Here is a 54,413-nt window from a genome sequence, read left to right on the forward strand (position 1 = left end):
GGTCAAAGAGACCGAAGATGATATGGCCGACGCTGATATCTGATTGATCCAATGATCGCCGTACTCGATACCCTCGTCGCGGTGCGGCGAACTGCAATGGACCTGCTCGCGCGACGCGAGCACGGTCGAGTCGAGCTGACGCGTAAACTGCGTCAGCGCGGCGCCCCTCCTGAAATGATCGAAGCAGCCCTGGACCGTTTGACGGAAGAGGGATTGCTGTCCGAATCCCGTTATCTCGAAAGCTTTGTTTCCTACCGTGCCCGCTCAGGTTACGGGCCAATGCGTATTCGCGAAGAACTCAGCCAGCGCGGCTTGCAGCGAGGTGATATCGATCTTGCACTGCGTGAGTGCGGTATCGACTGGCAAGAGCAGTTGCGAGAGGTCTGGCAGCGCAAGTTTGCCGGGCAGTTTCCTGCGGATGCCCGGGAGCGGGCCAAGCAAGGGCGCTTTCTAAGTTATCGCGGCTACTCCATGGATATGATCGGCCGCCTGTTGAGCGGCCGAGTGCTGGATGACTGAGGCGGTACCCGCTGCGTGATGCCTGCGGATCAGTTGGCGTTGCTGGTTTCTCTCACGCTTTGGTGGGCCTTTGGGGGCTGTCTGGCCCAGTTCTGCGGCAGGTTGATGAAGTCGATCAGTTCCCGCAGGCGGCCATTGTCGCGAGCGTTGAAAGTGAACGACAGCCGTATCAAATGGCTGAATTGCGCTTCATCGTGCTCCTCTCCACGGTAGGCATGTTGCTGAAACCGGCCACTGAGGCATAGGTCGGAGAACTCCGCCTGCATCTGTGCCAGCGCCTGTTCATCGAGATAGTGGTGCATGCGAATGACGAACTCTTGCTTCAGCCAGCGGCTGGAGTGGAAGTTGGAGTAGAACTGCTGGATTTCTTTGACGGCGTCTTCGGTGCTATGCACCAGGCGCACCAGCTTCAGGTCACTGGGCAGGATGTAGCGATTGGCTTCCAGCTGGTTGCGGATGAAGTCCAGGGCGCCCTGCCAGAATTGCCCGCCAGGTACGTCCAATAGCACCACTGGCACCAGGGGGCTTTTGCCGGTCTGGATCAGGGTCAGGACTTCCAGTGCTTCATCCAGGGTGCCGAATCCACCGGGGCAGAGCACCAGGGCATCCGCTTCCTTGACGAAGAACAGCTTGCGAGTGAAGAAGAAGTGGAATGACAGCAGGTTCTCCGTGCCGCCGACAGTCGGGTTGGCATGTTGTTCGAAGGGCAGAGTGATGTTGAATCCCAGGCTGTGCTCCAGGCCCGCGCCGTCATGGGCCGCAGCCATGATGCCGCCTCCGGCACCGGTGATGACCATCAGGTCCGAGCGTGCCAGGGCTGCGCCCAGCTCCTTGGCCATGGCATACAGCGGGTGCTCGCTGGGGGTTCGCGCCGAGCCGAACACTGTCACCTTGCGTCGGCCCTTGAACTGTTCCAGGACTCTGAAGGCATGTTCCAGTTCACGCAGGGCTTGCAGAGTGATCTTGGCGTTCCAGCGATTGAGGTCGTCCTCGGCCATGCGCAGGACAGTGAGAACCATATCGCGATAAAGAGGGATATTCGGGCTGTTGGGGGCAATCTGGTTGAGTTGCGCTTCGACCTGGCTCGTGAGGTCGGCGCCCTTGCTCTGAAAATGACGGGTTAACAGGTCATTCGATTGGTAAGGCATTCAGCTTCTCCTTCTGCACAGAACCTTGTGCACGTTCGAGGTATTCGAATGTGCCACGACACTGCCTGTGTCGCTGCTTGCTCAGCCCAGCGTGCGAGCAATTTTCCTGAGCCGATTGCGCTGACCGTCGCTGGGCGGCAATCGAGGTATCCACAGAGGTTCTGCTTTCCTTTATTGAGAAAACAATTGCACTGCAAGACGCACCAGGGCGGTCTCCTGAACCGTCCTCAAACCGTTGATGGGAACCTTCGGACATGACCTGATCATGTGCCCATAAAGTCTTGGCTGGCAATCGCTTCTTGATGAACTGAGCGGCTTCTACACCATTGGTCGGGCGCGGCGGCAGGGGGCTGTAGCCCTGATTTACTAAGTTACAGCGCTGGGTCCGGGAAGGGACCGCAGGCGTTCATTCGTGCCAGCCATGGGCAAGGAGGCAAGGGATGACCACTGTTGTGCTGGAAATCGATGCGCAGTTGTACCAGCTGTTGCAAGCCGCTGCGGCGGCCCATGATTTGAGCCTTGAGGAAGAGTGCCGGCGGCGCCTGGCAGGGGAGGAGCCGCACTCGCGATATCTGCAAGCCCTGGTGGCGGAGTTGCGCGCCGAGGATCTGCAGCGACGCGCGGCCCGCTCTTGATTACTTCTTCTTGGGGGTGTTCTGCGAGGGGCAGTCCGATTCCTGGAAGCGTGCCGAGGCTACCGGGCGATTGGTGCGGTTCTCGGTAAATTCGTAGCGCATGATTGCGCCTTTGGCCATCAGCTTGCGGTAGTTGGGGTTGCGGCAGACGCTGGCACCCAGTTGCAGGTAGACCGCCTTGGGATTGGCGCGCATCTGGGTGGCGTGGCCAGACTGGACGCTGAGGTGGTTGATCAGCTCTTTGCCTTCAACGGTATACCCCTGATCGAGGATGTTTTCGTTGATTTCCCGGGGAGTGCCGACGTTGCTTTCCGCAGCGACCTTCTCCAGCATTTTGCTCAGTTCGAACTCTTGCAAAGACGCAGCCTGAACGCCCAGAGGCAAGGCCAGCAGAAGGGCGACGGTAGGGATGGTAAAGCGCAACATGAAACTCTCCTGGTGCAATGACTGAAGCTTCGACCAGTCACTCGACTGTGCGTTCAGTGGCGACGAATTATAGGGGTAGAGCCAGGAAGGCGGTACAGGTTTGAACAGATAGCTCTGATAAACTTGTCCGACTTTTTCCTGCCTTGAGTTTTTTACGTGTTGATTCCTGCCCTTTGCCGACGTGGCCTGCGATGAGCCACGCGGTATCCCGCCTACGTGATCTGCGTATGGCTCGTGTGGTCAAACCCTTTTTTGCCCGAGGCTCGCGAGCCGAGCGTTGCCCGCGCTGCCGGGTGATTCCCAGTCATTGCCTGTGCGCCTGGCGGCCAAAGGTCAGCGCCGAGTCGGCCATGTGCCTGGTGATGCACGATGTGGAGCCGCTCAAGCCGAGCAATACCGGGTGGTTGATCGCCGATGTGATTGCCGACACCTGGGCGTTTCACTGGTCCCGTACCGAGGTCGATCCACAGTTGCTGGCCTTGCTGGCTGATCCACAGTGGCAGCCCTACATCGTGTTCCCTGGAGAGTTCGTGGCCCCCGAGCGGGTGGTCAGTGAGGTCCGGCTGCAAGCAGGTAAGCGCCCGCTGTTCATTCTGCTGGACGCCACCTGGAGCGAAGCACGCAAGATGTTCCGCAAGAGCCCGTATCTTGAGCACTTGCCGGTCCTGAGCCTGTCGTCCGAGAAGCTTTCGCGCTACAAACTGCGCCGCTCCAAGCGCGACGACCACTTCTGTACCGCCGAGGTGGCCGCGTTATGCCTGGAGCTGGCGGGGGACGAGCAGGTCAGCCAGGTGCTTGATGCCTACCTTGATGTGTTCAGCACCCATTACCTGTCGGCGAAGTTCCAGAAGGCCATCGATCCTGAGGATGAAGTGCACTCCCGGCTCAAGCCTTTTGTGTAGCGGCAGCGCTCGCCTGGGGTTTCTGTGGCCATAGCTGGGCTACCAGCATGCCGCCGAGCATCAGGGCGCAGCCGAAATAGCCGCGCATCTGCAGCGATTCATCCAGTAGCCAGGCTCCGGCGATGGCGGCGAACACGGCTTCGAGGGAGAGGATGATCGCGGCGTGGGAGGCTATCGCATCCTTTTGAGCGATCACCTGCAAGGTGTAGCCGACACCGACGGCAATCACCCCGCCATAAACAATGGCTGGACCGGCTTCGACGATTGCGCTCCAGCGAATCGGCTCCAGACATAGCGCCAGGATCAGGCTCGCCACCGAGCAGGTGGCAAATTGCAGAAAGGCCAGGCGAATCGGGTCATGGCGGCTGGCGAATACCCCCACCAGAATCACATGCCCGCCCCAGACAAAGGCGCCGATCAGTTGCAGCCAGTCGCCGGAGGCCACCTGAAAGCCGTCGCTGACGCTCAGCAGGAACATCCCTACCACGGCCAGCACCGCGCCGATCCAGGTGCCAAGGCCGGTCTTGTGGCCAATCAGCAATCCCAGCAGCGGCACTACAATGACGTAAAGCCCGGTGATGAACCCAGCATTGGTGACACTGGTGAATAACAGTCCGACCTGCTGCAGATTGATCCCCAGGGCAAGGGCCAGTCCCATGAGCATGCCGCCCATCAGCAGGCCGCGATTGAGCAGCGGTTCGGCAGGGCGATCGGCCGCCGCCCTGCGCAGAACCAGCGGTAGCAGGCAGAGTGAGCCCAGGGCGAAGCGCAGTCCGGAATAAAGGAAGGGACCGATATGATCCATGCCGGAGGTTTGGGCAACGAACGCCGATCCCCAGATGACAGCGGTGATCAGCATCAGGACATCGGCACGCAAGGCTTGGCTTCGCATGATGGCTCTCTTATTAGTTAGCCGGCAAAGATGCCGCAAAGCTTCACGCTTGACCACCCCGGCTGCGCTGGGCATGCTTGGCGCCGATTAGGGCGCCAGCGCTGTTTGAACCACCGTTTTGCTCAGGCTTTTCGCGGTGTTCGTGCTCTTTGGGTGTCGCACTCTGGCGAGCACTCGTGTTGCCTGGATGAGGGCTGAATGCATCAGTCCTGCCATGAAAAACAGGATCATTTGAAAAATGGCCACATACGAAATCCTGATTGCCGATGACCACCCGCTGTTTCGCAGTGCGCTGCATCAAGCCGTCACCCTGGGCCTGGGGCCTGATGTGCGTCTGGTGGAAGTGGCGAGCATCGCCGAACTGGAAACCCGCCTGACCGAAAAAGCCGACTGGGACCTGGTCCTGCTGGACCTGAACATGCCCGGCGCCTACGGCTTTTCCGGCCTGGTGCTGCTGCGCGGGCAATACCCGCAGATTCCGGTGGTGATGGTGTCGGCCCAGGAAGAAGCCTCCGTCATGGTCCGTTCCCGCGAGTTCGGGGCCAGCGGTTTCATTCCCAAGTCCAGTTCCCTGGAAGTCATTCAACAGGCGGTGCGCAGTGTGCTGGACGGTGATGTCTGGTGGCCGCCCCAGGCGTTTGAAGAAGTCAGTGTTTCCGCGGAAGCCAAGGCCGCCAGCGAAGGCCTGGCCAGTCTGACGCCCCAGCAGTTCCGGGTCTTGACCATGGTCTGCGAAGGTTTGCTGAACAAGCAGATCGCCTACGAACTGGGTGTCTCGGAAGCCACGATCAAGGCCCACGTGACGGCGATCTTCCGCAAGCTCGGGGTTCGTACCCGTACTCAGGCGGCCTTGCTTTTGCAACAACTTGAGTCAATTTCCAGCCATTAACCGGCGGCTGGTTCACGCTTTTTTGACTTTGGTTGAACTAGCTTCCCCACTCCTTTTTCTTCAGTTGCCCTGCTTATGTCGCCTTTCAAAGGTCAAACCGGTCTTAAACGCATCCTTAACGCCGCCGGCTATTCGTTCGATGGCTTGCGCGCCGCCTTCACCGGCGAGGCAGCCTTTCGTCAACTGGTGCTGCTCAACGTGATCCTGATTCCCTTGAGCTTCCTGCTCCATGTCAGCCGGGTCGAGCGCGCGCTGCTGATTGCCGTGTGCCTGCTGGCGCTGATCGTCGAGTTGCTCAATTCGGCTGTTGAAGCGGCGATCGATCGAATCTCTCTGGATCGCCACCCACTGTCGAAAAACGCCAAGGACATGGGCAGCGCCGCGCAGTTTGTCGCCCTGAGCATGATCACTATCGTCTGGGCAGTGATCCTGATCTAAGGAATGCTCGGCAGGACGATCTCGTCGCTGCGCTGCACCCCGGCGGTAAAGGCACGGCACAGTTCGAGAAACTCGCGCATGGCCGAGGTCTGGTACTTCTGTTTGTGCCAGATGAAATAGAACTGCCGGGCCAGATCCAGGCCCGGCGTTTCCACCGGCACCAGGCTGCCGCGGCGAAAGGCATCGCGCAGCGCCAGGCGGGAGATGCAGCCAATTCCCAATCCCGACTCCACCGCACGCTTGATGGCTTCGGTGTGCTCCAGTTCCAGGCGGATATTCAGCGCGCTGCGGTGGTGACGCATGGCCTGGTCGAAGGTCAGGCGGGTTCCTGAGCCCTGTTCGCGGAGAATCCAGGCTTCGTGGGTCAACTCCTCCATGCTGGCGTGACCGCGTTTGGCCAGTGGATGCTGGGGCGCGCAGAACACTACCAGCTCATCCTCGACCCAAGTCTGCACCTCGATATCCGGGTGGCTGCAGTCGCCTTCGATTAGACCCAGATCAATTTCGTAGTGAGCCACCTGTTGCACGATATGCGCAGTGTTCTGCACATGGAGTTTCACCTGGCTTTCCGGGTGTACCTGCATGAAGCTGCCGATCAGCAGGGTCGCCAAGTAATTGCCGATGGTCAGGGTCGCCCCTACTGACAGCGAGCCGAAGCCGGATTTGCCGTTGAGCAGGTCCTCGATTTCCTTGGCCTGATCGAGCAGGGCCACCGCCTGGGGCAGCAACTGTTTGCCGAGGGCGTTGAGACTCAGGCGCTTACCGGCACGGTCGAACAGCTGGCAGCTGGATTGGCGCTCGAGTTCGGTGATCGAGGTGCTCGCCGCAGATTGCGATAGGGAGAGCAGCCCCGCAGCACGAGAAACACTCTCTTGCTGGGCGACGGCGACGAAGACTTGCAGTTGACGGAGAGTAAATCGCATATCGATATAACCGATAACCCTTATCTTAATAATCCAGTTAACAGATATTGTCGCCGCCATTAGAATGCTGTGCAATTGCGCTCATGGTCAGCGCAGGCAATTTCTAGGAGCCCCCGTACATGAGCAACATGAACCACGAGCGTGTCCTCAGTGTTCATCACTGGAATGACACTCTGTTCAGCTTCAAGTGCACCCGCGACCCGGGTCTGCGCTTCGAGAACGGTCAGTTCGTGATGATCGGCCTGCAACAGCCCAATGGCCGTCCGCTTATGCGTGCCTACTCCATTGCCAGCCCGAACTGGGAAGAGCATCTCGAATTCTTCAGCATCAAGGTTCCGGACGGTCCGCTGACTTCCCAGCTGCAGCACCTGAAGGAAGGCGACGAGATCATCATCAGCAAGAAGCCCACCGGCACCCTGGTGCTGGATGACTTGAAGCCGGGCAAGCACCTGTACCTGCTCAGCACCGGCACCGGCCTGGCGCCGTTCATGAGCGTGATCCAGGATCCGGAAACCTACGAGCGTTTCGAAAAAGTGATCCTGTGCCACGGCGTACGCTACGTCAACGAAGTCGCCTACCGCGAGTTCATCACCGAGCACCTGCCCCAGAACGAGTTCTTCGGCGAAGCGCTGCGTGAGAAGTTGATCTACTACCCCACCGTGACCCGCGAGCCGTTCGAGAACGAAGGCCGTCTCACCGATCTGATGCGCAGCGGCAAGCTGTTCCGCGACATCGGCCTGCCACCGATCAACCCGCAGGACGACCGCGCCATGCTGTGCGGCAGCCCGAGCATGCTGGAAGAAACCAGCGAAGTGCTCAACAGCTTCGGCCTGACCGTTTCGCCGCGCATGCGCGAACCGGGCGACTACCTGATCGAACGCGCCTTCGTCGAAAAGTAGCAGCGAGCTTGCTCGCGAAGCCTGTCCAGTCAGCCTGTTAATGCTGACTGGGCACCTGCTCCCAGACACAGAAAAGCCCGCGTTGCCTTCCCAGGCAACGCGGGCTTTTTCGTTTCCGGGGTTCAGCTCGCCGGGACCACTTCCAGCACCCGGATCAGCCCCGGCTCGGGGTAATGCCAGCGCACGTCCAGGTCCCAGAACTGCGCGCCGTATTCCCGCTCGGCAGTGGGCACCTGATAGGCCGGACGCGGATCCTGGGCCAGGCATTGCTCGATCAACTCCACCAGAGGCTCCTGGAGGCGCTGAGCGTGGATCTGAGCCTGTTGCAGGGCGTTATCCTGCCACTGCACCGGAATAATCTGTGGCGCGGCGCTGGCGATGTCATTGCTCGCCGTAGAAATGATATCGGCGTAAGGCACGTAGGGCTTGATATCGAGGATCGGCGTGCCGTCCAGCAGGTCAATGCCGGAGATCCACAGGCGGTCGGCCTCGACCTTGTCCAGCTTGACCACCGACTGGCCGATACCGTTGGGCCTGTGGGTGGCGCGGGTGGCAAAGACCCCCATGGACTTGTTGCCCCCCAGACGCGGCGGGCGCACCTTGAGCCGCGGCTTGTCCTCCAGGGCCTGGTGAAACAGGAACAGCAGCCAGACATGGCTGACCTGCTCCAGCCCTTGCACCGCATCACCCTGATCGAAGGGCGCCACCAGTTCCAATACGCCGCGAGCGGCCGGCGCCAGTTGCGGCTGGCGCGGGATGGCGAACTTCTCCTTGAAACAGGAGCGCACGAAGCCGATGGGGGAAACGCTGTAGGTCATTTGGCAAGCCTCAAGCCTTGAGCTACAAGCCGCAAGCTTTGAACTTGCAGCTTGAAGCTTGCAGCTGTTTTAAGCTCTAACACGCAGGGTCAGGCCCTTGAGGAAGTTGCGCAGCAACTGGTCGCCACAGGGGCGGTAGTTGGTATGGCCGAACTTGCGGAACAGTGCGCTCAGCTCGGGCTTGGACACTGGAAAGTCGGCGGCCTTGAGCACCGCGTGCATGTCTTCTTCCTTGAGCTCGAAGGCCACCCGCAGCTTCTTCAGAATGATGTTATTGGTCACCGGCAGTTCGATCGGCAGTGGCGGACGACTTTCGTCCTTGCCGCGCTTGAAGATCACCAGGCCATCGAGGAAGTGCGCCATGACTTCGTCCGGGCAGTGCACGAAGCCTTCTTCCTCGTCCTTCTTCAGGTAGCTGACAACCTCGTCCAGGCTGACCTTGAAGCCGGTCAGCTTGATGATGTCCACGACCTTCTTGTCGCTGATGTCGAGCATGTAGCGCACGCTGCGCAGTACATCGTTATGAATCATGGTTACTGTCCTGATCGATGCGTGTTGAGCGCCGTGCCAGGGCACGGCGTCTGAATGGGGGCGGCTTTAGAACTTCTCTTTGGCCGACAGGTAGCGCCACTGGCCCAGCGGCACCTTGCCGATGGATACGCCGCCGACACGGATGCGGCGGATGGCGACGACCTTGAGGCCGACGGCCTGGCAAAACAGGGCGATCACACCCGGCTGCGGGTTCTTCATGGCAAAGCGCAGGCGGTTTTCGTTCTGCCAGCTGGCCTTGACCGGCGGCAGTTCGCGGCCCTTGTAGGTCATGCCGTGGCTCAGGCGGTTGAGGCCGTGGTCGATCATCTCGCCTGCGACCTCGACCACGTATTCCTGCTCGATCTTGGCCGCGTCCGCGGTCAGCTTGCGCAGCACCTTCCAGTCCTGGGTGAACACCAGCAGGCCACTGGCATTGGGTTGCAGGTCGTCACTGGCGCTTAGGCGCAGGAAATGCCCACGCAGCGGACGTTTGCCGTAGCGGTGCTCCTCGGACAGGCTGTCGGCGCTGATGGACTGCATGGCGCTGTCCAGATCCTGGCCGGCGGGCACGTTGAGCAGGAGGGTCACCGGCTCTGGAGCGGTGGCCTTGGCCTCGGGGTCGAGGACGACGGTTTGCGCGCCGACCTTGAACTGGGGCTCGTCGATGACTTCGCCGTCTACGGTGACCCAGCCGCCCTCGATGAACAGCTCAGCCTCGCGGCGAGAGCAGCCGACCAGTTCGATGAGGCGTTTGGAGAGACGAATCGGGTCAGTCATGTCAGGGGCCGTAACAAAAGAGGGCGGCCATTGTACCTGCCTGGCGCCGGTTAATCGCGGGTCCATTTGCCCGCTGTGGCTTTTAGCCGCGCAGGGCTTGCAGCTGTGGCTGCTTCAGGCGCATGTGCAGCAGTGGGTAGGGCTGGCCCATGCCGTCCTGCTCCGAGCGGCCGACCACTTCGAACCCCTGCTTGAAGTAGAAGCCCAGGGCCTGGGGATTCTGTTCGTTGACGTCCAGCTGATAGGCGTTCAAGTGCTCCACCGCGTAGCGCAGCAATTGTCGGCCCAGGCCCTGGCCTCGATGGGCCGGGTCGATGAACAGCATCTCGATCTTGCCCGCCGCCACCCCGGCAAACCCGGTGATGCGCTGGCGTGGGTCGCGGGTGCAGATCAGCATCACCGCGTCCAGGTAGCGGGTCAGTACCAGGTTGCGCAGCAGCGCTATATAGCTGTCCGGTAGAAAGTCGTGAGTGGCGCGCACCGAGGCTTCCCAGACGCGCACCAGTTCCGGGTAGTCGCTGAGTTTGGGAGTGTGGATGACCGGGTGGTGGCGCATGCGGTGTGCCCCTGAGGTGATTGGCAAGGGCTAACGATAGACCGAAAAAAGCCCCGCATCTCGTGGCGAGAGCGGGGCTTGGCAGTTTTTTTACGCCTTACAGGGTTTCGGCCCAGAGGTCGTATTCGTCGGCGTCGGTGACCCGGCACCAGACCTTGTCACCCGGCTTCAGGTCGCCGGCGCCATCGATGAACACGTTGCCGTCGATTTCCGGGGCATCGAAGAAGCAGCGGCCTACCGCGCCATTCTCGTCGACTTCGTCGATCAGCACTTCGATCTCCTTGCCGATGCGCTGTTGCAGGCGCGCCGAGCTGATTTCCTGCTGGTGCGCCATGAAGCGCTCCCAACGGTCCTGCTTGACCTCGTCCGGGACCACTTCCAGGTCCAGGTCGTTGGCCGGCGCGCCTTCCACCGGCGAGTACTGGAAGCAGCCGACGCGGTCCAACTGGGCTTCGGTCAGCCAGTTGAGCAGGTACTGGAAGTCTTCTTCGGTTTCGCCGGGGAAGCCGACGATGAAGGTCGAGCGGATGATCAGCTCCGGGCAGATCTCGCGCCAGGCCTTGATCCGCGCCAGGGTCTTGTCTTCGAAAGCCGGGCGTTTCATGGCCTTGAGCACTTTCGGGCTGGCGTGCTGGAACGGGATGTCCAGGTACGGCAGGATCTTGCCGGCGGCCATCAGCGGAATCAGTTCGTCCACATGCGGGTACGGGTACACGTAGTGCAGGCGCACCCACACACCCAGGGTGCTCAGGGCCTCGCAGAGCTCGGTCATGCGGGTCTTCACCGGCGCGCCGTTCCAGAAGCCGGTGCGGTACTTGACGTCGACGCCGTAGGCGCTGGTGTCCTGGGAGATCACCAGCAGTTCCTTGACCCCGGACTTGACCAGGCGCTGGGCCTCGTCGAGCACATCACCCACCGGGCGGCTGACCAGTTTGCCGCGCATCGACGGGATGATGCAGAAGCTGCAGCTGTGGTTGCAGCCTTCGGAAATTTTCAGGTAGGCGTAGTGCCGCGGGGTCAGCTTGATGCCTTGTGGCGGCACCAGGTCGATCAGCGGGTTGTGGTCCTGTTTCGGCGGCACCACTTCGTGCACGGCGTTGACCACCTGCTCGTACTGTTGCGGGCCGGTCACGGCCAGCACGCTGGGGTGCACGTCACGGATATTGCCTTCTTCGACGCCCATGCAGCCGGTGACGATGACCTTGCCGTTTTCCTTGATGGCTTCGCCGATCACTTCCAGGGATTCGGCCTTGGCCGAGTCGATGAAACCGCAGGTGTTGACCACCACGACATCGGCGTCCTGGTAAGTCGACACCACGTCATAGCCTTCCATGCGCAGTTGAGTGAGGATGCGCTCGGAGTCGACCAGAGCTTTTGGGCAACCCAGGGATACGAAGCCGACTTTCGGGTTGGCCGGCGCGGAGGGGGTGGACATGTCTAACCTCGGTATTGGTGTCGAATCACTTGGGGGGCAAGTGCGACGCTTGGGCGCTGGCTGCGCCTCTGATCAAAAAGTGCGCAATTCTAGCGATGGTCGAGGCGCTTGACCAGCTTTATGCAGGGGAAATACGACGAGCGCTGGACTATGCTTCTTCGCGTTATGCCCGGTGGTTTTCATGCGCCGTTAGTTAGGCACCCAGTGGTAATAAAAACCTGCAAGTTACATGGGAAACTGCACAAGTTTAGAGAATAGCCCTTGTATAACCTTGCGCTTTCTATATAAGAAGCCCCGGTCTTGGTAGTAGGAGTCATTGATGGGTCAGGCAAGTAGTCAGGCGGCGAGTGGCGAGCACTCCGGGGTCAAGCCTCTGGGGATGCTGGTGGCGGCGGTCGGGGTGGTGTATGGCGATATCGGCACCAGCCCGCTCTATACCCTTAAAGAGGTGTTTTCCGGCAGTTATGGCGTTCAGGTCAACCACGATGGGGTGTTCGGCATCCTGGCGCTGATTTTCTGGTCGCTGGTCTGGGTCGTTTCGATCAAGTACGTGCTGTTCATCCTGCGGGCCGATAACCAGGGCGAGGGCGGCATCATGGCCCTGACCGCTTTGGCTCGACGTGCGTCCGGCGCTTATCCGCGTTTGCGTTCGGTGCTGGTGATCCTCGGCTTGATCGGCGCTGCCTTGTTCTATGGCGACAGCATGATCACCCCGGCGATCTCGGTATTGTCGGCGGTGGAAGGGCTGGAGCTGGCGTTCAGCGGCCTGGAGCACTGGGTGGTGCCCATGGCGCTGGTGGTGCTGGTGGCGCTGTTCCTGATCCAGAAACACGGCACCGATCGCATCGGCAAGCTGTTCGGCCCGGTGATGGTGGCCTGGTTCCTGGTGCTGGGTGGCCTGGGGGTCAACGGCATTCTCCAGCACCCGGAAGTGCTGCAGGCGCTGAACCCGGTGTGGGGCGTGCGCTTCTTCATTGTCCACCCGGGCATGGGCGTGGCCATTCTCGGCGCGGTGGTCCTGGCGCTGACTGGCGCTGAAGCGCTGTATGCCGACATGGGCCACTTCGGTCGCAAGCCGATTGCCCGTGCCTGGTTCGCCCTGGTGCTGCCGGCCTTGGTGCTGAACTACTTCGGCCAGGGTGCTCTGCTGCTGGAGAACCCCGACGCCGCGCGCAACCCGTTCTACCTGCTGGCGCCGGGCTGGGCCCTGATCCCGCTGGTGGTGCTGGCGACCCTGGCCACGGTGATCGCCTCCCAGGCGGTGATTTCCGGCGCCTTCTCCCTGACCCGTCAGGCGATCCAGCTGGGCTACATCCCGCGCATGTACATCCAGCACACCTCCAGTGCCGAGCAAGGGCAGATCTACATCGGCGCGGTGAACTGGTCGCTGATGGTCGGCGTGATCCTGCTGGTGCTGGGCTTCGAGTCCTCCGGCGCCCTGGCCTCGGCCTACGGCGTGGCGGTGACCGGGACCATGCTGATCACCAGCATCCTGGTGTCGGCGGTGATGCTGCTGCTATGGAAATGGCCACCGGTGCTGGCGGTGCCGGTGCTGGTGGGCTTCCTGCTGGTGGACGGGCTGTTCTTCGCCGCCAACGTGCCGAAGATTGTTCAGGGCGGTGCCTTCCCGGTGCTGGCGGGGATCGTACTGTTCATCCTCATGACCACCTGGAAACGCGGCAAGGAACTGCTGGTGGATCGCCTGGACGAAGGCGGCCTGCCGCTGCCGATCTTCATTGGCAGCATCCGCGTGCAGCCGCCGCATCGGGTCCAGGGCACCGCGGTGTTCCTCACCGCCCGCCCGGACGCCGTGCCCCACGCCTTGCTGCACAACCTGCTGCACAACCAGGTGCTGCATGAGCAAGTGGTGCTGTTGACCGTGGTCTACGAAGACATTCCCCGGGTGCCCGCCCAGCGGCGCTTCGAGGTGGATGCCTACGGCGAAGGTTTCTTCCGGGTGATCCTGCATTTTGGCTTCACCGACGAGCCGGACGTGCCGGAAGCCCTGAAGCTGTGCCACCTGGACGAGCTGGACTTCAGCCCGATGCGCACCACCTACTTCCTCAGCCGCGAGACGGTGATCGCCTCCAAGCTCGAAGGCATGGCCCGCTGGCGCGAAGCCTTGTTCGCCTTCATGTTGAAGAACGCCAACGGCAACCTGCGCTTCTTCAAGCTGCCGGTGAACCGGGTGATCGAACTGGGCACCCAGGTCGAGATATAAGCCTGAGCCCATAAAAGCCCCCGTTGCCTTGCGGCAGCGGGGGCTTTTTCGTTTCACGGCCCCTGTAGGAGCGAGCTTGCTCGCGATAACGACCCTACAGCCGACATCAATTCTGATAACAGAACGCTTTCGCGAGATCGCCCCTCGCGCGTTACGCAGCGAGCGCCTGCACCACATCGTCCACCACCGCCTTGCCCATGGCGGTCAGGTAGTGCGCCGCCCACGCGTGACGGTCGCTGTCCTTGCTGTAGGCGGCGTCCTCGGCGAAGGCCTTGGCCAGAGACAGCAGGTCGGAGGCTTGGGCCAGGGCGTCGCCGATGGGGAGGCCGGGGCAGACCTGGAACAGCGGGCGTTCCGAGCAGTAAAGGAAAGTGGTTAAGCCGACTGTTTTAAGATTTGAAAGTTGAGGCGGGCTTGTATTGTTCATGGTTCAACTCCAAGGTTTGAGGAGCTACCACGTTCGTTTCCAAGCGAATGGGTGGCAGCTATGCGCAGGTTGGAAAACCGGAAACCAAGGAAACCGGCAGACCCGAAGGTCTCCCACGCACAGCCGCCATAACAGATGGATTGCAGGCGCAAAATTTATCTGCAATCAAGCGGGGTGCTAGTTGCCAAGGTTCTTCGGGTTTCCAAGCCCGGTCACTGAATGCTCAGCGACTCCCGGAGCCTAGCCCGTCGAAGCCAAGGCCAACAAGGCAGCAAAGTGCCCAAAACGCACCCCTTACGCAACTCTCGGAGTTTGCCTACAAGCTGCGCGGGAGTCATCCGCAATCAAGCCGTCTTCAACGGGGCAGCTGATGTAAAAAAGCCCCCGCAGCTTCAAGGCTGCGGGGGCTTTTATGGAGCGAGGCTCAGCTCATTCTTGAGCAGTAGCCTGATCCTTGACCTGACGCTTCTCGATGGCATCCACCAGGCGCTTGGCCAGTGCTGGGTAGTTCTCATCGAAGTGATGGCCCCCTGGCAGCTTCAAGGCTTCACCGACGGCAGTCTTGTCGGTGCAACCGCTTTCATCGACTTCTTCCACGCCATAGATGCACACCACCTTGGCCGCAGGCAGCTTGGCCATTTCCGGGCCGGTGGCCGCTTCCTTGCCGGCGTTGCCCAGCCAGCCTTCGACTTCGATCTCGAAGCTGCCGGTGCGGGCGAAAGCCAGCAGGATAATGGCGTCGATGCGCTGTTGCTCGGCTTCCGGCAGGCGGTTGTAGATCGCCGGCAGTACGTCTGCACCGAAGGAGTAGCCGGTCAGCACGAAGCGCTTGGTGCCCCACTTCTGCCGGTAGTGCTGCATCAGTTCGGTGAGGTCGATGGCGCTCTGTTCCGGGGTCTTGTGCTGCCAGTAGTAGCGCAGGGTGTCGATGCCCACCACCGGATAGCCGATCTTGGCCATCTCGCCGGCCACGTCGCGGTCCAGGTCGCGCCAGCCGCCGTCACCGGAGAGGAACAGGGTCACGGTGTCCTTGGCCTGGCCGGCCGGGACTTCCACCACGGGGATGCTCAGGCCGCCGTTCTCCGAACCCACCAGCAGCTTGCGCAGCTCGTTGTTCAGCACCTGGGGCAGGTGGATGTCGTAATCGCTGATGCTGGTGGTGGCGTTGGGTGTGTCACGCACGAAGCCGGCGCTTTCGTCGTCCGGGTTGTCGTTCCAGGCTACCAGCCAGTGGCCGTGGGCCAGGGTCTTGGGCAGCGGATCGGTGCAGCCGGGCGCCGGGTTGATGGTGAAGCCTACCGACACGGCCTGGGCCTTGTCGTCGGTCTGGGTGGCGATCCAGCGCCAGGCCAGCGCCGCGCCCGGGCCGATGCCGCTGACCAGGGTGGCCGGCCCACTGAGCTGGGGCAGGGCGCCTTGCAGGGCTTGTTCCTGCAGTTTGCAGTCGTCCTTGGGCAGGACCACCTGGACGATCTGCGCCGCGCCGCTGCGGCTCAGGGCCAGCAGTTGCTTGTCGGTCAGGGTGGCGTCAGGCAGCACGGCCACCACCACCCGGGCCTTGGCCTTGGTGCCCGGGGTCACGCGGGTCAGGGTCGAGCCGTCGGCCTGGGTCAGTTGTTCCAGGGTCGGTTCAGGGGCGGGGCGGTTCCACCACCAGTAGCCGCCACCCGCAATCACAGCCAGCACCACCAGTGTGGCCAGCAGATACCGCCAAGAGCGTTGAATCATCAGCGTTTCACCAATCCAGTCAGGCCGCCTGCGATCAGGGCGGCGGTGTCGGCCAGTGCCACCAGCGGGTCAAGCCCGGCTGGCACAGCCATATAACGGGGTTCCCAGTCGGGCTGGAACTTGTCTTTGAAGCGGCGCAAACCTTGGAAGTTATACAGTTGCTCGCCACGGCGGAACACCATCGAACCCAGGCGCTGGGTCAGCGGCGCGCCACGCCGGGGTTGCAGGCCGGACAGCGGCACCATGCCCAGGCTGAAGCGGGCGTATCCATGATTCTTATAGTGCTGGATCAGGCCGACCATCATGAATTCCATGGTCAGCTTCGGCGCATCCGGGTGCGACCGCATCAGGTCGAGGCTGGCCAGGTCATGGCTATAAGTCTCGAGCAGGTTGGCAAAGGCCACCGGGCGTCCTTCGAAACGGATGATGGCGATGCGGAAGTGCTTGAGGTAGTCGTCGCTGAAGCGGCCCAGGGAGAAGCCCTTTTCGCGAACGTTCTTGCCGGTCAGCCAGGCGTCGGAAATCACCTTCAGCTCGTCCATTGGCGCTAGCCCGGGCTCGTGGATCTCCAGCGACAGGCCGTCGCGGGTGCCGCGGTTCCAGGTGTAGCGCAGGTCCTTCATCTCCTTGCCCTTGGCTTCGAGATCAAAGCGCTTGAGATCGACCCGGGCTTCTTCGCCGAGCTTGATCGCGGTCAGGCCGATGTCCATGTAGTAGGGCAGGCTTTCCGCCCGGACCTGGTAGAACACCGGGCGTGCGTGGTGCACGTCGCACAGGTCGCGGAACTGCCAGATCATTTCCGCGCGTTGCTGGGGCGGGCCGATGGGGTCATACAGCGCCACCAGGCTGCGGCCACGGCGAGCGTACATGAGGAAGGCGTCGTCGTTGGGGTGGAACAGCAGTGCTTTGTCGCCGGTCAGGGCCAGGCCGCCATCGGGCTGGGACGAGGCCATGAGGATCTGCGCCGCCTTGTCCAGCTCGTCACGGGTGGGCAGGTGGATCACCGGGCGCGCAGTGCGCAGCAGCCAGGTCAGGGACACCACCAGCAACAGCACCGCGGCGCCCAGCAGCGAGCGCAGGCCCCGGGGAGCGTCGGCGTCGAGGGTGAACTGCCACCACAGTTGATGGCTGTAGGGAACGTCCTGATAGGCGAACAGCAGCAACCAGATGGAGGCACCGAGCACGCAAACGCTGGCCACCAGGTACAGCGGCGAGAAGGGCAGTTCGGTCAGGCGGCTGGGACGGTAGAACGAGCGCCGGAACACCGCCAGCAGGCTGGCGGTGAGGGTCATCAGGCAGGCTTCTTCCCAGTCGAAGCCCTTGAGCAGCGAGAGCAGTGCGCCCACCAGCAACAGAATGGTGGTGAGCATCCAGGCCGCCGACAGGCGCCGCCGCAGGCCCTGGGCCAGCAGCAGGCAGAGCACGCCGATCAGGCTGGCGCCGAAGTGCGAGGCGTCCACCAGGCGATGGGGGATGAGAAAGCCGATGTGTTGCAGGCGGGTGTCGATTTCCGGGGTGGCGCCGGAAAACAGCAGGACCACGCCGGAAAGGAACACCAGCACCGCGAGGATCGGTGCTGCCAGGCCGGACGCTACCCGCAGCGATTGGCGGGTCTGGAACAGGCGCTGGGCTTCGTTGATCAGCAGCAGGACGCAGGCCACCAGCATCGGCAGCACCACGTAGATCAGGCGGTACAGCAGCAGTGCGGCGGCCAGGGGCGCGGCGCCGAGCTTGTTGGCGAAGGCTGCCAGCAGGATGGCTTCGAACACCCCGACACCACCCGGCACATGGCTGAGTACGCCGGCCGCCAGGGCCAGCAGGTAGACCAGCAGGAAGGCGCCGAAGGGCGGTGCTTCTGGCAGCAGCAGGTAGAGCACGGTGGCGGCTGCGGCGACGTCCAGGGCGGTGATGATCAGTTGCAGGAAGGTCAGGCGGCGCCCGGGCAGGCGCAGGGTGCGGCGTCCGACCCGGACCAGCAGGTTGTCGCGCAGGGGCTGCTCCGGCAGGCGTCGACGATAGATGCCGACGGCCAGTACCGCGCCCAGCAGCAGGATGGCCAGGGCGATGCCGGCCAACAGGCTCTCCGGCAGGCGCAGGGCCGCCGAAGCTGCCGGCAGGTTGCTCAGGGTGGCCAGGGCCGCCAGCGGTGGCAGGGCACAGCCCAGGGAGAGGCTGGCGAAGAGGGTCATGTGGGCGACGTCTGAGGCCCCCAGCCCGTGGCGCGCGTACAGGCGATAACGCACCGAGCCGCCGGACAGCAGCGACAGGCCGATGGCGTTGCCGATGGCGAAGGCGGTAAAGCCACCCAGGGCCAGGGTGCGACCGGGCAGGTTGACCCCGGCATAGCGGCTGGCGGACCACTCGTAGCCCAAGAGGATGATGAAGCCGACGATGGTCGCGCCCAGAGCGCCGAGCAGGGCTGGCTTGGGCACTTCAAGGATCGAGTCGTGCAGCGCGTAGAAGTCCAGCTCGCTGAGCAAGTGACGGCAAGCGATCAGGGCAATGGCGAACAGCAACAGAGTGACGGCCAGGCCCAGGGGCTGGCGGTATTTGCTCAACAGGTCCAGCCAGCGCAAGCGAGTGGCTGTCACGGGTTGAGTGGCGGTAGCGGTGGTATCGCTGTCTTGTGAATCAGACATGTTGGCGCGCATCAATCACCTCGTGGATTGTGCGCGACAGGATGGGGGTATCCAGCCAAGTTACCAATCCCTGTAGAAAAAATAGTTTCAGATATTAACGCGTCTCACCGTGGCCCGGCGACCCTGGGCGCTTGCCGCCGGGTGGTTGCTCGAGACAGAGCATAGCTCGCATCTTGAAGGGTCGAAGCACCGCTTACGGTTCGCAACACTTTCTCAGGCCATTGTTGCGAAAGGACTTTTTCAACAGATACAAAAAAGGCCACTCTTTCGAGCAGCCTTTTTTGATGTTTGGTTGCGGGAGCCGGATTTGAACCGACGACCTTCGGGTTATGAGCCCGACGAGCTACCAGACTGCTCCATCCCGCGTCTGTGTGGCGGCATTCTACAGGCGAACGACTGAGTGTCAACCGTTAATGGCTCAATGGGTCAAATTAACGTCGAAACACCAGCCGGTCAGCTTAAGTCATGGACAGGCAAGGAGTTTTGCAAGGAGGGGTGGGCAGGGTAAAACTTGCGCGCACAAAAAAGGCCACTTTTTCAAGTGGCCTTTTTCGATGTTTGGTTGCGGGAGCCGGATTTGAACCGACGACCTTCGGGTTATGAGCCCGACGAGCTACCAGGCTGCTCCATCCCGCGTCTGATAGGGCCGAATTCTACAGGCTGGTCAGATTCTGTCAATCATTAAATTTTGAAAATTGCTTCCGGTTCAATCGCTTAGCGTCCTTGAGCAGCCTTTGAAGGAGGCTTCGGCCTAGGTAGAACGGGGCTTGCAGCTCTGTTGGCGGTTGGGCTGCCGTTGCGTAAATAAATTCAACCGGGGGCTGTGAGGAGGGATGCGAAGATACAAGGTACTGGTGCTATATACAGGTGTCGGTAGATACTTGCGTCCTGCTTTCGTTGCGATGTCCGCCTTCCATGATCTCTGCCTTTATATGATGCAGCGCAAAATCATCCACATTGACTGTGATTGCTTCTATGCGGCCATCGAAATGCGCGATGACCCGCAGCTGGCCAGCAAGCCGCTGGCAGTGGGGGGCTCCGCGGATCGACGGGGAGTGATTGCCACCTGCAACTATGAGGCGCGGGCTTACGGCGTGCGTTCGGCCATGTCCTCAAGGCACGCGTTGACCCTGTGCCCGGACCTGGTGATCGTCAAGCCGCGCATGGATGCCTATCGCGAGGCGTCGAAAGAGATTCATACGATCTTTCGTGATTACACCGATCTGATCGAGCCCTTGTCCCTGGACGAGGCCTACCTGGACGTTTCCGACAGCCCGAACTTCGCCGGCAGCGCGACGCGCATCGCCCAGGATATTCGTCGGCGGGTTTCCAATCAGTTGCATATCACCGTCTCGGCCGGGGTCGCGCCCAACAAGTTCCTGGCCAAGATTGCCAGTGACTGGAAAAAGCCCAACGGCCTGTTCGTCATCACTCCGGATCAAGTGGAGGATTTTGTCTCCGAATTGCCGGTGAGCAAGTTGCATGGGGTGGGCAAGGTCACGGCAGACAAACTGGGTCGCCTGGGGATTGTCGACTGCCTGCAATTGCGCGACTGGAGCAAGCTGGCGCTGGTGCGCGAGTTCGGCAGTTTCGGCGAGCGCTTGTGGAGTCTGGCCAGGGGGATCGACGAGCGGCCGGTGCAGAATGACAGTCGGCGCCAGTCCATCAGCGTGGAAAACACCTATGACGTGGACCTGCCGGATCTGGACAGTTGCCTGCAGAAACTACCGGAACTGATGCAGACGCTGGCCGGACGCATGACCCGGATCGACGCCAGCTACCGGCCGGGCAAGCCGTTCGTCAAAGTGAAGTTCCATGATTTTACTCAGACCACCCTGGAGCAGGCGGGGGCGGGGCGGGACCTGGAGAGTTATCGGCAGTTGCTGACCCAGGCCTTCAAGCGGGGTGGCAAGCCGGTGCGTTTGCTGGGCATTGGTGTGCGTTTGCAGGATCTGCGCGGCGCTCATGAACAGCTGGAGCTGTTCCAGGACGGTCTATAGGAGCTGGCTTGCCAGCGAACAGGGCCGTTATTCAGCCGCGTCAGCGCTTTTTCGCCGGCAAGCCGGCTCCTACAGGGTGGGTCAGTTGTTGCCGGGGTCGGCGACCAGGCGGCCGGCGTTCTTGGTCAGGGACTTGAGAAACTCGCTCTGCAGTTCCGGATCGTTACGGGTCAGCTCGATCAGGCTCTGCTCCAGTTCGCTGGCTTCTTCTTCCAGGCCCAGTTCCGACAGGCGCTTGACTCGGTGCACCCATTGGCTCACTTCGTCATCTTCCAGGTCGTCGTAGATCAGCGCGTGAGCTTCCACCAGCTTGCCGCGCAGGCTGCTGCTCAGGCTCAGGGATGAGTCGGAGTGCACTTCGTCCTGGGCGTCTTCGACGCTGATCTGCAACTTGCCGATGTGGTTCAGGTCCTGTTCGGAGAACGGCGCGTCCAGCAGGTTCAAGCGCAGCACGCCATTGCGATCGGTGCTCATGTCGTAGGTCTGCTTGCCGGCCTTGACCTGCACTGGGCGCTCGCTCCAGGGCAGGCTCGAATACTCCAGGCGCTTGTCACGCTGGACTTCATCGATGGCTGCCAGGTTCTGCTGGGCGCGACCGTGGGACGGCATGTTCATGAACGGGTTGAGCCCCGACACGCCATAGCTGACCCAGTCCTTGGTGACGCTGTCCGGCAGATTGCCCAGGGCGAACACATTGACCACGTTGGCTCCGACGCCGGCCACCAGCGCTACCGCGCCCAGCGGGATTTCGTAGATTTCCCGCCAGGGTTGGTAGGGTGTGTAGCGATCGTAGCGGCGGGTGACCTCGAACTCGGTGACTTCAAAGGTCTTTTGCTCGTGGATGCGTACCCGGCGTTGCGGTAGCTCAAGCACCTTAGGCTCACCGACATCGATCTGCAGGCTGTGATCGAGCAGTTTGCGCTCGACGCGTTCCTCGTGTTCGCTGCGTTGCGACATCTGGTTGGCGCAGCCACTGACCAGCAGGGCGCCGCACAAGGCGGCCCCCCCGAGGCTTAAGGTGTTTCGCTTGAACATGACTTCTCTATCTGGTTTCAGCGACGGATACGGGCTTGGAGGAAGGACAGTACGTCGGCCACGGGCAGCGCTTGCGCCTCGGCTTCGGTACGGCTCTTGTATTCCAGGTTGCCTTCGGCGAGGCCGCGGTCGCTGACCACGATGCGGTGAGGAATGCCGATCAGCTCCATGTCCGCGAACTTGATGCCCGGGCTGGTTTTCTTGTCGCGATCGTCCAGCAGCACTTCAAAACCGGCGGCAGTCAGTTCTGCGTAGAGTTTGTCGGTGGCTTCGCGAACCTGCTCGGTCTCGTAGCGCAGCGGTACCAGGGCGATCTGGAACGGCGCCAGGGTGTCGCTCCAGATGATGCCGTTTTCGTCGTTGTTCTGTTCGATGGCGGCCGCCACCACGCGGGACACGCCAATGCCGTAGCAGCCCATTTCCAGGGTCACCGGCTTGCCGTTCTCGCCCAGCACTTCGCACTTCATCGCCTTGCTGTACTTGTTGCCCAGCTGGAAGATGTGCCCGACTTCGATGCCGCGCTTGATTTCCAGGGTGCCCTTGCCGTCCGGGCTCGGGTCGCCGGCCACCACGTTACGCAGGTCGGCTACGGTCGGAACCGGCAGATCACGCTCCCAGTTGACGCCGAAGTAGTGCTTGTCGTCGATGTTGGCACCGACGCCGAAGTCGCTCATCAGCTCCACCGAGCGGTCGATGATGATCGGCAGTGGCAGGTTCACCGGGCCCAGGGAACCGGCGCCAGCGCCAATGGCGGCACGCAGTTCGGCTTCGGAAGCCATCACCAGCGGGCTGGCGACGCCAGGCTGGTTGGCGGCCTTGATTTCGTTCAGCTCGTGGTCGCCACGGATGATCAGGGCGATCAGCTTGCCGGCTTCCTCGGCGTGCACCACCAGGGTCTTGACGGTCTTCTCGATCGGCAGGTTGTAGCCTTCCACCAGCTGGGCGATGGTTTTTGCGTCTGGGGTATCGACCAGGCGCATCTCTTCGGTCGGCGCCGGGCGCGAGGTTTCGCGCGGCACGGCTTCGGCCTTCTCGATGTTCGCTGCGTAGTCGGAACCGTTGCTGAAGACGATATCGTCTTCGCCGGACTCGGCCAGTACGTGGAACTCGTGGGAGCCGGCACCGCCGATGGAGCCGTTGTCCGCTTCAACCGGGCGGAACTTCAGGCCCAGACGGGTGAAGACGTTGCAATAAGCCTGGTGCATGCGGTCATAGGTGACCTGCAGCGATGCCTGGTCGGCGTGGAAGGAGTAGGCGTCCTTCATGATGAACTCGCGGCCGCGCATCAGGCCGAAGCGTGGGCGGATTTCATCGCGGAATTTGGTCTGGATCTGGTACAGGTTCAGCGGCAGCTGCTTGTAGCTGCTCAGCTCGTTGCGCGCCAGGTCGGTGATCACTTCTTCGTGGGTCGGGCCGGCGCAGAAATCGCGACCGTGACGGTCTTTGAAGCGCAGCAGCTCAGGGCCGTACTCTTCCCAGCGACCGGATTCCTGCCACAGCTCAGCCGGCTGAGTGCTCGGCATCAACACTTCAAGCGCGCCCGCGGCGTTCATTTCTTCGCGAACGATGGCTTCAACCTTGCGCATCACCCGCAAGCCCATCGGCAGCCAGGTGTACAGGCCGGAAGCCAGTTTACGGATCATGCCGGCGCGCAGCATCAGCTGATGGCTGATCACGACCGCGTCGGAAGGCGTTTCTTTCTGTGTGGCGAGCAAATATTGACTGGTACGCATGGTAGGCCGTTGTCGGTTGCTGAAGACTGGAAGTGACGGAGCATTGTACGGGCGAGTTCCGCTGGCGTACAGGATTGCGCTTGGAAGGGCCGGGAGCCACGGGGATCGAGCCGTAACTCCCGGGATTTTCTAGGATTCTTCGCCGACGGCGGTGCCGCTGGCGGGGGACTCCGGCTCGGGTTTGGGCCCGGCGCGGCGGCTCTCCTGGAACCAGTGAATGGCGATCAGGATCAGCGTCGGCACCCCGAGTATCGCGGTGATAAGGAAGAAGTCGTGGTAGCCGAACTTCTCCACCATGACTCCGGAATAGCCGCCGATCAGGCGCGGCAGCAACAGCATGATCGAGCTGAGCAGGGCGTATTGGGTGGCGGAGAACTTGAGGTTGGTCAGGCTCGACAGGTAGGCGACGAAAGCCGAAGTGGCCATGCCCGAACTGAAGTTGTCCAGGGAAATGGTGACAATCAGCATTTCCAGGTTCGGGCCCATGCCGGCCAGCATGAGGAACAGCAGGTTGGTGGCGGCGGAGGCGGCACCGCCGATGAACAGGATCGGCAGGATGCCGAAGCGCACGATCAGCAGGCCGCCCATGCCGGCGCCAAGCAGGGTCATGATCAGGCCGAAAATCTTGCTGACCCCGGCAATCTGGTCCTTGGTGAAACCCTGGTCGATGTAGAACACGTTGGCCATGACGCCCATGACCGTGTCCGACATGCGATAGGTGGCAATCAGCCCCAATAGCAGGAAGGCTTGCCAGCGATAGCGCAGGATGAAGTCGTTGACCGGTGTCAGCACCGGCGCCAGGCCCCGGCGGCCCATGGCCGACAGGCACAGGGCGGTGAGGGTGATGTAGAGGATCGCCCGCAGGAAGGCCCGGTCTTCCAGCAGCAGGTCCAAAAGGCTCACGCCATCGAAGATCACGCTGGCGAAGTCGGTGTTGTAGAGCTGGGTGAAGGTGGCGGGCACCGATACCAGCAGCACGATCAGGACGAATACCGAGATCAACTGGTGAGCGAAGCTGTAGCGTCCCGCGGAGAGTTGGGTGCGCAGTGGCACTGCGGGCTCGCGCATCAGCAGGGTGGTGATCAATGCGGGAATCATCAGCACGCCGAACAGCACGTAGGTGCCGGTCCAGGCTGAATGCTTGTAGCTGAAACCAGTGGAGCCGAAGCCCTCGGCAAAGAACAGCGCGCCGGCGGTCGCCAGCAGCACCGCTACCCGATAGCCGGACATGTAGCTGGCGGCGAGGGCGGCCTGGCGGCTGTCGTCGGCGATTTCCAGGCGGTAGGCGTCGATGGCGATGTCCTGGGTCGCCGAGGCAAAGGCCACGATCACGGCGATGGCGATCAGCCAGGACAGATGCTTTTGCGGGTCACAGAAGCCCATGCCGATCAGGCCGAGAATCACCAGGGTCTGGGCCAGTACCAGCCAGGATCGGCGTCGGCCGAGCCTGCCCAGTATGGGCAGGCGCCATTGGTCAAGCAGCGGCGACCATACCCATTTAAAGGCATAGGCCAAACCGATCAGGCTGGCGTAACCGATGGTTTCACGGGCGACACCGGCCTCGCGCAACCATACCGAAAGAGTCGAGAACACCAGCATGTAAGGCATGCCGGCAGCGAAACCAAGCAGCAACAGCACGAGCGTCGAGGGGCTGGCATAGGCGGCAAGTGCGGCTCGCCAGGTTTTACGGGGCATGGGCTGAAGTCTGCCTCAGGTTACGGAAACAAAGCGCGCACTCTAACCGCTGTGCTCTACCGGGCGCCAGCCATGGCGCTGAATATCCACGCGATTATTCCGGATCGTGATGCCTTCGCCGCGCAGTCTGGCGCGCTGCTCGTCGCCTGATGGACTGCCGGCCGGCAGGCTGATGCGACCGCCGGCGCCCAATACCCGGTGCCAAGGCAGGCGGGTGTCGGCCGGCAACTGGCTGAGGGTGCGCCCAACCCAGCGCGCGGCGCGGCCCAGGCCGGCCATTTCTGCCAGTTGGCCGTAGCTCACCACCCTGCCTGCGGGAACCTGGGCCAGGGTCAGGTACAGCGCCGTGCGTCGGATTTGTGCCGGGTCCTGTGGAGCTTCGCCGTGTTCGGTCACATTCGCGGTTCCAGATCTATGAAGAGGCGTTGGTCGGTTCAGGGGGTGAGATGCGGATGCATATTGAACTCACTCTCAATGCCCGGGTCAGTCCTGACTCAGGCGTGTTCAGCAGGAATAATGCCGTTTTTTTTCGCAAGATCGAGCCCTGTATTACTTATGTTGCCTAGAACGTTGTTGTGTTACGCGGTGCTCAGCGCCTCCATGCCCGTCCTGGCCGATACCGTCTGGTTGAAGAACGGTGACCGCCTGAGCGGCAAGATCAAGGTTTTCGACGGCGGCAAACTATTGCTCCAGACCGACTATGGCGGCGCCATTTCCATCGACTGGAAACAGGTCAAGACCCTGCAAAGCGACCAGGAGCTGCTGGTCAAGCAGGATGCCTACATCGGGGAGAAGGCCAAGTCGTTGCAGGCGGCGGGGGAGGGCAAGGTCATTCTCGCCAACGGCGAAGCGCCCAAGACGGTGGAGTTGGCGAGTATCCAGCAGATCATGAAGCCCAGGCCGCTGGTGGAGGACATGGTCTGGAAGGGCAGTGTCGATGTGGCGATGGATTACAAGCGCGCTGAGAAGAATACCGATGATTACGACATCGACTTCAAGACGTCGGCGCGCCATGGGGCTTGGCGCCACAATGCTCAGGGTGAGTACAACCGTGAGTTCCAGGATCATCAGGTGACCACGGACAACTGGAGTGCCGAATATGCCCTGGACCGTTTCATCACTGAAAAATGGTTCTGGGAAGGGCGACTGACCTACAAGCGTGACAAGATCGAGGAACTGGCGCGACAGCGGGTGGTGGGTACCGGCCCTGGCTACCAGTTCTGGGATGATGAGTTGGGGGCGTTCTCCCTGGGCTCGCTGCTAAACCGTACAGATTACGAGTACGCCGAAGGCGGCAAGGACAACTTCTATTCCCTGGCGATGAAGTGGGACTACAACCGCTATCTGATCGGCAAGCGGGTGGAGTTCTTCACCAATGGTGAAGTCGGGCGACCGCTTTCCGGGGTGGCCGACTATGCGTTGGATGCCGAGATGGGGTTGCGTTACAAGGTTACCGACTGGGCGTCGTTGAACCTGAAGGCGGAAAAGGACTTGATTCGCGGCACCGAAAACAGTGATCTGGACAAGACTCGCTACACTGTGGGCTTTGGCGTGACTTGGTAGCTGCATGCGGCTCGTGCGTCTTTTCCGTAAAGGCGCCGATAAAGACATCGGGCACAAAAAAGCCCCGCTGTTGAGGGCGGGGCTTTTTACTGGATCAGTACAAGTTAGATAACTTGAACTTCTTCAGCTTGCATGCCTTTCTGACCGCGGGTAGCGATGAAAGAAACCTGTTGGCCTTCTTTCAGGCTTTTGAAGCCGTCGGATTGGATAGCTTTGAAGTGTACGAACAGGTCGTCACCGGATTGTGGAGTGATGAAGCCGAAGCCTTTTTCATCGTTGAACCACTTAACGGTACCGGTTTGGCGATTAGACATGGTGTATCTCCTTGGACAAAGTTAACTGCGACTCAGGAAAAGCCCTGGCCGAGACTGAGTGCAAAGAGCAGGAAAAATTCTTGGAGATGGTTGGATCGAAATTCAACATCGTGTAGAGATTCTCAGTGACACAAGCAGCACAGTGGCGCCACCTTAACCCTTTTTCCTGAACGTGCCAATGGCTAGGGCCAAGGTTTCTCGGTTTTCGTGACTGACGGCCCGTCGTTCGTCGCCGAGCCCTTGAAAAACGCGGGTGCGGGCGAGAAAAGCGCCCCGGACTTTGAACCCGACCCCGTGCCCCGGTAAGATGCCTGACCGTTTTTTTTCACCTCGCTATTTCAGGACACCCGCCATGAGCATCAAATCGGACAAGTGGATTCGCCGCATGGCGCAAGAGCACGGCATGATCGAGCCCTTCGTAGAGCGCCAGATGCGTGGCGAAGGCCCGGATCGGCTGATCTCCTTCGGGGTGTCGAGCTACGGCTACGACGTGCGTTGCGCCGATGAATTCAAGGTGTTCACCAACATCAATTCGGCCACCGTCGATCCGAAGAACTTCGATGAAAAGAGCTTCGTCGACATCAAGAGCGACGTCTGCATCATCCCGCCGAACTCCTTTGCTCTGGCGCGTACCGTCGAGTACTTCCGCATTCCGCGCAACGTGCTGACCATCTGCCTGGGCAAGAGCACCTATGCCCGTTGCGGCATCATCGTCAACGTGACCCCGCTGGAACCCGAGTGGGAAGGCCACGTGACCCTGGAATTCTCCAACACCACCACCTTGCCGGCGAAGATCTACGCCAACGAAGGCGTGGCGCAGATGCTGTTCCTGGAATCCGATGAAGAGTGCGAAGTGTCCTACAAGGACCGGGGCGGCAAATACCAGGGCCAGCGTGGCGTCACCCTGCCGCGCACCTGAGTACGTCTGTCTGACAGACAGCGGGAATTCCTGAGCGGACCCACACTCTATTGAGAGTATTTCCGGTATGCGCGAGGCATGCCGGGCCCCGCTCAGGAGTGCCCCATGAAGATAGATCCGCGAATCAGCGCCACCTTGGCCCAGCTGGAACCCAATCAGGTCGGGCTCTTGGCCTGGACCCTGCTGGCCCATCCGCCCGTCGACATGGCGGGCGGCATTCCCGGTCAGCCCGACCCGGATACCCCGCAACCCCTTGAACCCCAGGAACCAGGCGAGCCCACCTTGCCCGACGAGCCGCCACCCGCGCCCGTGGCTTGAACCGGCCCTTCGCCGCGCGACGCCCCGCCCGCGGCAAACCGGTGCGGACGGGAGCGTTGTAGTGGGTCGCTACTTCAAATTGCCACTGAGAAACTGCTGCAGGCGCTCGCTTTTCGGGTGGCCCAGCACCTCCTCCGGGGCGCCTTCCTCTTCCACCAGGCCCTTGTGCAAGAACAGCACCTGGCTCGACACCTTGCGTGCAAAGCTCATTTCGTGGGTGACCATGATCATGGTCCGGCCTTCTTCGGCCAGGCCCTGGATCACCTTGAGCACCTCGCCCACCAGCTCCGGGTCCAGGGCCGAGGTCGGTTCGTCGAACAGCATGACTTCCGGTTCCATGGCCAATGCTCGGGCGATGGCCACCCGCTGCTGCTGGCCGCCGGACAGGAACGCCGGGTACTGGCCGGCGACGCGGGCTGGCAGGCCGACCTTGTCCAGGTAGCGCCGGGCCCGCTCTTCGGCGTCCTTGGTGCTGACCCCCAGCACCCGGCGCGGAGCCATGGTGATGTTTTCCAGCACGGTCATGTGGCTCCACAGGTTGAAATGCTGGAACACCATCGCCAGGCGCGTACGGATCCGCTGCAACTCGGCCGGGTCGGCCACGTGCATGCCGTGACGATCGCTGACCATGCGGATCTGCTGGCCATCCAGGCTCATGGCGCCGTCGTCCGGGGTTTCGAGAAAGTTGATGCAGCGCAGGAAAGTGCTCTTGCCCGAGCCACTGGCGCCGATCAGGCTGATCACGTCGCCGGTCCTGGCCTTGAGGGAAACACCCTTGAGCACTTCATTGTCGCCATAGCATTTATGCAGGCCTTCAACGGTCAATTTGTACATGGTGGCTTGCATCCTCAAGGCGAAAGTAGGTAGCCGCTGCGATAGGCTTCGCGGCCGGCGACATGGGCGATCACCATGCCAGCGGTAGCCATGCGTCGCAGCGAGCGGGCGTACAGGAGCCCGGCGTTGTTGCAATGGATAGGGGTGACCCGGTCGTGGATCGGGTCGATGATTTCCGCCACCTGCTGTCCGGCTTGCAGGTATTCCCCCGGCAGGGCGGTGAACACCAGCAGCCCGCCCACCGGCGTTGCTACCGGTTCCACTCCCGCCAGTGGCGTGGCCGGGAAGGGCAGTTCAGGCAGGGGCGGCGCCTCGGCGGCGATGGCACCGAAATGGGTCAGGTAATCCAAAATGGCCTGGCAGTCGAGGCGGGCCAGGCCATGATTGACGTCGCCTTGGCCGCGCAGTTCGACGGTGACCGCAAAGCTGCCCGTGGGGATGGCAAAGCCTTCGCCGAAGCGCTGCTGCAGTTGCCACCACAGCAGACTGAAGCACTCATCGAACGACCAGGCCGCCGAGTCGGTGGCCAGCAGGCAGGCTTCGGCACCAATGTAGCGGGCCAGGGGCTCGACCTGCGGCCAGGCTTCGGGGGTGGTGTACAGGTGCGCTACGGCTTCGAAGTCGCAATGCAGGTCCAGCACCACGTCGGCGTCGCAGGCCAGCCGTTGCAGGGTCAGGCGCAGGGATTGCAGTTGCGTCTCCGGGCGTTGCCGGGCCAGGGCGTCGGCCAGGTGCCGGCGTACCAGATCGAGGTTGTGCCGGGGGTCGTGATTGAGCAGGCCTTCGACGGCGTTGCCCACCTCTTCGCTGAGATCGACGAAACCGCGATTGAAGTTCTGCCCGCTCTCCATCTGATAGCGACCCAGTGGTACGTCCATCAGTATCTGTTCCAGGCCAACTGGATTGGCCACCGGCACCAGAACGATTTCATGCCGCAGGCGACCTTCGGCTTCCAGCTCTGTCAGGCGCTGCTTGAGGTGCCAGGCCACCAGCATGCCGGGCAGTTCATCGGCATGCAGGGACGACTGGATGTAGATCTTGCCCGTGGCCTGGGCGGGGCCGAAATGAAAGCTGTGGACCTGGCGCGCGGTGCCCGGCAGGGGAGCGAGCAGGTCGTGGATCTCGTGGCGCATTGACGGTTATTCCTGCTGCAAGTCCTAGTGGGTCGGTCCGAGGAAGGCCAGCCAGCGGCGCTCGGCGAGACGGAACAGGCCCACCAGGGTGAAGGTCACGCACAGGTAGATGACGGCGGCGATGCCGAACGACTGAAAGGTCAGGAAGGTCGCCGAGTTGGCGTCCCGGGCGATTTTCAGGATGTCGGGAATGGTCGCGGTGAAAGCCACCGTGGTGGAGTGCAGCATCAGGATCACTTCGTTGCTGTAGTAAGGCAGCGAGCGGCGCAGGGCCGAGGGCATGATCACGTAGGCATACAGCTTCCAGCCGCTCAGGCCGTAGGCCTTGGCTGCTTCGACTTCGCCGTGGGCCATGCTGCGAATCGCCCCGGCGAAAATCTCCGTGGTGTAGGCGCAGGTATTCAGGGCAAAGGCGAGGATGGTGCAGTTCATCGCGTCACGAAAGAACGCGTCCAGCAGCGGTTGCGCGCGGATCGCGGCGATGCTGTAGATCCCGGTGTAGCAGATCAGCAGCTGGATATAGAGCGGTGTGCCGCGAAACAGGTAGGTGTAGAACTGCACTGGCCAGCGGATGTAGCGCTTGGGCGAAACCCGAGCGATGGACAGCGGGATCGACACCAAAAAGCCGATGCAGATCGACGCCGTGAGCAGCCACATGGTCATGGCCAGCCCGGTCATGTGGTAACCGTCGCTATAAAGGAAGGGACGCCAGTATTCCTGCAGGAGTTCGATCATCGCACGGCCTCCCGGGCGCCGGCGGCGTAACGCCGTTCAAGCTTGCGCAGGACAAAGTTGGAAGCGCTGGTGATCAACAGATAGATCAGTGCCGCCAGGACCAGAAAGTAAAACAGCTGATAGGTGCTCTTGCCGGCGTCCTGGGCGGCCTTGACCAGGTCGGCCAGGCCAATGATCGACACCAGGGCCGTGGCCTTGAGCATCACCATCCAGTTGTTGCCGATGCCCGGCAGGGCGAAGCGCATCATCTGCGGGAAAACCACGAAGCGAAAGCGCTGGCCGCGTTTCAGGCCATAGGCGGTGGCGGCTTCCACCTGGCCACGTGGGACGGCAAGGATCGCCCCGCGAAAGGTTTCGGTGAAGTAGGCGCCATAGATGAAGCCCAGGGTGATCACCCCGGCGCTGAAGGGGTTGATCTCGATGTATTCCCACTCCATGAAGTCGGTAAAGGACGTCAGCCAGGTCTGCAGGCTGTAGAAAATCAGCAGCATCAGCACCAGGTCCGGCACGCCGCGGATCAGCGTGGTGTAGAGCTGGGCCGGAACCCGAAGCAAGGCCAGGCTGGAGAGTTTGGCGCTGGCGCCGATCAGGCCGAGCAGGACGCTGACCAGAAGCGACAACACCGACAATTTGATGGTCATCCAGGTGCCTTCCAGCAGCAGGGGGCCGAAACCCTTCAGGCTGAATGCGGAAAGCCCCAGGTTTTTTAGAAGTTCTTCGAGCATCGATCAGTGACCCGTAGCGATAAAAAAGGCGCCCATCGAGGATGGGCGCCGACTGGTTATTTACCGCTGTAGAGGTTCAGGTCACCGAAGTGTTTTTTCTGGATGGTGGCGTAGGTGCCATCATCGTGTAACGCTTTGATACCTTTATCCAGGAGCGCTTTCAGCTCTTTGTTACCTTTCGAGATACCGACCGCGGTCTTGGCCGGCAGCAGGGGATCTTCCACCGGCTTGCTGACTTCGTAGTCCGCGCCCTGTGGCGATTTGAGGAAGCCAAGCTCAGCTTGCAGCATGTCCTGGATCGAGGCATCCAGACGCCCGGAGGTCAGGTCGGCGTAGACCTGGTCCTGGTTCTGATAGGCCTGGGTCTTGACCCCGGCCTTGTCCAGCACGGCCTTGGCATAGGCTTCCTGAATGGTGCCCTGCTCGTAGCCGACGGTCTTGCCCTTGAGCGTGGCGATGTCCGCGCTCAGGCCCGAGCCTTTCTTGAACACGAACGAAGTAGGACCGGAGAACAGCTCGCTGGAGAAATCGATGACTTTTTCGCGAGCCGGGGTGACGGTCATGGAAGAGATCACACCGTCGAACTTGTTGGCTTTCAGGCCTGGAATCATGCCGTCGAAATCACTTTCGACCCATTTGCACTTGACCTTCAGCTCGGCGCAGATGGCGTTGCCCAGGTCGATGTCGAAGCCCACCAGGCTGCCGTCGGCGGCCTTGGATTCGAAGGGAGCATAGGACGGGTCGACGCCAAAGCGCAGTTCCTTGTATTCCTTGGCCAGCGCGGAGCCGGCGGCCATGCACAGAGCCAATGCAGAAAGGGTCAGCAATGCTTTTTTCATTATTCAATCCCTAAGAACCAATATGAGCGCTTGTGGCGCATGAGTACTGTTACTGGAACGCATAAGACATATTGAAAGTAGCAATTTCCGAACCAGAGTCCCGAACAAGTGTTTTAAAACCCTTGGGGAGCCGGCGTCAGGGTCGGCGTGCACTTAAGTGGGGCGTGTTTTGCGGCGGGCGCCAATAGGGGGCAGGGTGCGCAGTTGATCGCGGGAGGCGCTGGCTTGGGCATCACGCCGGTGCGTCAGGCCGGTGGCGGGGGCAGGCTGTTCGTTTTGGGGCAGGCCCGCTTGCACCGGATGGGCAAGCGGGCGGCAGAGCGCAGGGCGCTTACTTGCCCGGAACCAGGGTCAGGCGGGTCTTGCCGTAGCTGCGCTCGAAGTTCTGCGGTTGCATCGGCAGGCTCAGGTATTGGGCCTTGAGCCAGCCATCGATGCCATTGGCATAATTCGGGCTTGCCGGGTTGCCGGACTGGCCGCTGCTGTTGAGGCCCATCAAGGGTTCGCTGAGGCCGAAATCCACGATAAAGCGCAGGGCCGGGGTATCGCTGATGACGAAGTCCTGCCCCCAGTGGTAGGCGGCGCTGTTGAGGGTGTTGTGGTCGCCTCCGGCTTGCATCGGGGCGCGGATCTGCCGGCCGCTGCTGCTGGTCCATGAGTAGCTGTGCAGCTTGCCCCATTGCCAGGCCTTGCGGTCGGCCCCCAGCAGTTGCTCGCCGGCATTGATGGCTGCCACCAGGCTGCGGGCGAGGATCGCCGGTTTGTCTTCCTTCTGCGCGCTGCGCGAGTCGTCCCAGAACGGGCTGTCTTCCTGCCCCAGCAGGTGGTCGGCCTGGGCCGAGTAGGACAGGTTGCCGTTGGCGACGAAGGCCTGCCAGGCGCTGCCGGACTCGGGGCCCAGTTTGTCGAGGAAGATCTGCTTGGCGCTTTCCTGCAGGAACAACTCGTACAGCGCTGCGTCGGCCGAGCCGGCAGTGACCTTGCCGTCGAACGCCAGCAGGCGGCTGTAGGCTTCCCGGGCCTTGGCGCGGTCGGCATCGGGCAGCGCCTCGATGGCTTTCTTCAGCGGTTGAGCCATGCCCGGGGCTTCGAACATCTTCTTCAGCTTGGCGGCGAACAGGGTGCTCTGGTCGTATTGCAGGGCGATCAGGCTGCGGTTGTCCTGCTTGCCGTTGGAGGCCAGTTCGGCCATGCGCTCGGCCCGTTCCGGGGCCTGCCAGGAGTTGGACAACTGCATGCCGTAGCCGCGGGAGATCACCCGCTGGTTGGCGGTGGCGATCCAGCCCTGGGGCGGGTCCTGGTCATAGGGGTGGAGCATCGGGTCGGCGTAGCCGTCCCAGTCGTAGCGGCCGTCCCAGCCCGGGGAAGGCAGCAGGCCTTCGCCTTCGCGACGGTTGGGGAAGCGCCCGGTGACCTGCCAGCCGATGTTGCTGGCATCGGCGAACACCATGTTCAGGGCGATGGCGCGGATTTCCCGGCTGGCGTCCGAGGCTTTCTCGACGTTCTGCGCCCGGGACAGGTCGAAGAAGGCGTCCAGGGTCTTGTCGTCCTTGAGCTCCGGCGTTTGCAGGGCCAGGCCGAAACCGCTGCCCGAAGCCGCGCCCAGGGCGCTGTTGAGCAACGGGCCGTGGCGGGTTTCGTACACCGCTTCGCGAATCGGCCGCTGGCCTTTGACGAAATAGGTTTCGTTGCGCACGGCCACCGGCTGCCATTTGCCGTTGTTCTGGTAGTACAGGGCGTTGCCCTGGCGCTTGAGCTTCTCCAGGAACAGGTCCTGGTTGTCGCCCATGACCGAGCTCAGGCTCCAGGCCACCTTGCCGTTGAAGCCCTGGAGAATCGCTGGCAAACCGGCGATGGAGGCTCCGGCGGCCTGGTATTTCGGTGCGCGGATCTGCGCGTAGTACCAGGCTTGCAGGTGACTGTCGGTGGCCAGCAGGCTGCGGCCGGTGCGGCTGCGCTGTGGGGCGATGGCCAGGTTGCTGCCGCCGCGCACCCCCAGGCTGTTGAGTTGGGCCATGCGGTTGGCGGCGCGGCTGACTTCGTTCAGCCCAGGGATAGAGAGGTTCAGCCCCTTGAGCTTGTCGGCCTCGGCCAGCGGCAGGGGTTCGTCGGGATAGCTCGGCGTCAGCCACGGCAGTTTGTCGCTGCCGACCTTTTGCGCCAGGACCAGAGCGTTGATCTCTTCCAGCAGGTTGGCGGACTGGCCGAAATTCAGCAGGCAGAAGATCAGGGCCGAGTCCTCGGCCTTCCAGTATTCGGGGGTATAGCCGGTCGACGCCAGATCCGGCGGCAGCTTGTCGCGATAGCGGAACAGGTAGGCGTTGACCCCCCGGGCGTAGACCTCGAAGAAGCGCTTGATCCGTGGCGACGAGGCCTTGTACAGCTCGTCGGCGCTTTTCTTCAGGTTCACCGCGCGCATCAGGCGGTCGACATCCAGCACCTCGGCGCCGGACATCTCGGCCAGGCGGCCTTGGGCCAGCAGGCGCAGGGTGACCATTTCGCCGATGCGGTCGCTGGCGTGCACGTAGCCCAGGGTGAACAGGGCATCGTGGAAACTGCTGCTTTCGATCAGCGGCACGCCCACCGCGTTGCGGCGCACGGAGACGTTCTGCGCCAGGCCCTTGAGGGGCTGCACGCCAGAGGTCGGGGGCAGGCTGTTCTGCGAGTTCCAGGATTGGCAACCGGCCAGGCTCAGGGCACCGGCCACAGCCGCGGCAACGCCGAGCCGGGGAAGAAAATGTGAAAGGGCTGGCGAGGCCATGGTCAAGCTCCTGCGGGGGGTAACGTCGATAAAGGCGCTACGTTAGTGAGCGGGCGAGTGCCGCGCAAGCGGGGGCAGGAGGTATTTCTTGATGGCGCTGCAAATAGCCATCACCGGCACGCCGTCAGCGGCCAGAGCGCGTAGGAGCCGGCTTGCCGGCGAACAGGTTTTATCGGCTTGCACCGTCTTCGTTGGCAAGCCAGCCCCTACAAGGTAATGCTCAGACGGCGGGATTGACCTGCTCGACCAGGGCATAGGCCCGTTCCCTGGCCGGTCGGGCCTGGATGCTGTTGAACCAGCGATCGATGGCTTGCCTGAGCGGCAAAGTGATGCTCAAGTGCATCAACTTCAATAAACGCAGCGAAGAACATATGCCCCTTTCGGCCAGCACCGCACTGATGCTCATCGACCAGCAGCAAGGCATCCTCGAACCCCGGCTCGGGCCGCGCAACAACCCCGAGGCGGAGGCGCGGATGCTTGAGTTGCTGGCACATTGGCGTGCCCGCGGTTGGCCGGTGATCCATGTGCAGCACTTGTCGCGCTCCAAGGACTCGGTGTTCTGGCCCGGGCAATCTGGAGTGGAATTTCAGCCGCGTTTTCGTCCCCGGGATGGCGAGTGGCTGATTCAGAAGCAGGTGCCGGACGCGTTCTGCGCCAACCCACTGGGAGCGGATTTGCGCCGGGAAGGGATTACCGGCCTGGTGATCGTCGGTGTGGCCACCAACAACTCGGTGGAGTCGACGGCGCGCACCGCAGGCAACCTGGGTTTTGCGGTATGGGTGGTGGCCGATGCCTGCTACACCTTCGACAAGCCCGACTTTGCCGGTCGGGCCCGTACTGCCGAGGAGGTGCATGCCATGTCGCTGGCCAATCTGCATGGCGAGTACGCCACGGTCCTGTGCCAGGAGCAGCTCCTGGCCGCAGAGACTGGGCTGCGTTAGCGCCCGGCGTTCAGATCAAGCGCCGTGGCACTTCTTGAACTTCTTGCTGCTGCCGCAAGGGCAAGGATCGTTGCGCCCAACGTCTTTCAGTGCGTTGCGTACCGGCTCCTGGTGCGCGTGGTTGCAGTGCGGGCCGTGAACATGGCCATGGTCGTGATCGTGATGGTCATGATCGTGGTTGCAGTCAGGGCCATGGACATGAGGTTGCTGGGTCATTGCGGGTTACTCCGGAATAAAATCGCCGGGAATTATCACGCCATTGCGCTTCAGGTGCACGTCCTTGCCGATGAATAATCCGATTTCCAGTTCGCCTTCCAGGCGATAGGGAATGGGCTGTTCAGGCTTGCGCAGCAGTTTCACCACGTCGCGGATCTGCGGCCAGAGGTTGGTGCGCACCGGCACCTTGAAGAAGCGGCTGCTGTGGGGCGTGACGGTGAACCAGTGTTCGTGCTCGCCCTCGCTGAGCAGGAAGCGCTGCAGGTAGACCCGGTAGGTCAGGCGGCGCACGGTCAGGTCGCTGTCGTTGGGGTTGTCCACCCGCAGGTGCAGAGTGAAGCGCTGTTCCAGCAGATTGGCCTTGACCACCTCGACTTTCACCAGGTGCACCGCTGGGTCCAGTTCCTCCTCGGTGAACCAGGACACGCACCCCGACAGGCTCAACAGTCCGAGCAGGCAGAGGGTCCGCAGGACGCGCAGTTCACCGATCATGGCAAGACTCCCTTTGACTTCCCTGGGGCCATCCTCGACCCGGGGCATTTTTGGTTCAGCGGGTGAAGTAGCTGGCGCAGCACTTCTTGAATTTTTGCCCGCTGCCACAAGGGCAGGCATCGTTGCGCCCGGCGTTCAGAGGCACCGTCGGATCGATGAAATACCAGCGTCCCTGGTTCTGTACGAAAGACGAGCGTTCACGGTGGCTGTGCTCGCCCTGGTTGTCGTGCCAGCGGGCGGTGAAGGTGACGAAGGCGTGCTCCGGCTGGCCACCGAAGACCTCCGAGCTCTCCACTTGCAGCCCCAGCCAGGTGCTTTGCGCGCTCCATTCGCTGATGGACTGGCGATCCAGCCCGGCCTGCTGCACCGGCAGGGTCGTGGCCAGCAGGTAATCCACCTGGCCCAGCACGTAGGCGCTGTAGCGCGAACGCATCAGGGCCTCGGCGCAGGGCGCGGGATGGCCGGCATGGTAATGGCCGCAGCAGGCATCCAGCAGGTTGCCGCTGCCGCAGGGACAAATCGAGGCGCTCATCGTCTTACCACCAATACTTTCCAAAGTTTTCCGGGTTCGCCCAGAAGCGTGAATTGAGCCAGTCGGGCACCTGTTTGTATTCAAGCAGATCATAGGTAAACAGGGTCAGTACCTGCTGTTCCCGCTGGAAGCGTTCGCTGGCCTGCAGGGCCAGGGAGAAAAAGTCGGTTTCCTGCCAGCCGCAGGCGGACAGGTCGGCCAGTACCGCAATCCGACTGGCATTGAGGTTGCGGATGCCCCCCAACAGGTTCAGGCCGTCGCGCTTGGGCAGATGCTCCAGGCAGTCCACCGCCAGGGCCAGGTCGAAACGCCGGGCCGCCAGTTCCGCGGGCAGAGGGCCGGGCGCTGCCTGAGCGACTTGAGTGCCGGGGTGGGCTGCCTTGAAGGCCGCCAGGGCCGGGAAGTCGCTGGCGCCGATCAGCAGCAGCTGTTGCGGTGCATAGCGATCCAGCAGGGCCGCCAGGGCTTGCTGGGGTGTACGAGTAGAAATGCCGGCGCTCATCTTAGCTCCTCGATCAGAACGCCCAAGACTAGCGCGCCGCCACCTTCGGGCCTAGAGCGGTTCACCACTTATTGCGCGACGCTCCCGTGTTTACGGGGTTAAACCGGCGATGGCCCACTGCTGGCGCAGATCAATGCCGGGGTCTTTACTCCGTGAATCGGCCTTGAGCCGATCCCTCAGGAGAAATCAGATGAGCATCATTCGGACGGCAGTACCCTTGGTTCTGTTAACCAGTGTGTTGACTGGTTGTGCAGGTTTGCAGAAAACCGACTGGCCGATCTGTGCCGCGGTGGGCGGTGTCACGGGCGCGGCGCTGGGCGCCACCGAAAGCTCCTCGTGGGCGGGCGGTGGCGCGTTGCTGGTCGGTGGTCTGGCCGGCGCCTATTGCTGGGTAAAAGGTGACGGCGACGAGGACGGCGATGGCGTGCCGGACAGCCGTGACAAGTGCCCGCATACCCCAAGGGGCGTGAAGGTCGATGCCAATGGCTGCCCACCACCGCCACCCGTGGTGGAAGAGGTGGTAGTGGTCAAGGAAGAAACCATCGTCATTCGCGACGTGTACTTCCATTTCGACTCGGCCAAGCTGACCGATGCCGACAAGTCCAAGCTCAATACCATCGTCACCCGCCTGAAACAGGAGGCGCCGAGCGCGCAACTGCGAGTGACCGGCCACACCGACAGCGTCGGCAGCGACGCCTACAACCAGAAGCTCTCGGACAAGCGTGCCCACTCGGTGGTGGAGTACCTGATTAGCAACGGCATTCCACGCAACAGCTTCGTCTCGGTGACGGGCGCTGGTGAAAGCAAGCCGGTGGCGGACAACAAGACCGCCGAGGGCCGGGCGATGAACCGTCGCACGGAAATCCAGATCAACCGCTGAGCCCCATGACCTGCGCGGCGCCACTGCCGCGCAGGATCTTTTTGGCTCCCGGCTCGGGGTATTGCTGTCCAGGCCGGCGCTGATTTTCCCCAGGGTGCTAATTCGCCCGCCGAGGTCGGCCGTGGCGGGTGAACCTCGTCGATCGAGCCGCTAAACAGAGGCTTCGGCAAGAATTTTCATCCTCCTCTGGCGTCCCCCCGGGATAAATCGTTACTGTGCGCGCAAAGAATAATTCACGAGGGGAGCGTATGAAGTTCTTGTGGGGGATGGGTAAATTTCTGACGTTGGTTTTTTGGCTGGTGGTGTTGATCAATCTGGCCAAGCCATTGGTCAATCCATTGCATCTGCTGGTCAATCTGGCGGGCAGTCTGTTGCTGTTGACCCATTTGCTGGAACTGCTGCTGTTCAATGGCAGCCTCAAGGACCGTGCGCATCCCTGGCGTGATCGTCTGCAAATCCTGCTGGTGGGTATCTTTCACCTGCAAACCCTTCCCGCTGTTGCTCCTGCTGTCGAGACCGATCATGCGTAAGCTCTGCCTGCTGGCCCTGTTCTGCAGTCCCCTGGCCGTGGCCCAGGTGGTGCAGGTCGAAAGCAACTCCTTCATGCGCCTGCCCAATACCACCAGCACCCTGCAACTGGAGCGCCTCGACGTGGCGGACTACGGCACCTTGCTGATTCCGGCCAATGTCACCGAGCTCAAGGTCGACGAGCTGCACCTGGGGCGCGAGGCGCGGATCGCCATCGTGCCGACCGGGCAAAGCCTGGAGTTGCGGGTCCAGCGTGCGCAGTTGGACAGCGGCAGCCAGATCAGCTCCCGCGGTGCGCCGGGCACTTTTGAAAAGGCGCCCAAGCCGGGGCGCAACCTGAACCTGCGGTTCGAATCCCTGAAGGCCGAGACCTTGTCCGTGGACGCTCGAGGCGGTGCCGGTATTCCTGGTTATGTCGGCCTCGACGGCGCCAACGGTGAGGAGCCGGGGTGCACCTGGGGCCAAGCCGGGCGCGGCGCCGATGGGGACAACGGTGGCAATGGACGACCAGGGGCGGCGGGCGCCCAGGTCCGGCTCGAGTTGCCCCGTGACTTCCCCAGCGAGCAGATCAAGGTGCTGGTCGATGGTGGTGCCGGTGGCCTGGCCGGTGCCGGAGGCAAGCCGGGTGCTGGGGGCAAGTCCAAGGGCTGCCTGGTGTATCGCACCGATGGTGGCAAGAGCGGTCGCCCTGGCGCCCAAGGCCAGCCAGGACCTGCGGGAGAAGCGGGTTCGCTGACGGTCCAGCGTTTGTAACAGGCGGCTTGAGGCCGCGGTTGCCCAGGCGCCCGCTTTTGTAGCGGGCGCTTGCATTCAGAAGGTCGGCCGGGCCGCGGCCAGCGCCACCAGCAGCAGGCCGATGATCAGGTTGCTGCCCACCAGCCGGCGGATCTTGCCCAGCGCCGCGGCGCCGGCCGGCCAGTCCTGCGCCGCGACGGCCTTGCGCAGCTCCGGCAGTTGCAGGGACTGGATGCGGATGAACAGGGCGGTCATCACCAGATACAGGCCCATCATGATCTGCACATACTTGGGCGCGGTTTCAAAGCCGCTGAAGCGTAAATGCAGCAGGCCGATACCACTGATCGGCAACAGCACCACGGCGACCCAGACCCAGACGAAAAAACGCGGAAACACTTGCGTCCACAGCTGCAGTCTTGCCGGTCCCTCAAGGGCTGCCACGGCCGCCGGGCGCAGGACCATCCAGGCGAAAAACATGCCGCCGACCCAGACCAGGGCGGCCAGCACGTGCAGGGTGTAGGCAAGGGCGAAAGCGGTCATTTGGGTACTCCGTTCTGCGCGGGATGAATTAGCGGGGTATGATAGCGGCCGATTCGAACCACTGAAAATTTATCCAGCGTTTTGTGCGCCCGAAAAACCATGATCAGCAACGAACTCAAAACCACGATCCAGGGCGCCTACTCGCGTTTTCTCGAAGCCAAGAGCCTCAAGCCGCGTTACGGCCAGCGCCTGATGATCGCCGAAGTGGCCAAGGTCCTGGGTGATATCGACACCGACGACGAAGGCCGGCGCAGTGGCGACCCGGCGGTAGTCGCCGTGGAAGCCGGCACCGGTACCGGCAAGACCGTGGCCTACAGCCTGGCGGCGATTCCCACGGCCAAGGCCGCCGGCAAGCGCCTGGTGATCGCCACCGCCACCGTCGCCCTGCAGGAACAGATCGTCTACAAGGACCTGCCGGACCTGATGCGCAACAGCGGGCTGAACTTCAGCTTCTCCCTGGCCAAGGGCCGGGGGCGCTACATGTGCCTGTCCAAGCTCGACATGCTGCTCCAGGAAGGCCACGCGCAGACCGCCACGGCCCAGTTGTTCGAGGAGGAAGGCTTCAAGATCGAAGTGGATGAAGCCAGCCAGAAGCTGTTCACCAGCATGATCGAGAAGCTCGCCGGGAATAAATGGGACGGCGACCGCGACAGCTGGCCCACGGCCCTGGAAGACGCCGACTGGGCGCGCCTGACCACCGACCACAGCCAGTGCACCAACCGCCATTGCCCTAATTTCGGCCAGTGCGCCTTCTACAAGGCCCGCGAAGGCATGGGCAAGGTGGACGTGATCGTCACCAACCACGACATGGTCCTGGCCGACCTGGCCCTGGGCGGTGGCGCCGTGCTGCCGGACCCGCGCGACACCCTCTATGTGTTCGACGAAGGCCACCACCTGCCGGACAAGGCCATCGGCCACTTTGCCCATTACACCCGGCTGCGTTCCACCGCCGACTGGCTGGAGCAGACCGCCAAGAACCTCACCAAGCTGCTGGCCCAGCACCCGCTGCCTGGGGACCTGGGGCGCCTGATCGAGCAGGTGCCGGAGCTGGCGCGGGAGATCAAGACCCAGCAGCAGTTCATGTTCAGCGCCTGCGAGCAGATCGCCGACTTCAAGACCGGCGAAGACATGGAGGGCCGCGAACGGCCGCGCCATCGCTTCGTCGGCGGGCTGATCCCCGAGCACATGCGCGAGATGGGCATCGAGCTGAAGAAGGGCTTCTCCCGTCTTACCGACCTGTTCACCCGCCTCACCGAGCTGCTCAAGGAAGGCATGGATGGCGAGGTCAATATCGGCATCGCCAGCAACCAGGCCGAAGAGTGGTACCCGCTGTTCGGCAGCCTGCTGGCGCGGGCCTCGGGCAACTGGGAGTTGTGGACCGCGTTCACCGTCGAGGACCCGGAAGACAACCCGCCCATGGCCCGCTGGCTGACCCTGGCCGAGAGCGGCTCGCTGTTCGACATCGAGGTCAACGCCAGCCCGATCCTCGCCGCGGAGATGCTCCGGCGCAATCTGTGGAACGTGGCCTACGGCGCCTTGGTGACCTCCGCGACCCTGACCGCTCTCGGCACTTTCGACCGTTTCCGCATGCGCGCCGGCCTGCCGAAGAAAGCCGTCACCGCTGTGGTGCCCAGCCCCTTCCATCACGCCGATGCCGGGGTGCTGCGGGTGCCCGACCTGCGGGCCGACCCACGGGATGCGCCGGCGCATACCGCGGCAATCATCCGCGACCTGCCGGAGCTGGTGGAGGGCTCGCGCGGCACCCTGGTGCTGTTCTCCTCGCGCAAACAGATGCAGGACGTGTTCGACGGCCTGGATCGCGACTGGCGCAAGCAGGTGTTCATCCAGGGCAACCTGTCCAAGCAGGAAACCCTGAACAAGCACAAGGCCCGGGTCGACGGCGGCGATTCCAGCGTGCTGTTCGGTCTGGCGAGCTTTGCCGAAGGGGTGGACCTGCCCGGTGCCTACTGTGAGCACGTGGTGATTGCCAAGATCCCGTTCTCGGTGCCGGACGATCCGGTGGAAGCGGCGCTGGCAGAGTGGATCGAGGCCCGGGGCGGCAATCCGTTCATGGAAATCTCGGTGCCGGACGCCTCCCTCAAGCTGGTCCAGGCCTGCGGTCGCCTGCTGCGCACCGAACAGGACCGCGGCACCATCACCCTGCTGGACCGCCGCCTGGTCACCCAGCGCTATGGCAAGGCTATCCTCAATGCCTTGCCGCCATTTCGCCGAGAAATATCTTGAGCACGGCGCGCACCTTTGCGCGCCGTGCTGTCTATTTCACGTCACCGCTTCAGCACCGGCCGCTCATCGGCCTTTAGGGAGAGCCAGGTTCATATGATTCGCCGTTCGTTGCCCACTGTATTTGCCCTGTTGTTTGCCGCGCCCGTACTGGCGGCCCCAACCGGACAACAGACGCTGTTCAACTTTGTCCGACCTGCCGCCGTGGTGCAGGTGGCGACACAGGATGCCAGCCTGCCGCAGTCCAATGCGGAGCAGACGGCCGAGGGCGAAGTGCTGCGGCGGATCACCTTCAACCCTACCGCCAGGCCGAGCCTGAGCCTGACGCCACAGAGCGGCGCCTGGGACTGGTCGCAGTCGGGGATGATGAGCCTGCGCATCCAGAGTGCGATGAACTGGGCCCTGACCCTGTACGTGAGCATTCAGAGCAACGACGGCAAGACCCTGGTCAGCCGCGTCGACCTGCCGGCCGGCCCGGCGCAGACCTTGCTGGTGCCCCTGGTGGCCAGCGGTCCCCTGAGCCAGGGCATGAAGGCCGCGCCGCCGATGCCGATGACCGTGGATGGCCAGCGCATTCTGCTGGCCAGTAGCGAGGGGCAACTGGACCGCAGTCAGGTGGTATCGGTCACCCTGTCCCTGGATAACCCCAAGGCAACCCAGAGCATCCTCCTTGAGCGCTTCGGCGTGCTGGATGATGAGGGCGTGATCAAGGCGGTCTACGGTTCGCTGGTGGATGGCTACGGTCAGTCGACCCGGGCCCGCTGGCCGGAAAAGGTCAGCAGCGATGATCAGCTCAAGGCAGCCGATGCCAGGGAGCAGCAACAGCTCAAGGGCTGGCTCGGCGAGCAGGAGAAGGCGCCGCTGGACAAGTTCGGCGGCTCAAGCCAGGGCCCGGACTTCAAGGCCAGCGGCTTCTTTCGCACGGAAAAACGCGATGGCCGCTGGTTCCTGGTGACCCCGCAAGGGCATCCGTTCTACTCCCTGGGAGTCAACACCGTGGCTCCGGACAACAGTCAGACCTATGTCGCCGGGCGCGAGTGGATGTTCAGCGCCTTGCCCAAGGATGGCGAGCCCCTGGCCGCCTATTACGGCGAAGGCGACAACCGCGGTGGCAACGGTGCCGACCAGGGGCGTGGCTATAACGCCGGCCGTTGGTACGACTTCTACCGGGCCAACCTGCAGCGCACCTATGGCAAACCTTGCGTCCATGACGACTCGGCGGCGGACGGGGCGTCCGCCAACCAGGCCCAGCCTGCGGCGGCGGAGGCGGCCGTTCCGTGCGCGCCGCCGGCGTTTGATGAGAAACGCTGGGTCGAGCACACCCTGGATCGTCTGCAGGCCTGGGGGTTCAACACCATCGGCAACTGGAGCGCGCCGGCCCTGGGGCTGGCCGACCGTGTGCCCTACACCGTGCCGCTGTCCATCGTCGGCGACTACGCCAGCATCAGCACCGGCAGCGATTGGTGGGGCGGCATGCCCGATCCCTTCGACCCGCGCTTTGCCATGGCCACCGAGCGCGCGGTGGCGATTGCCGCCCGCGATCACCGCGACGATCCCTGGCTGATTGGCTACTTTGCCGACAACGAACTGGCCTGGGCCGGCCCCGGAGATGATCCGAAAGCCCGCTATGCCCTGGCCTACGGCACCTTGCGCCTGACCACCGACGTTCCGGCCAAGCGCGCCTTCCTCAAGCAACTGCGGGACAAGTACCGCAATCAGGCGGGCCTGTCGAAAGCCTGGGGCATCGACCTGCCGGCCTGGGAGCTGATGGAGGACCCGGGCTTCGTACCGCCGTTGCCAAGTCCCGAGCACCCGGAAATCGAGGCTGACTTCAAGTATTTCCAGAAAGTCTTTGCCGAGACTTATTTCAAGACCATCGCCGACTCGCTGAAGTGGCATGCCCCCAATCACCTGCTGCTGGGCGGTCGTTTTGCCGTCAGCAACCCCGAAGCGGTGGCCGCCTGCGCCCAGTACTGCGATGTATTGAGTTTCAACCTCTACACCCTCAAGCCGCAGGACGGTCAGGACTTCGCCTATTTGCGCAGCCTGGACAAGCCGGTGCTGGTGACCGAGTTCAACTTCGGCTCCCGGGATCGCGGTCCGTTCTGGGGCGGTGTGACCGAACTGGCCCGGGAAGAGGAGCGTGGCCCGGCCTACGCCAACTTCCTCAAGCAGGCGCTGAGCGAGCCGTCGATTGTTGGTGTGCATTGGTTCCAGTATCTGGACCAGCCCGTGACCGGGCGCTTGCTGGACGGTGAAAACGGACATTTTGGCCTGGTGGGCATTACCGATGTGCCGTTCCAGGGCTTTGTCGAGACGGTGCGCAAGAGCAACCTGCAGGCCCTGGAGCAACTGGCCAAGGTCGCGGAGCAGGCCCGGGTCGAGGCGACGCGGGTGGAGGCTGGCGGGCGCGAAGGCGAGGGGGGTGGCAAGTCCCACGCTGGCAAGGGGCTTGGCGGACACGCGGGTGGCCACTCGGGTAACGGTCATTGAGTGGCTGGCCTGATCAGCGGCTTTCGCGAGACGCCGGGCAGCGCCTGGTCGCCTCCTTGAGCGATAGACCGTGCCTGCCTTGGCGGCTGTTCCCAAATGCCTTCGGTGCTGGAACAATGCGCGCCACGTTGTCGAGCATTGTTGCGGGGGAAGTCAGGGGTGCAGATTCAAGGCCATTACGAACTTAAATTCGAGGCGGTACGCGAGGCCTTCGCGGCATTGTTCGAAGATCCACAGGAGCGCGGCGCGGCGCTGTGCATCCAGATCGGTGGGGAAACCGTCATCGACCTCTGGGCCGGCACTGCCGACAAGGATGGCGCCGAGGCCTGGCACAGCGACACCATCGCCAACCTGTTTTCCTGCACCAAGACCTTCACCGCAGTCACCGCGCTGCAACTGGTGGCCGAAGGCAAGCTCAAGCTGGATGCGCCCGTGGCCGATTACTGGCCGGAATTCGCCGCCTCGGGCAAGGCGGCGATTACCCTGCGTCAGTTGCTCTGCCACCAGGCCGGGCTGCCGGCGCTGCGTGAGTTGCTGCCTGCCGAAGCCCTGTACGACTGGCAAACCATGGTCGATGCCCTGGCTGCAGAGCAGCCCTGGTGGACGCCGGGCGAAGGGCATGGTTATGCGGCCATCACCTATGGCTGGCTGGTGGGGGAACTGATCCGGCGGGCCGATGGCCGTGGCCCGGGGGAGTCTATCGTGGCCCGCGTGGCCAGGCCTTTGGGGCTGGATTTCCATGTGGGCCTGGCTGACGAGGAGTTTCATCGGGTCGCGCATATCGCCCGGGGCAAGGGCAATGTCGGCGATGCCGCGGCCCAGCGCCTGTTGCAAGTGACCATGCGCGAGCCTACGGCGATGACCACCCGGGCCTTTACCAATCCTCCGTCTATCATGACCAGCACCAATAAACCCGAGTGGCGGCGCATGCAGCAGCCGGCGGCCAATGGCCATGGCAATGCCCGCAGTCTTGCCGGCTTCTACAGCGGCTTGCTCGATGGCAGTTTGCTGGAGGCCGACATGCTCGAGGAACTGACCCGTGAGCACAGCCTGGGCATGGACAAGACCTTGCTGACCCAGACCCGGTTTGGCCTGGGTTGCATGCTCGACCAGCCCCAGGTCGCCAATGCCACTTTCGGCTTGGGCGGCCGGGCATTCGGGCATCCGGGGGCCGGCGGTTCCATCGGATTTGCTGACCCGGAACATGACGTGGCCTTCGGTTTTGTGACAAATACCCTGGGGCCTTATGTCTTGATGGATCCGCGGGCGCAGAAGCTGGTGCGGGTTTTGTCGGATTGTCTGTAAAAAGGTTGCTGTTAAGAACTTTTTTGCTTAAACATGCTTGAAAAGCTGCAGGCATGAACCCTGTGGCTTTTATAATTTCCAAGCGTCTGTTTGTAGCGGTTATTTAGACCGAAATTTTTATCTCATTTTGTGGATATCCCATGTCGTCAAACAAGTCTCTAGCCTTGGCCATCTGCCTGACCGTTACCGGTTGCGCACAAACCCCACAAAATGAAGCGGATGGCGGCCATTGGTGGTCGTTCGGGTCCGACAAGAGCAGCAGCAATCAAGCCCCGCAAGCGGCCGAGAAACCGGCCGCAGCCGAAGCGGCGCCTGCCGCTCCCGCGGGCAAACCGGCGGTAGCGGCCAAAGCCGCTGCGCCAGCGCCTGCCGCCAAAGCCACCGCTTCTGCCAAACCAGCAGCGCCAGCCGGCAAAGCACCGGCCGCCGCCAAGCCGGCCGTTGCTGCGGCTGCCGAACCGGCTCCTGCACCTGCTCCCGTGGCCGCAGCCCCAGCCCCAGCCGCTCCCGCCGCGAAGGCCGAAAGCAGCAGCTGGTGGTGGCCGTTCTCCTCCAAGGACTCCGCCGACAAGCCGGTCGCCGAAGCCAAGAAGGCCGAGCCGGCTCCTGCTCCGGCTGTGGCCAAGGCGGCGGATTCCGAGACTCACTGGTGGTGGCCGTTTGCCAAGAGCGAGCCCAAGCCTCTGAGCAAAGTGAATGTGGCGGACGTGCCGATGCCCGATCCGAAAATCACCCAGGCCTGGCTGGACGACTACGAGCCACGCCTGCGTGAAGCGGTGAAGGACAGCAAGCTGCAAGTGGAACGCCGTGAAAACGTGCTGGTGGTTACGGCGCTGGTCGATGCCTCCTTCAACCCGGATCGTCCGGCCATGCTGCTGCCTGTGACCCTGGGCCCGTTCACCCGCGTGGCCAAGGCGGTTGAAGGCGATCCCAAGACGGCCGTGCTGATCCTCGGGCATGCCGATGCTACCGGTCCGACCCTGGCCAACCAGAAACTGAGCCGCGATCGTGCACAGTCCGTTGCGGCCATTTTCAGCCTCAGCGGCTTGAAGCAGGACCGCCTGATGCTGCGTGGCATGGGCGCCGTGATGCCGCGCGCCGCCAACGACAGCCCGCAGGGCCGTTCGCTGAACCGTCGTGTGGAAATCATGCTGACCCAGCGCAGCACCCTGTTGGGCCTGCTGAGCAAGTACAACCAGCCGACGCCATCCGAGACTGAAATGGTCGCCGTGCAGGACGCCAAGCCGCCTGTGCCAGCTGCAAGTGGCAAAAAGGCCGCAGCACCGGCGAAGAAGTCCAGCGCCGCCAAGAAGCCTGCCGCCAAGAAGGCTCCGGCGAAAAAAGCGGCAGCTCCGGCCAAGAAGGTCGCGCAAGCTAACAACTGATTCTCAAGGAAAAGGAAGCAGGCATGACGCAGTCTCTGGCTGATATGCGCCGCGATTACACCCGCGATGGTTTGTCCGAGGCCCAGGCCCCGGACGAGCCCTTTGCGCTGTTCCACCAGTGGTTTGCCGATGCGGTGAAAACCGAGCAGCCCCCGGTAGAGGCCAATGCCATGACCCTGGCGACCGTCGATACCGACGGTCGCCCCCATTGCCGCATCCTGTTGCTCAAGGGGTTGGATGAACAAGGTTTTACCTTCTTCACCAACTATGAGAGCGCCAAGGGGCAGCAACTGGCTGCACGGCCCTTTGCTGCCATGACCTTCTTCTGGCCAACCCTGGAGCGTCAGGTACGGATTGAAGGCCGGGTGGCCAAGGTCACGCCGCAGGAGTCCGATGCCTATTATCAGGTTCGTCCTCTGGGCAGCCGCCTGGGCGCCTGGGCGTCACCGCAAAGCCGAGTGATCGCCGATCGCGCCGAGTTGCAGGAACTGCTCAAGGCCACTGAGGCGCGCTTCAGCGACAGCCAGCCCGATTGCCCGGAACACTGGGGTGGTTATCGCTTGCTGCCGGAGCGTATCGAGTTCTGGCAGGGGCGTCCCAGCCGCCTGCATGATCGCTTGAACTATCGCCTGCAGGGCGAGCAGTGGGTCCGCGAACGTCTGGCTCCCTGAGGGCTGCGGGTCACTCGCTGGGATAACCGGCCGCAGCGGCTTCGAGCCATTGCGGCAGGTCCCGGCGTTTTACTTTCTGGCGTTGGGCCTCGGCCAGTTGTTGCAGCATGAATTGCTTCTTCTGCTCATCGCTCCCGGCCATGGACAGCGCCAGGTCCCGGTCTGTCCAGCGCTTGATGCGTACATACAGCCACCAGTGGAAGTACAGACCGGCGACAGTGGTCACGATGATGATGAAATAATCCATGGGGAATCCTTTGTTCGGTGGCGCTCTGCGGGAAACCGGCATCACCGTATTGAGAAGTTTTAGCGTTCATACCGTCTGTACTTCGGCTGAATGAAACCAATTTTATCCGGGCTGCGCCGTGACAGGCGTCAAGCTGCGGAGTCTAATGACTATCTGTCCTTTGGAGTTGATCCTATGCGTAAGTCTGTTTTGCTGGTTGCGTCTTTCACCGCGATGGCAACGTTGCTCGGCGGTTGTGCCTCTAACCTGACCGGTGACTCCTACTCCCGCGACGAAGCGCGTCGCGTGCAAACCGTGCGTATGGGCACCATCGAATCCCTGCGTCCGGTAAAAATCGAAGGCACCAAGACCCCGATCGGCGGCGCTGCTGGCGCTGTGATCGGCGGCGTGGGTGGCAGCGCCATCGGCGGCGGTCGTGGCAGCATCGTCACTGCGGTGATCGGCGCGGTTGCTGGCGGTCTGCTGGGCTCGGCCACTGAGGAAGGCCTGACCCGCACCCAGGGCGTCGAAATCACCGTGCGTGAAGATGACGGCAGCATGCGTGCCTATGTGCAGCAGGTGCAGGAAAACGAAGTGTTCCGGATTGGCGATCGCGTACGCATTATGACCGTCAACGGCACCAGCCGCGTTACCCGCTGATACCTTTGCTGCAAAACAAAACCCCGGCCAGGCAACTGGTCGGGGTTTTGTGTTTTCAGGTTGGCCGATCCTGTTTGATCAGGAACTCGGCGCCGTATTCTTGCGGCTGGCGGCCGCGGTGACGGTGTAACCGATCAGTGCCGCCAGCAGCGAGCCGGTGAGAATCCCCATGCGGTCCATGCCCGCGTAGTCGCTGCTGCCGGGCTCAAAGGCCAGGGAGCCGACGAACAGGCTCATGGTGAAGCCGATGCCGCAGAGAATCGCCACCCCCAGGATCTGGCCCCAGTTGGCGCCGGCAGGCAAGGCCGTGAGTCCGGTCTTGACCGCCAACCAGCTGAGGCCGAACACGCCGATGGTCTTGCCCAGCAACAGGCCGATGGCGATGCCCATGGGCACATGGTGGGTGAAGCTCTCAAGGGTCACGCCGCTCAGGGACAGGCCGGCGTTGGCGAAGGCGAACAGTGGCAGGATGCCGAACGCCACCCAGGGATGCAGCGCATGTTCCAGGGCCTGCGAGGGCGAAGGCTCGGCATTGCGGGTGCGCAGGGGAATGCAGAACGCCAGGGTCACGCCGGCCAGGGTGGCATGGACGCCACTCTTGAGTACGCAAACCCAGAGAATCAGGCCGATGATCATGTACGGCCCGAGTTTCACTACCCCCATGCGGTTCATCGCCACCAGGGCGGCGATACAGGCGGCCGCCAGCATCAGCGACAGGGTCGACAGGGCGCCGGAGTAGAAGATCGCGATGATCACGATGGCCCCCAGGTCATCGATGATCGCCAGGGTCATGAGGAACAGCTTCAGCGAGGTCGGTACGCGCTTGCCCAGCAGCGCCAGGACGCCCAGGGCGAACGCGATGTCGGTGGCGGTCGGAATCGCCCAGCCATTGAGTGCTGCGGGGTTGTCCCGGTTGAGAAACCAGTAGATCAGCGCCGGGACCAGCATGCCGCCAATGGCCGCCATGCCCGGCAGGACGATTTGCGAAGGCTTGGACAGTTGGCCTTCCAGGACTTCGCGCTTGACCTCAAGGCCGATCAGCAGGAAGAACAGCGCCATCAGGCCGTCGTTGATCCACAGCAACAGCGGTTTGGCGATCTTCAAGGCGCCGATCTGCGCTACCACCGGGGTTTCCAGCAGGCCGTTGTAGAGCCAGGACAGCGGCGAATTGTTGATGATGAGAGCCAGGATGGCAGCGGCGATCAATAACAGACCGCTGGCAGCTTCCATGGCAAAGAAACGAGTGAAAGTGCTACGCAGAGGCAAGGTCGCTCTCCATCTAAATCTGAAAATAGGTGGCACACCCTAACCTGTGCAGTTAGTTGTTAAAACAAAAATTATATTCTTTTTTGTTATATGCAGAGGCTAAAGGGCCCGCTTAAAAATGCTCATTTGCAGTTGTGTTTCCAATTGCTTCTCAGCTGTACCTGTAAGCCCTGAAAGTTATTTCATAACATGTCTGATCCGGGGCGTTGCGGGACATTTTTCCAGAGAAAAGGCCTGTGAGCCCCGCCCCCGGACCATCCAACATTGGGTGCATTTCATCTTCTTGCGCCGGTACGGCGTCCGATCTGACGAGAATAGAACATGAGCGACAATCGCCAGTGGGCCCGCGAGGCCATCCGCATCATCGAAGCCGACTTCCAGCGCAGCGCCGACACCCACCTGATTCCATTGCCGTTGCCGGGACAGCCGGGCATCGAGCTGTATTTCAAGGATGAATCCAGCCATCCCACCGGCAGTCTCAAGCATCGTCTGGCCCGCTCGCTGTTTCTCTATGCGCTGTGTAACGGCTGGCTCAAGCCCGGCGCGCCGGTGATCGAGGCTTCCAGCGGCTCGACGGCGATTTCCGAGGCCTATTTCGCCCGCTTGCTGGGCCTGCCGTTCATTGCCGTGATGCCCGCGACCACCTCCCAGGAGAAGATCGCCCAGATCGCTTTCTACGGTGGCAAGAGCCATCTGGTGCAGGACCCGACGCAGATCTATGCCGAGTCCGAGCGCCTGGCCCGTGAGAGCGGCGGCCACTTCATGGATCAGTTCACTTACGCCGAGCGCGCCACCGACTGGCGGGCCAACAACAACATCGCCGAATCGATCTTCCAGCAGTTGCGCTTCGAACGTTATCCCGAGCCCAGCTGGCTGATCTCCAGCCCGGGCACTGGCGGCACCACCGCGACCCTGGGGCGCTATGTGCGCTATCGCCAGCACTGCACCCGGGTACTGTGTGCCGACGCCGAGCGTTCGGTGTTCTTCGACTACTACCAGAGCGGCGATGCCAGTCTGCGCCTGGATTGCGGTTCGCGGATCGAAGGCATCGGCCGGCCACGGGTCGAGGCGTCGTTCCTGCCCAAGGTGATCGACGCCATGGTCAAGGTGCCGGATGCCCTGTCCCTGGCAGCCATGCACTACCTGGCCCAGCGCCTGGGGCGGCGGGTGGGCGGCTCCAGCGGCACCAACCTGATCGGAGCGCTGATGGCCGCCGAGCACATGGCCGCGGCCGGCGAGACGGGTTCGATCGTGGCGATTCTCTGTGACGGTGGCGAGCGTTATGCGACCACCTACTACGATGAGCAGTGGCTGGCAGAGCAGGGGTATGAACTGGCGGCGTTGATCGATGCGGTGGCGGCCAGCGTCGAGCGAGGCCAGGCCTTGCCTGCCAGCGTATTGCGCGCCGGCATCTGAACCTGTCGTAGGAGCCGGCTTGCCGGCGAAGGGGCCCTTGAGCCGTGGACACCCTCGCCGGCATGCCGCTCCTACGGTAGGCGGTAGGAGCCGGCTTACCGGCGAAAGGGCCGTTGCGTCAGGCCTGAATGCCGAGGATGTCGCGGGCCACGGCTTCGGCAATGCGAATCCCGTCGACCCCGGCGGAGAGAATCCCCCCGGCATAACCGGCGCCCTCACCGGCCGGGTACAGCCCCTTCACATTCAGGCTCTGCATCGAGGCATCGCGAGTGATGCGCAGTGGCGATGAGGTGCGGGTCTCGATACCGGTCAGCACCGCGTCGTGCAGCGAGTAGCCCTTGATCTGCCGCTCAAAGGCCGGCAACGCCTCACGAATGGCTTCGATGGCGAAGTCCGGCAACGCCAGGGCCAGGTCGCCCAGGCTCACGCCGGGCTTGTAGGAGGGCTCGACGCTGCCCAGGGCGGTGGTCGGCTTGCCGGCGATGAAGTCGCCCACCAGCTGTGCCGGGGCCTGATAGTTGCTGCCCCCGAGGACAAAGGCGTGGGATTCCAGACGCTCCTGCAGCTCGATACCCGCCAGCGGGCCGCCCGGGTAATCCACTTCCGGAGTGATGCCGACCACGATGCCGGAGTTGGCGTTGCGCTCGTTGCGCGAGTACTGGCTCATGCCGTTGGTCACCACCCGGTTCGGTTCGGAGGTGGCGGCGACCACGGTGCCGCCCGGGCACATGCAGAAGCTGTAGACCGAACGGCCGTTCTTGGCGTGGTGCACCAGCTTGTAGTCGGCGGCGCCGAGTTTCGGGTGGCCGGCGTACTTGCCCAGGCGCGCGCTGTCGATCAGCGATTGCGGGTGTTCGATGCGGAAACCCACCGAGAACGGCTTGGCTTCCATGTACACGCCACGGCTATGGAGCATGCGGAAGGTGTCGCGGGCGCTGTGGCCCAGGGCCAGGATCACGTGCCGCGAATGCAGCTGTTCGCCGCTGGCCAGCTCCACGCCTTGAAGTTGGCCGTCTTCGATCAACACGTCGGTCACCCGCTGCTCGAAGCGCACTTCACCGCCCAGGGCGATGATCTGCTGGCGCATGTTTTCCACCACGCCGGTCAGGCGGAAGGTGCCGATGTGCGGCTTGCTGACGTAGAGGATCTCGTCCGGCGCACCGGCCTTGACGAACTCGTGGAGCACCTTGCGGCCGTGGTGTTGCGGGTCCTTGATCTGGCTGTAGAGCTTGCCGTCGGAGAAGGTTCCGGCACCGCCTTCGCCGAACTGCACGTTGGACTCGGGGTTGAGCACGCTCTTGCGCCACAGGCCCCAGGTGTCCTTGGTGCGCTGGCGCACTTCCTTGCCGCGTTCGAGGATGATCGGCTTGAAGCCCATCTGTGCCAGCAACAGGCCGGCGAAGATCCCGCAAGGGCCGAACCCCACCACGATCGGCCGTTCGCTCAGCTCTGCCGGAGCCTGGCCCACCACCTTGTAGCTGACATCCGGCGCCGGGTTGACGTTACGGTCGTCGGCGAACTTGAGCAGCAGCGGCGCTTCGTCGCGCACGCTGAGGTCGATGGTGTAGATGAAGCACAGCTCGGATGACTTCTTGCGGGCGTCGTAGCTGCGTTTGAACAAGGTGAAATCGAGCAGCTCATCGCTGGCGATTCCCAGGCGCTGCACGATAGCGGCGCGCAGGTCTTCATCGGGATGGTCGATCGGCAACTTGAGTTCGGTGATTCGTAACATGACAGGGTCCGGGTAGGCGGTGCGCAACAGTGCGCCGGCTTGCTTTGCACAAACCGGCGATTATAAGCCGCAATCCTCCCTCGCCGTGAGGCTAAAACCGCTGCTCGTCGAATCAGTCGTTGCGTGAGCCGCCGAAATAGCCGCAACCGCGCTGCACCTGACCGTCGACCCGCAGTTCGGCACTGAGGTGCTGGACGCTGCCGGTCACCGGGTCGACGCAACGCTGCGGCGCTACCCAGAGCTCC

55 protein-coding genes and 2 tRNA genes (2 of these 57 running past the window's edge) are annotated in these 54,413 nt (G+C 62.5%); 23 read left to right on the plus strand and 34 right to left on the minus strand.

Annotated elements, in window-relative coordinates; translation table 11 throughout:
* Positions 1-43 carry the end of a recombinase RecA gene (recA, locus tag BLV47_RS29920; protein ID WP_092320155.1) on the plus strand. The gene continues 1,010 nt to the left of window position 1, outside the view, so 43 of the gene's 1,053 nt are visible here — the last part of the coding sequence; its start codon lies off the left edge, out of view; it ends in the stop codon at positions 41-43.
* Between the two features lie 8 nt (positions 44-51).
* The gene (recX, locus tag BLV47_RS29925) at positions 52-519 is read left to right on the plus strand and encodes a recombination regulator RecX (protein ID WP_092320157.1); all 468 of its coding nucleotides are present in this window, start codon (positions 52-54) and stop codon (positions 517-519) included.
* Between the two features lie 29 nt (positions 520-548).
* Here the strand turns inward: recX and BLV47_RS29930 are convergent, their stop codons facing one another.
* Positions 549-1,667: an LOG family protein gene (locus BLV47_RS29930; RefSeq protein ID WP_092320159.1), complete on the minus strand. Its 1,119-nt coding sequence runs from the start codon at positions 1,665-1,667 to the stop codon at positions 549-551.
* Positions 1,668-2,107: 440 nt separating this feature from the next.
* Here BLV47_RS29930 and BLV47_RS29935 point away from each other — a divergent pair, with 440 nt between their 5' ends.
* Complete coding sequence (locus BLV47_RS29935) at positions 2,108-2,302, plus strand: hypothetical protein (protein ID WP_092320161.1); 195 nt, start codon at positions 2,108-2,110, stop codon at positions 2,300-2,302.
* Here BLV47_RS29935 and BLV47_RS29940 read toward each other — a convergent pair whose 3' ends face one another.
* The gene (locus BLV47_RS29940) at positions 2,303-2,728 is read right to left on the minus strand and encodes a quorum-sensing-regulated virulence factor family protein (RefSeq protein ID WP_092320163.1); all 426 of its coding nucleotides are present in this window, start codon (positions 2,726-2,728) and stop codon (positions 2,303-2,305) included. It lies immediately after the preceding gene.
* Positions 2,729-2,919: 191 nt separating this feature from the next.
* Here BLV47_RS29940 and BLV47_RS29945 point away from each other — a divergent pair, with 191 nt between their 5' ends.
* Complete coding sequence (locus BLV47_RS29945; protein WP_092320165.1) at positions 2,920-3,630, plus strand: tRNA-uridine aminocarboxypropyltransferase; 711 nt, start codon at positions 2,920-2,922, stop codon at positions 3,628-3,630.
* Here BLV47_RS29945 and BLV47_RS29950 read toward each other — a convergent pair.
* Positions 3,614-4,522: a DMT family transporter gene (locus BLV47_RS29950; protein WP_092320167.1), complete on the minus strand. Its 909-nt coding sequence runs from the start codon at positions 4,520-4,522 to the stop codon at positions 3,614-3,616. The genes BLV47_RS29945 and BLV47_RS29950 overlap by 17 nt on opposite strands.
* A gap of 238 nt (positions 4,523-4,760) precedes the next feature.
* Here BLV47_RS29950 and erdR point away from each other — a divergent pair, with 238 nt between their 5' ends.
* Together erdR and BLV47_RS29960 are read left to right on the plus strand one after the other, a co-directional pair.
* A complete protein-coding gene (gene erdR / locus BLV47_RS29955; protein WP_092320169.1) occupies positions 4,761-5,411 on the plus strand; it encodes a response regulator transcription factor ErdR in 651 nt (216 codons plus the stop codon).
* A 69-nt stretch (positions 5,412-5,480) separates the two neighbouring features.
* The gene (locus BLV47_RS29960; RefSeq protein ID WP_177431284.1) at positions 5,481-5,849 is read left to right on the plus strand and encodes a diacylglycerol kinase; all 369 of its coding nucleotides are present in this window, start codon (positions 5,481-5,483) and stop codon (positions 5,847-5,849) included.
* Here BLV47_RS29960 and BLV47_RS29965 read toward each other — a convergent pair.
* Positions 5,846-6,772, minus strand: coding sequence for a LysR family transcriptional regulator (locus BLV47_RS29965; RefSeq protein ID WP_016966063.1), 927 nt, complete (start codon positions 6,770-6,772; stop codon positions 5,846-5,848). The two genes, BLV47_RS29960 and BLV47_RS29965, sit on opposite strands and share 4 nt — an antisense overlap.
* Before the next feature lie 119 nt (positions 6,773-6,891).
* On the opposite strand from BLV47_RS29965, the gene fpr reads away from it, so the two are divergent.
* Positions 6,892-7,671 carry a ferredoxin-NADP reductase gene (gene fpr, locus BLV47_RS29970; RefSeq protein WP_016966062.1) on the plus strand — a complete coding sequence of 260 codons (780 nt, stop codon included), beginning with the start codon at positions 6,892-6,894 and terminating at the stop codon, positions 7,669-7,671.
* A 122-nt stretch (positions 7,672-7,793) separates the two neighbouring features.
* Here fpr and tsaA read toward each other — a convergent pair whose 3' ends face one another.
* From tsaA to rimO, 5 genes are all read right to left on the minus strand, one after another.
* On the minus strand, positions 7,794-8,489 hold the full coding sequence (tsaA, locus tag BLV47_RS29975; protein WP_092320171.1) for a tRNA (N6-threonylcarbamoyladenosine(37)-N6)-methyltransferase TrmO: 696 nt from the start codon (positions 8,487-8,489) through the stop codon (positions 7,794-7,796).
* Between the two features lie 69 nt (positions 8,490-8,558).
* Positions 8,559-9,020 (minus strand): YehS family protein, encoded by a 462-nt coding sequence (locus BLV47_RS29980; protein WP_092320173.1) that lies wholly within the window; start codon positions 9,018-9,020, stop codon positions 8,559-8,561.
* Between the two features lie 66 nt (positions 9,021-9,086).
* Positions 9,087-9,797 carry an rRNA pseudouridine synthase gene (locus tag BLV47_RS29985; protein WP_092320175.1) on the minus strand — a complete coding sequence of 237 codons (711 nt, stop codon included), beginning with the start codon at positions 9,795-9,797 and terminating at the stop codon, positions 9,087-9,089.
* 82 nt (positions 9,798-9,879) lie between these two features.
* Positions 9,880-10,353 (minus strand): GNAT family N-acetyltransferase, encoded by a 474-nt coding sequence (locus tag BLV47_RS29990; RefSeq protein ID WP_092320177.1) that lies wholly within the window; start codon positions 10,351-10,353, stop codon positions 9,880-9,882.
* A 97-nt stretch (positions 10,354-10,450) separates the two neighbouring features.
* A complete protein-coding gene (rimO, locus tag BLV47_RS29995; RefSeq protein WP_047284184.1) occupies positions 10,451-11,788 on the minus strand; it encodes a 30S ribosomal protein S12 methylthiotransferase RimO in 1,338 nt (445 codons plus the stop codon).
* 379 nt (positions 11,789-12,167) lie between these two features.
* Here rimO and BLV47_RS30000 point away from each other — a divergent pair, with 379 nt between their 5' ends.
* The gene (locus BLV47_RS30000; protein WP_409259062.1) at positions 12,168-14,009 is read left to right on the plus strand and encodes a potassium transporter Kup; all 1,842 of its coding nucleotides are present in this window, start codon (positions 12,168-12,170) and stop codon (positions 14,007-14,009) included.
* Positions 14,010-14,160: 151 nt separating this feature from the next.
* On the opposite strand, the gene BLV47_RS30005 is transcribed toward BLV47_RS30000, so the two are convergent.
* The 5 genes from BLV47_RS30005 to BLV47_RS30025 all read right to left on the minus strand — a co-directional run bounded on the left by BLV47_RS30005 (position 14,161) and on the right by BLV47_RS30025 (position 19,439).
* Complete coding sequence (locus tag BLV47_RS30005; RefSeq protein WP_092320181.1) at positions 14,161-14,436, minus strand: DUF3077 domain-containing protein; 276 nt, start codon at positions 14,434-14,436, stop codon at positions 14,161-14,163.
* A 429-nt stretch (positions 14,437-14,865) separates the two neighbouring features.
* Positions 14,866-16,164: a virulence factor family protein gene (locus BLV47_RS30010; protein ID WP_092320183.1), complete on the minus strand. Its 1,299-nt coding sequence runs from the start codon at positions 16,162-16,164 to the stop codon at positions 14,866-14,868.
* The gene (gene mprF / locus BLV47_RS30015) at positions 16,164-18,815 is read right to left on the minus strand and encodes a bifunctional lysylphosphatidylglycerol flippase/synthetase MprF (RefSeq protein ID WP_092320185.1); all 2,652 of its coding nucleotides are present in this window, start codon (positions 18,813-18,815) and stop codon (positions 16,164-16,166) included. The genes BLV47_RS30010 and mprF overlap by 1 nt, the downstream gene beginning before the upstream one ends.
* A gap of 277 nt (positions 18,816-19,092) precedes the next feature.
* Positions 19,093-19,169: transfer RNA gene (locus BLV47_RS30020), tRNA-Met, on the minus strand.
* A 193-nt stretch (positions 19,170-19,362) separates the two neighbouring features.
* A tRNA-Met gene (locus BLV47_RS30025) sits at positions 19,363-19,439 on the minus strand.
* A 296-nt stretch (positions 19,440-19,735) separates the two neighbouring features.
* Between BLV47_RS30025 and dinB the strand changes: the two genes are divergently transcribed.
* Positions 19,736-20,803: a DNA polymerase IV gene (gene dinB / locus BLV47_RS30030; protein WP_092320187.1), complete on the plus strand. Its 1,068-nt coding sequence runs from the start codon at positions 19,736-19,738 to the stop codon at positions 20,801-20,803.
* Positions 20,804-20,884: 81 nt separating this feature from the next.
* On the opposite strand, the gene BLV47_RS30035 is transcribed toward dinB, so the two are convergent.
* From BLV47_RS30035 to BLV47_RS30050, 4 genes are all read right to left on the minus strand, one after another.
* Entirely contained in the window at positions 20,885-21,838 is a 954-nt protein-coding gene (locus BLV47_RS30035; protein ID WP_047284189.1) for a hypothetical protein, read from the minus strand.
* A gap of 17 nt (positions 21,839-21,855) precedes the next feature.
* Positions 21,856-23,571, minus strand: a complete 1,716-nt coding sequence (locus BLV47_RS30040) for a proline--tRNA ligase (RefSeq protein ID WP_060837827.1) — start codon at positions 23,569-23,571, stop codon at positions 21,856-21,858.
* Positions 23,572-23,700: 129 nt separating this feature from the next.
* Entirely contained in the window at positions 23,701-25,266 is a 1,566-nt protein-coding gene (locus tag BLV47_RS30045) for an AmpG family muropeptide MFS transporter (RefSeq protein ID WP_092320189.1), read from the minus strand.
* A gap of 42 nt (positions 25,267-25,308) precedes the next feature.
* Positions 25,309-25,662 (minus strand): MGMT family protein, encoded by a 354-nt coding sequence (locus BLV47_RS30050; protein ID WP_092320191.1) that lies wholly within the window; start codon positions 25,660-25,662, stop codon positions 25,309-25,311.
* 159 nt (positions 25,663-25,821) lie between these two features.
* Here BLV47_RS30050 and BLV47_RS30055 point away from each other — a divergent pair, with 159 nt between their 5' ends.
* On the plus strand, positions 25,822-26,829 hold the full coding sequence (locus tag BLV47_RS30055) for a DUF481 domain-containing protein (protein WP_092320193.1): 1,008 nt from the start codon (positions 25,822-25,824) through the stop codon (positions 26,827-26,829).
* Between the two features lie 104 nt (positions 26,830-26,933).
* On the opposite strand, the gene BLV47_RS30060 is transcribed toward BLV47_RS30055, so the two are convergent.
* Positions 26,934-27,143 (minus strand): cold-shock protein, encoded by a 210-nt coding sequence (locus tag BLV47_RS30060; RefSeq protein WP_002554837.1) that lies wholly within the window; start codon positions 27,141-27,143, stop codon positions 26,934-26,936.
* A 352-nt stretch (positions 27,144-27,495) separates the two neighbouring features.
* On the opposite strand from BLV47_RS30060, the gene dcd reads away from it, so the two are divergent.
* Together dcd and BLV47_RS30070 are read left to right on the plus strand one after the other, a co-directional pair.
* Positions 27,496-28,062, plus strand: a complete 567-nt coding sequence (gene dcd / locus BLV47_RS30065; RefSeq protein WP_016965530.1) for a dCTP deaminase — start codon at positions 27,496-27,498, stop codon at positions 28,060-28,062.
* A 105-nt stretch (positions 28,063-28,167) separates the two neighbouring features.
* Positions 28,168-28,380 carry a hypothetical protein gene (locus BLV47_RS30070; RefSeq protein ID WP_092320194.1) on the plus strand — a complete coding sequence of 71 codons (213 nt, stop codon included), beginning with the start codon at positions 28,168-28,170 and terminating at the stop codon, positions 28,378-28,380.
* A 69-nt stretch (positions 28,381-28,449) separates the two neighbouring features.
* On the opposite strand, the gene BLV47_RS30075 is transcribed toward BLV47_RS30070, so the two are convergent.
* The 6 genes from BLV47_RS30075 to BLV47_RS30100 form a co-directional block, all read right to left on the minus strand.
* Positions 28,450-29,214 (minus strand): ABC transporter ATP-binding protein, encoded by a 765-nt coding sequence (locus BLV47_RS30075; RefSeq protein WP_092320592.1) that lies wholly within the window; start codon positions 29,212-29,214, stop codon positions 28,450-28,452.
* Positions 29,215-29,228: 14 nt separating this feature from the next.
* Positions 29,229-30,347 carry a succinylglutamate desuccinylase/aspartoacylase family protein gene (locus tag BLV47_RS30080; protein ID WP_092320195.1) on the minus strand — a complete coding sequence of 373 codons (1,119 nt, stop codon included), beginning with the start codon at positions 30,345-30,347 and terminating at the stop codon, positions 29,229-29,231.
* Positions 30,348-30,371: 24 nt separating this feature from the next.
* Positions 30,372-31,082, minus strand: coding sequence for an ABC transporter permease (locus BLV47_RS30085; protein WP_092320196.1), 711 nt, complete (start codon positions 31,080-31,082; stop codon positions 30,372-30,374).
* On the minus strand, positions 31,079-31,807 hold the full coding sequence (locus BLV47_RS30090) for an ABC transporter permease (protein WP_092320197.1): 729 nt from the start codon (positions 31,805-31,807) through the stop codon (positions 31,079-31,081). Before BLV47_RS30090 ends, BLV47_RS30085 begins: the two co-directional genes overlap by 4 nt.
* A 56-nt stretch (positions 31,808-31,863) precedes the next feature.
* Positions 31,864-32,646 carry a transporter substrate-binding domain-containing protein gene (locus BLV47_RS30095; RefSeq protein ID WP_092320198.1) on the minus strand — a complete coding sequence of 261 codons (783 nt, stop codon included), beginning with the start codon at positions 32,644-32,646 and terminating at the stop codon, positions 31,864-31,866.
* A gap of 331 nt (positions 32,647-32,977) precedes the next feature.
* A complete protein-coding gene (locus BLV47_RS30100) occupies positions 32,978-35,407 on the minus strand; it encodes a penicillin acylase family protein (RefSeq protein ID WP_092320199.1) in 2,430 nt (809 codons plus the stop codon).
* 371 nt (positions 35,408-35,778) lie between these two features.
* On the opposite strand from BLV47_RS30100, the gene BLV47_RS30105 reads away from it, so the two are divergent.
* Complete coding sequence (locus tag BLV47_RS30105; RefSeq protein ID WP_092320593.1) at positions 35,779-36,348, plus strand: cysteine hydrolase family protein; 570 nt, start codon at positions 35,779-35,781, stop codon at positions 36,346-36,348.
* 15 nt (positions 36,349-36,363) lie between these two features.
* Here the strand turns inward: BLV47_RS30105 and BLV47_RS30110 are convergent, their stop codons facing one another.
* Genes BLV47_RS30110 through BLV47_RS30125 form a run of 4 tightly spaced genes read right to left on the minus strand, consistent with a single transcriptional unit; the run spans position 36,364 to position 38,090 of the window.
* Positions 36,364-36,564, minus strand: coding sequence for an SEC-C metal-binding domain-containing protein (locus BLV47_RS30110; protein WP_007923047.1), 201 nt, complete (start codon positions 36,562-36,564; stop codon positions 36,364-36,366).
* A gap of 6 nt (positions 36,565-36,570) precedes the next feature.
* A complete protein-coding gene (locus tag BLV47_RS30115; protein WP_092320200.1) occupies positions 36,571-37,056 on the minus strand; it encodes an LEA/WHy family protein in 486 nt (161 codons plus the stop codon).
* A 55-nt stretch (positions 37,057-37,111) separates the two neighbouring features.
* Positions 37,112-37,588, minus strand: coding sequence for a YchJ family protein (locus BLV47_RS30120; RefSeq protein WP_092320201.1), 477 nt, complete (start codon positions 37,586-37,588; stop codon positions 37,112-37,114).
* A 4-nt stretch (positions 37,589-37,592) separates the two neighbouring features.
* A complete protein-coding gene (locus BLV47_RS30125; protein ID WP_092320202.1) occupies positions 37,593-38,090 on the minus strand; it encodes a DUF6231 family protein in 498 nt (165 codons plus the stop codon).
* Between the two features lie 190 nt (positions 38,091-38,280).
* On the opposite strand from BLV47_RS30125, the gene BLV47_RS30130 reads away from it, so the two are divergent.
* From BLV47_RS30130 to BLV47_RS30140, 3 genes are all read left to right on the plus strand, one after another.
* Positions 38,281-38,970, plus strand: a complete 690-nt coding sequence (locus BLV47_RS30130; RefSeq protein WP_092320203.1) for a PA1041 family peptidoglycan-binding anchor lipoprotein — start codon at positions 38,281-38,283, stop codon at positions 38,968-38,970.
* A gap of 248 nt (positions 38,971-39,218) precedes the next feature.
* Entirely contained in the window at positions 39,219-39,500 is a 282-nt protein-coding gene (locus tag BLV47_RS30135) for a DUF1145 domain-containing protein (RefSeq protein ID WP_092320204.1), read from the plus strand.
* Positions 39,493-40,251 carry a hypothetical protein gene (locus BLV47_RS30140; RefSeq protein ID WP_092320205.1) on the plus strand — a complete coding sequence of 253 codons (759 nt, stop codon included), beginning with the start codon at positions 39,493-39,495 and terminating at the stop codon, positions 40,249-40,251. Before BLV47_RS30135 ends, BLV47_RS30140 begins: the two co-directional genes overlap by 8 nt.
* Before the next feature lie 57 nt (positions 40,252-40,308).
* Here BLV47_RS30140 and BLV47_RS30145 read toward each other — a convergent pair whose 3' ends face one another.
* A complete protein-coding gene (locus BLV47_RS30145; protein WP_092320206.1) occupies positions 40,309-40,773 on the minus strand; it encodes a CopD family protein in 465 nt (154 codons plus the stop codon).
* 99 nt (positions 40,774-40,872) lie between these two features.
* On the opposite strand from BLV47_RS30145, the gene dinG reads away from it, so the two are divergent.
* The 5 genes from dinG (at position 40,873) to pdxH (ending at position 48,868) form a co-directional block, all read left to right on the plus strand.
* Positions 40,873-43,017, plus strand: coding sequence for an ATP-dependent DNA helicase DinG (gene dinG, locus BLV47_RS30150; RefSeq protein ID WP_016965278.1), 2,145 nt, complete (start codon positions 40,873-40,875; stop codon positions 43,015-43,017).
* A 93-nt stretch (positions 43,018-43,110) separates the two neighbouring features.
* Complete coding sequence (locus BLV47_RS30155) at positions 43,111-45,507, plus strand: beta-galactosidase (RefSeq protein ID WP_092320207.1); 2,397 nt, start codon at positions 43,111-43,113, stop codon at positions 45,505-45,507.
* Between the two features lie 159 nt (positions 45,508-45,666).
* Positions 45,667-46,812: a serine hydrolase domain-containing protein gene (locus BLV47_RS30160; protein ID WP_092320208.1), complete on the plus strand. Its 1,146-nt coding sequence runs from the start codon at positions 45,667-45,669 to the stop codon at positions 46,810-46,812.
* A 140-nt stretch (positions 46,813-46,952) separates the two neighbouring features.
* The gene (locus tag BLV47_RS30165; RefSeq protein WP_092320209.1) at positions 46,953-48,197 is read left to right on the plus strand and encodes an OmpA family protein; all 1,245 of its coding nucleotides are present in this window, start codon (positions 46,953-46,955) and stop codon (positions 48,195-48,197) included.
* Between the two features lie 23 nt (positions 48,198-48,220).
* Positions 48,221-48,868, plus strand: a complete 648-nt coding sequence (pdxH, locus tag BLV47_RS30170; RefSeq protein ID WP_092320210.1) for a pyridoxamine 5'-phosphate oxidase — start codon at positions 48,221-48,223, stop codon at positions 48,866-48,868.
* Positions 48,869-48,878: 10 nt separating this feature from the next.
* On the opposite strand, the gene BLV47_RS30175 is transcribed toward pdxH, so the two are convergent.
* Positions 48,879-49,115, minus strand: a complete 237-nt coding sequence (locus BLV47_RS30175) for a hypothetical protein (RefSeq protein WP_092320211.1) — start codon at positions 49,113-49,115, stop codon at positions 48,879-48,881.
* 174 nt (positions 49,116-49,289) lie between these two features.
* Between BLV47_RS30175 and BLV47_RS30180 the strand changes: the two genes are divergently transcribed.
* A complete protein-coding gene (locus tag BLV47_RS30180) occupies positions 49,290-49,754 on the plus strand; it encodes an outer membrane lipoprotein (RefSeq protein WP_060837850.1) in 465 nt (154 codons plus the stop codon).
* A 78-nt stretch (positions 49,755-49,832) separates the two neighbouring features.
* Here the strand turns inward: BLV47_RS30180 and nhaA are convergent, their stop codons facing one another.
* Positions 49,833-51,020 (minus strand): Na+/H+ antiporter NhaA, encoded by a 1,188-nt coding sequence (gene nhaA / locus BLV47_RS30185; RefSeq protein WP_092320212.1) that lies wholly within the window; start codon positions 51,018-51,020, stop codon positions 49,833-49,835.
* 321 nt (positions 51,021-51,341) lie between these two features.
* Here nhaA and BLV47_RS30190 point away from each other — a divergent pair, with 321 nt between their 5' ends.
* Positions 51,342-52,436, plus strand: a complete 1,095-nt coding sequence (locus BLV47_RS30190; RefSeq protein WP_092320213.1) for a PLP-dependent cysteine synthase family protein — start codon at positions 51,342-51,344, stop codon at positions 52,434-52,436.
* 118 nt (positions 52,437-52,554) lie between these two features.
* On the opposite strand, the gene BLV47_RS30195 is transcribed toward BLV47_RS30190, so the two are convergent.
* The gene (locus tag BLV47_RS30195; protein WP_060837853.1) at positions 52,555-54,168 is read right to left on the minus strand and encodes an NAD(P)/FAD-dependent oxidoreductase; all 1,614 of its coding nucleotides are present in this window, start codon (positions 54,166-54,168) and stop codon (positions 52,555-52,557) included.
* 112 nt (positions 54,169-54,280) lie between these two features.
* Positions 54,281-54,413, minus strand: partial view of a COG3650 family protein gene (locus tag BLV47_RS30200; protein WP_167365734.1) — the end only. 545 nt of this gene lie beyond the right edge of the window; the window shows 133 of its 678 coding nt (coding positions 546-678); its start codon lies off the right edge, out of view; the stop codon is at positions 54,281-54,283.

It is taken from the genome of Pseudomonas saponiphila (assembly GCF_900105185.1).
Classification (GTDB): domain Bacteria; phylum Pseudomonadota; class Gammaproteobacteria; order Pseudomonadales; family Pseudomonadaceae; genus Aquipseudomonas; species Aquipseudomonas saponiphila.

What these genes read in the sequence shown, in the direction of transcription:
- BLV47_RS30000 (WP_409259062.1), top strand. Translation starts at nt 12,168, where the DNA reads ATGCTGGTGGCGGCGGTCGGGGTGGTGTATGGCGATATCGGCACCAGC.
- BLV47_RS30165 (WP_092320209.1), top strand. Translation starts at nt 46,953, where the DNA reads ATGTCGTCAAACAAGTCTCTAGCCTTGGCCATCTGCCTGACCGTTACC.
- BLV47_RS30135 (WP_092320204.1), top strand. Translation starts at nt 39,219, where the DNA reads ATGAAGTTCTTGTGGGGGATGGGTAAATTTCTGACGTTGGTTTTTTGG.
- BLV47_RS30045 (WP_092320189.1), bottom strand. Translation starts at nt 25,266, where the DNA reads ATGCCCCGTAAAACCTGGCGAGCCGCACTTGCCGCCTATGCCAGCCCC.
- BLV47_RS30090 (WP_092320197.1), bottom strand. Translation starts at nt 31,807, where the DNA reads ATGCTCGAAGAACTTCTAAAAAACCTGGGGCTTTCCGCATTCAGCCTG.
- BLV47_RS30040 (WP_060837827.1), bottom strand. Translation starts at nt 23,571, where the DNA reads ATGCGTACCAGTCAATATTTGCTCGCCACACAGAAAGAAACGCCTTCC.
- BLV47_RS29965 (WP_016966063.1), bottom strand. Translation starts at nt 6,772, where the DNA reads ATGCGATTTACTCTCCGTCAACTGCAAGTCTTCGTCGCCGTCGCCCAG.
- rimO (WP_047284184.1), bottom strand. Translation starts at nt 11,788, where the DNA reads ATGTCCACCCCCTCCGCGCCGGCCAACCCGAAAGTCGGCTTCGTATCC.
- BLV47_RS30180 (WP_060837850.1), top strand. Translation starts at nt 49,290, where the DNA reads ATGCGTAAGTCTGTTTTGCTGGTTGCGTCTTTCACCGCGATGGCAACG.
- mprF (WP_092320185.1), bottom strand. Translation starts at nt 18,815, where the DNA reads ATGCGCGCCAACATGTCTGATTCACAAGACAGCGATACCACCGCTACC.
- BLV47_RS29990 (WP_092320177.1), bottom strand. Translation starts at nt 10,353, where the DNA reads ATGCGCCACCACCCGGTCATCCACACTCCCAAACTCAGCGACTACCCG.
- BLV47_RS30125 (WP_092320202.1), bottom strand. Translation starts at nt 38,090, where the DNA reads ATGAGCGCCGGCATTTCTACTCGTACACCCCAGCAAGCCCTGGCGGCC.
- BLV47_RS30175 (WP_092320211.1), bottom strand. Translation starts at nt 49,115, where the DNA reads ATGGATTATTTCATCATCATCGTGACCACTGTCGCCGGTCTGTACTTC.
- BLV47_RS30070 (WP_092320194.1), top strand. Translation starts at nt 28,168, where the DNA reads ATGAAGATAGATCCGCGAATCAGCGCCACCTTGGCCCAGCTGGAACCC.
- tsaA (WP_092320171.1), bottom strand. Translation starts at nt 8,489, where the DNA reads ATGACCTACAGCGTTTCCCCCATCGGCTTCGTGCGCTCCTGTTTCAAG.
- BLV47_RS30110 (WP_007923047.1), bottom strand. Translation starts at nt 36,564, where the DNA reads ATGACCCAGCAACCTCATGTCCATGGCCCTGACTGCAACCACGATCAT.
- recX (WP_092320157.1), top strand. Translation starts at nt 52, where the DNA reads ATGATCGCCGTACTCGATACCCTCGTCGCGGTGCGGCGAACTGCAATG.
- BLV47_RS30105 (WP_092320593.1), top strand. Translation starts at nt 35,779, where the DNA reads ATGCCCCTTTCGGCCAGCACCGCACTGATGCTCATCGACCAGCAGCAA.
- BLV47_RS30010 (WP_092320183.1), bottom strand. Translation starts at nt 16,164, where the DNA reads ATGATTCAACGCTCTTGGCGGTATCTGCTGGCCACACTGGTGGTGCTG.
- dinG (WP_016965278.1), top strand. Translation starts at nt 40,873, where the DNA reads ATGATCAGCAACGAACTCAAAACCACGATCCAGGGCGCCTACTCGCGT.
- BLV47_RS30130 (WP_092320203.1), top strand. Translation starts at nt 38,281, where the DNA reads ATGAGCATCATTCGGACGGCAGTACCCTTGGTTCTGTTAACCAGTGTG.
- BLV47_RS29930 (WP_092320159.1), bottom strand. Translation starts at nt 1,667, where the DNA reads ATGCCTTACCAATCGAATGACCTGTTAACCCGTCATTTTCAGAGCAAG.
- BLV47_RS29985 (WP_092320175.1), bottom strand. Translation starts at nt 9,797, where the DNA reads ATGACTGACCCGATTCGTCTCTCCAAACGCCTCATCGAACTGGTCGGC.
- BLV47_RS30075 (WP_092320592.1), bottom strand. Translation starts at nt 29,214, where the DNA reads ATGTACAAATTGACCGTTGAAGGCCTGCATAAATGCTATGGCGACAAT.
- erdR (WP_092320169.1), top strand. Translation starts at nt 4,761, where the DNA reads ATGGCCACATACGAAATCCTGATTGCCGATGACCACCCGCTGTTTCGC.
- BLV47_RS29945 (WP_092320165.1), top strand. Translation starts at nt 2,920, where the DNA reads ATGAGCCACGCGGTATCCCGCCTACGTGATCTGCGTATGGCTCGTGTG.
- BLV47_RS30195 (WP_060837853.1), bottom strand. Translation starts at nt 54,168, where the DNA reads ATGTTACGAATCACCGAACTCAAGTTGCCGATCGACCATCCCGATGAA.
- BLV47_RS30095 (WP_092320198.1), bottom strand. Translation starts at nt 32,646, where the DNA reads ATGAAAAAAGCATTGCTGACCCTTTCTGCATTGGCTCTGTGCATGGCC.
- BLV47_RS30085 (WP_092320196.1), bottom strand. Translation starts at nt 31,082, where the DNA reads ATGATCGAACTCCTGCAGGAATACTGGCGTCCCTTCCTTTATAGCGAC.
- BLV47_RS30080 (WP_092320195.1), bottom strand. Translation starts at nt 30,347, where the DNA reads ATGCGCCACGAGATCCACGACCTGCTCGCTCCCCTGCCGGGCACCGCG.
- BLV47_RS29950 (WP_092320167.1), bottom strand. Translation starts at nt 4,522, where the DNA reads ATGCGAAGCCAAGCCTTGCGTGCCGATGTCCTGATGCTGATCACCGCT.
- BLV47_RS30140 (WP_092320205.1), top strand. Translation starts at nt 39,493, where the DNA reads ATGCGTAAGCTCTGCCTGCTGGCCCTGTTCTGCAGTCCCCTGGCCGTG.
- fpr (WP_016966062.1), top strand. Translation starts at nt 6,892, where the DNA reads ATGAGCAACATGAACCACGAGCGTGTCCTCAGTGTTCATCACTGGAAT.
- BLV47_RS30145 (WP_092320206.1), bottom strand. Translation starts at nt 40,773, where the DNA reads ATGACCGCTTTCGCCCTTGCCTACACCCTGCACGTGCTGGCCGCCCTG.
- BLV47_RS30120 (WP_092320201.1), bottom strand. Translation starts at nt 37,588, where the DNA reads ATGAGCGCCTCGATTTGTCCCTGCGGCAGCGGCAACCTGCTGGATGCC.
- BLV47_RS30115 (WP_092320200.1), bottom strand. Translation starts at nt 37,056, where the DNA reads ATGATCGGTGAACTGCGCGTCCTGCGGACCCTCTGCCTGCTCGGACTG.
- BLV47_RS30005 (WP_092320181.1), bottom strand. Translation starts at nt 14,436, where the DNA reads ATGAACAATACAAGCCCGCCTCAACTTTCAAATCTTAAAACAGTCGGC.
- BLV47_RS29980 (WP_092320173.1), bottom strand. Translation starts at nt 9,020, where the DNA reads ATGATTCATAACGATGTACTGCGCAGCGTGCGCTACATGCTCGACATC.
- BLV47_RS29935 (WP_092320161.1), top strand. Translation starts at nt 2,108, where the DNA reads ATGACCACTGTTGTGCTGGAAATCGATGCGCAGTTGTACCAGCTGTTG.
- BLV47_RS29940 (WP_092320163.1), bottom strand. Translation starts at nt 2,728, where the DNA reads ATGTTGCGCTTTACCATCCCTACCGTCGCCCTTCTGCTGGCCTTGCCT.
- BLV47_RS30060 (WP_002554837.1), bottom strand. Translation starts at nt 27,143, where the DNA reads ATGTCTAATCGCCAAACCGGTACCGTTAAGTGGTTCAACGATGAAAAA.
- dinB (WP_092320187.1), top strand. Translation starts at nt 19,736, where the DNA reads ATGATGCAGCGCAAAATCATCCACATTGACTGTGATTGCTTCTATGCG.
- BLV47_RS30155 (WP_092320207.1), top strand. Translation starts at nt 43,111, where the DNA reads ATGATTCGCCGTTCGTTGCCCACTGTATTTGCCCTGTTGTTTGCCGCG.
- dcd (WP_016965530.1), top strand. Translation starts at nt 27,496, where the DNA reads ATGAGCATCAAATCGGACAAGTGGATTCGCCGCATGGCGCAAGAGCAC.
- BLV47_RS30055 (WP_092320193.1), top strand. Translation starts at nt 25,822, where the DNA reads ATGTTGCCTAGAACGTTGTTGTGTTACGCGGTGCTCAGCGCCTCCATG.
- BLV47_RS30100 (WP_092320199.1), bottom strand. Translation starts at nt 35,407, where the DNA reads ATGGCCTCGCCAGCCCTTTCACATTTTCTTCCCCGGCTCGGCGTTGCC.
- BLV47_RS30035 (WP_047284189.1), bottom strand. Translation starts at nt 21,838, where the DNA reads ATGTTCAAGCGAAACACCTTAAGCCTCGGGGGGGCCGCCTTGTGCGGC.
- pdxH (WP_092320210.1), top strand. Translation starts at nt 48,221, where the DNA reads ATGACGCAGTCTCTGGCTGATATGCGCCGCGATTACACCCGCGATGGT.
- BLV47_RS30190 (WP_092320213.1), top strand. Translation starts at nt 51,342, where the DNA reads ATGAGCGACAATCGCCAGTGGGCCCGCGAGGCCATCCGCATCATCGAA.